The sequence below is a fragment of the Bradyrhizobium sp. USDA 4353 genome (assembly GCF_054063215.1).
The window spans coordinates 6904764-6962434 of record NZ_JBSSGB010000001.1; the positions used below are offsets into that span (position 1 = coordinate 6904764).

A 57671-nucleotide genomic window follows, 5' to 3' on the forward strand; every position below is an offset into this window, starting at 1 on the left:
CGGCGTCGGCCAGGATCTCGCGCAACCGCTGTGACGGGTAGACCGGATCGAGCGGCAGATAGGCGGCCCCTGCCTTGAGCACCGCGAGAATGCTGACGATCGCATCGATGCCGCGCTGCTGACAGATCGCCACGAGGCGATCCGGACCTGCTCCGCGCGCAACGAGATATTGCGCCAAGCGATTGGCCCTCTGCTCGAGCTCCTGATAGGTCAGGCTGACACCGTCATGCACCAGCGCCGTCGCCGAGGGCCGTCGGCGGGTCTGCTCGGTGATCAGCTCCTGGATGCAGCAGTCCGGCGGTGTGAACAGATCCGTGCTGTTCCAGCGGTCGAGCAGCAGCGACCGCTCCTCTGCCGACAACAGATCGATCCCGTGCACCGGCTGAGCGACGTCGGTGACCATGGCCCGCAGCGCAGCCAACAGATAGGAGCGATAGCGCAGCACGGTGTCCCGGTCGAACAGCGCCGTCGCATAGTTCAGATGCCCGACGATGCGGCCGTCCGTCTCGCTCAGATCGAGCTCGAGATCGAACTTGACCTGCCGCTGCGCGGTCGCAAGACGCTGGACCTCGATGCCGGGCAATGCAAGCCGGCCGATCTCGTTGCTCTGCCAGGCGAACACGACCTGGAAGATCGGCGTGTACTCCGGATCGCGCGGCGGCTGGAGTGCATCGACGAGCTGCTCGAACGGCACATCCTGATGATCCTGCGCTGCCAGCGCGGCCGCCTTCACCAGCTCGATCAATTGCGCCACGTCAGGCGCCTCCGTCAGATCGAGGCGCAGCGCCAGCATGTTGGCGAAGAAGCCGATCAGACCTTCCACCTGGGCCTGCGTCCGGTTTGCCGTCGGCGTGCCGATGACGAGATCGTGCTGACCGGCCAGCCGCGACAGCACGATGGCCCAGGCTGCGAGCACGATCACGAACGGCGTGGCGCCGACCGTGCGGCCAAGCTGCCGGACGGCGCCCGACAGCTCGCTGTCGATCTCCACCGGCACAGCGGCGCCCGCGAACGATCGCGGCGCGGCGCGTGGACGATCCGTCGGCAGCGTCAGCACCGGCGGCGCGCCGGCCAGCGTGGCCGTCCAATGATCGAGCTGGCGCTGCAGCCGCTCTTGCGTCAGCGCTCCCCGCTGCCACGCGGCAAAATCCGGATATTGCAGCGCGAGCGGCGGCAGCGGATCATCGTCGCCGGCAACGAATGCGCCGTACAAGGCCGAAAGCTCACGCACGATCACGCCCATCGACCATCCGTCGGCGACGATGTGATGCAGGCTGAGGAGTGCGACATGCAAATCATCATCGAGCTGGATCAGGTCGCTACGGATCAGGGGTCCGCGGGCCAGATCGAACGGCACGCTCCGGCATCGGTCGATCAGCTCGTGCAACTTCTGGTCGCGATCCGCCCGGCCGCGCAGGTCATGCAACGTGAGCGGCACCGCCGTATCGGGCGGCAACAGCCGCACCTGCGGCTCGCCCTGCTCGGCGGCAAAGATCGTGCGCAGCGCCTCGTGGCGTGCGAGCAGACGATCGAGACTGCGGCGCCACGCCGCGAGATCGAGCTTCCCCTGCAGCCGCAGCACGGCATCGAGGTGATAGTTCGTGCTGGTGCCTTCGAGCTGCGTCACCAGCCAGAGCTGCTGTTGCGCAAATGAGAGCGGCAGCTTGCCGCCACGATCGATGGTCGGGATCGCTCCGGAATCGCGACGGCCGGTCCTGCGGCCACGCTCCCTGGCGGCGAGCGCGAGGCGCTGCAGCTCTTCGGAGCCGAGATCCTTGAGGTTGGGCTTGGCTGATGGTCGTCTTATCATGATACCGCCTCGATCAGCTCTTGCAGCTCATCCGCCTCGAATTCATCCTCGATCAGGCTGATCGAGACGACGCGGGCAAACTCCGCCAATTCCGGGTGAGCGAACAGCTCGGACAGCGGCGGCGCGATGCCGAACTCCTGCGCGACGCGGCTCATCAGCCGCACGGCCAGAAGGGAATGTCCGCCCAGCTCGAAGAAGCGATCCCTGCGGCCGACGCTGCTCACGCCGAGCAGCTCCGCCCAGAGTCGAGCAAGGGTGATCTCGATCTCGCCGATCGGCGCCTCATGATCGTGCTCGGCCTGATCGCCGTGGGATGGCGGCGGCAATCTGCGCCGATCGATCTTGCCGTTGGGCGTCAGCGGCAACTGAGGCAGCACGATCAGCCGCCACGGCACCATGTAGTCCGGCAGCACCGGAGCGAGCGCCGCACGCAGGCTCGCGGCATCAAGCGTTTCGTCGCCGCTGACATAGCCGATCAGTTGCCGGCTTCCGCCGATCTCCTGCGCCACCACGACGCTGTCGCGGACGCCGGGTTGGGCACGCAGCTGCGCCTCGATCTCGCCAAGCTCGATCCGCCGTCCCCGGATCTTCACCTGGTGATCGGCGCGGCCGACATAATCGAGCACGCCATCGGCGCGCCAGCGCGCCAGATCGCCGGTCCGGTACAGCCGCGCTCCGGCGGGCCCGAACGGATCCGGCACGAAACGCTCAGCGCTCAGCCCCGCCCTGCTCCAATAGCCGCGCGCGAGGCCTTCGCCGCCGATGAAGAGCTCGCCCGCCACGCCCGGCGGCACAAGGTTGAAATTCGCGTCGAACACGTGCAGCGTGGTGTTGCCGATCGGCTTGCCCAGCACAGGCGTTGGGTTATCAGTGTCGAGCCGACGGCGCGCCGACCACACCGTCGTTTCGGTCGGCCCATACAGGTTCCAGACATCGTGGCTGAGCGTCGTCAGCCGCCGCGCCAGATCCGGAGCCAGCGCCTCGCCGCCGCTCAGCACGCGGCAGCCCTGGGGGAGCCATGCGGCGCCTTCATCATGGTCGAGCAGCATGCGCCAGCTCGACGGCGTCGCCTGGATCATCGTCACACCATGCCTGATCACCATCGCCTTCAGCGCCCCAGGGTCCTGCGTGGCGGCACGGTCGGCCAGCACGATGCGCGCGCCGCACGTCAAAGGCAGCCACAGCTCCAGCACGGCGATGTCGAAGGACAGCGACGTCAGGCCGAGCACGCAATCCGCGCCTGCAATCCCCGGCTGCTCCGCCATCGTGGCCAGGAAGTTCGCGACCGCGCGATGCCGCACCATCACGCCCTTGGGCAGCCCGGTGGAGCCCGACGTGTAGATCACATAGGCAAGGCTCTCGGGATGAATGGCGATGCCGGGATTGGCGGCAAGGCCCGCTCCTTGGCCGGCGTCGTCATCGAGCAGCCAGGCCTCGGCGCCGCCATCATCGCGCGCCCGCGCAAATCGATCCCTCAGCGAGGCCTGCGTCAGCAGCAGCTTCGCACCACTGTCGCGCAGCATGTGGGCGAGGCGGTCGGCCGGATAGTCCGGGTCGAGCGGCAGATAGGCTGCGCCGGCCTTCAGGACCGCGAGCAGCGCCACCAGCATCGTCGGCGTGCGCTCCAGCGCCAGCCCAACGACGACGTCAGGGCCGATGCCGTGCGCGACCAGCCGATGCGCCAAGCGATTGGCGCGAACATTCAGCTCGGAATAGCTCATCCGGCGCTCGCCGCTGATGAGGGCGATCGCATCCGGCGTTCGCGCCGCCTGGGCTTCGATCTGCGCGACAAGGTTCTGTCCGGCCGGGATGACGTTGCCATCACCTCGGGCCCAGCGCAGAACGGATCCGAGCGTCTCTTCGCTGGTTGCCTGCAGACTGCCGGTGGCGCGAGCCGCATCCGCCGAGATCTGCAGCAGCCAGTCGTGCATCGTCGCGCTCACCAGCCGCACCGCGCGCTCATCCAGCTGCGCCCGGTCATAGTTGAAATCGAGCCGCAGGCCCTCGGCGCCGTCGAACACGGAGACGGCCAGCGCATAATTGGTCGGCGTCACATGCTCGACACGCCCGACCTGCGGCGCGCCCGCGCTGCGATCCATCAGTGAGCGATCGAGCGGATAGTTCTCGAACACCATGATGCTGTCGAACAGCTGACGGCTGCCTTGCTCGGCGAGGGGCTGGATGTCGTGCAGCGGCATCCACTCATAGTCGCGCGCCGCGAGATTGCGCGCCTGCAACGTCCTCAGCCAATCACCAACGCGCGCTTGCGGATGCGGCGCGTCGATCAGCGGCAATGTATTGATGAACAGGCCGACCACCTGCTCCGCGCCGGCGAGCTCTGCCGGGCGCCCGGCGACGGTCACGCCGAAGCAGACGGTGGACTGACCGCAGTGCTGGCGCAGCAGCTGCACCCACGCACCCTGCAGCAGCGTGTTCATCGTCACCCGCTGCTGGGTCGCGAACCGCCTGAGCCGCGTCGCGAGACTGTCGTCGAGAACCAGCGTCAACCGTCCATGTCCGGCTGCCGTCTCCACCGCAGCGCTGCTGCGCAGCGCATCGGCGAGCAGCGTCGGCTCCGCAAGATCGTCCAAGGCGGTGCGCCAGAAGGTCGTCGCAGCGCCCCGATCTTGCGTCTGAAGCCACGCGATGTAGTCGCGATATCTGCCGGTTGAGACAGGCGGCGCCGCGCCGCCCGCGCGCTGCAGGACATCGGCGAGCAGCCGGGCCGAGCTCCAGCCGTCGAGCACAATGTGATGATGCGTCCAGATCAGCCAGAGCCGGTCGTCATCGAGCCGGATCAGCCGCAGCCGCTGCAGCGGCGGCTTCGTGACGTCGAAGCCGACGGCACGTTCGCGCTGCCCGGCATCGGCGAGAGCGGCGTCAAGATCGGTGCGATCACGCAGCGAGACCATGCGGCTGCGCCAATCCTCCTCGACCACGGGAACATCGAGCCGGCGATAAACCACCTGCTGCGGCGCCTCGGAGACCTGCCAGGCAAATCCGGTGCGGAGCGCCGCATGCCGCTCGCTCGCCGCCTGCCAGGCGTCGCGCAGCTGCGCCGGCGTCACGCCGCGCAGCTCGACCGCGAGCTGATTGACATAGGCGTCGTCCTTGCCGTCGCGAAGCGCATGAAACAGCAGACCCTGCTGCATCGGCGACAGCGGATAGATGTCCTCGACATTGCGGACATCGAGCGTGGCGCAGAGCCGATCGAGTATGGCCTGGTCGAGCTGCGCCAGCGGAACGTCCGACGGCGTCAGGCTGCCCGCGCTCTCCAGGCAATGTTCAACCAGGCTGCGCAGCGCGGCGCCGTAGTGCTCCGCGAGCCGCTCGATCGTCGCACGCCGATAGCGGCGCTGGCCGTAGCGGAAGGCCAGGCGAAGCGCGCCATCGCGCACCTCGCCGTTGATCGTGAGCCAGGCCCGCAACGGCGTGTCCTTGGCCCGCATCGCGCCCGGATCTTCCGCAGCGATCCGATACGCCGCCGCAGCGCCCAGCTCCTGATCGAAACGGCCGAGATAGTTGAAGACGATCCGCGGGCTCGGCTGTTGGGACAGCGCCTCGCGATGCTCGCGGCTGCCGAGATAGCCCAGGACGCCATAGCCGAGACCGTGATCGGGAATGGCGCGCAGCGCCTCCTTGACCGTCTTGATCAGGTCGCCATCGGCGCTGGCGCCACCTTTCAGACGGAACGGGAATGCGCTGGTGAACCATCCCACCGTCCGCGTGAGATCGGCATCGGCAAAGATGTCCTCGCGGCCATGGCCCTCGAGCTCGATCGACACATCATCACGGCCGCACCAGCTCCAGATCGCGCGTGAGAGCGCGGCCAGCAACAGGTCGTTGATGCGGGTGCGGTAGGCCGAAGGCGCAGCCTCGAGAAGCTGCGCAGTGAGCTCCGCATCCAGCTTGAGCACCACCTCCTCCGCTTCGGCCTCGACGTCGGCACCACCGTGATCATCGTCGCAAACAGGCTCGCCGCCTTGAGAAGCGGCCAGCCAGAACGGCAGCTCCGCAACCAGCCGGTCGGAGGTCGCATGTGCGCGCAGTCGCTGCGCCCAGGAGGACGGCGAGTCACTGCGGCCCGGCAAGCTGACGGCCGATCCGGCGGCGAGCTGCTCGCACGCCGTGGCGATGTCCTCGAGCAGGATGCGCCAGGACACGCCATCGACCGCGAGATGATGAATCGCGATCAGCAGGCGCTGGCTGCCGTCGACCATGTCGACACCGACGGCCCGCAGCAGCGCTCCCGATGCCAAGGACAGGCTTGCCTGCGCGGCTGACGCGATCGCGCCAAGGTCCGTCGGCTGCACGCCCGTGCGGATCCACAGCACGTCCGCGGCTGCCGGCACCGCGACAAGCTCCGCCTGCCAGGACTCTCCCATTGGCCGATAGCTCGTGCGAAGCGCGTCGTGATGCGCGACGACAGCAGCGAGCGCAGACTGCAGCACGCTCCACGTGATGCGATCACGTGGCGTCAGCAAAACCGCCTGGTTGAAGTGATCGCGGTTGCCGATCGGCTCGGCGAAGAACCGCAATTGGATTGGCAGCAGCTCCGCAGCACCGGCGTTCACGACGCTGGGTGCTGCTGCCGGCGCCGCCATGGCCCGTGTGGAGGTGGTCACAACCACGCCGGCCAGGGCCGCGATCGTCTGCTGCGCAAACACCTGCTTCGGGGTGAGGACGAGCCCGCGCTTGCGCAGCCGTGCGATGATCTGCAGGGAGAGAATGGAGTCGCCGCCGAGCTCGAAGAAATTGTCGTTGCGGCCGATGCGATCCCGACCGAGCACCTCGCGCCATACGGCCGCGATGGTCTGCTCGACCTCTCCAACGGGATCGGCGTAGGAGACGACGGCTTGGGCGTCGGGCTGCGGAAGCGCGGCCCGATCAAGCTTGCCGTTCGCCGTCAGCGGAAGGCGGTCGAGCATGATCACGCGCGCCGGCACCATGTAGTCGGGGACCAGCGCTGCGAGCTGCGTCCGCAACGCATCCGGCTGCAACGCCGCCCCCGGCGACGCAACACAATAGGCCACCAGCTCCAACCGGTCCTGCCCGGCATCGATCGCGCGGGTCACGACCACAGCATCGGCCACGCCGTCGAGCGAGATCATCACCCGCGCAATTTCGGCGGGCTCGACCCGATAGCCGCGCAGCTTGATCTGATCATCGCCGCGGCCAAGGAAGACGATCCGTCCCTGATGGTCGCAGCGCACGCGATCGCCGGTGCGGTAGAGACGCTCGCCCGGCGGGCCGAACGGATCGGGAATGAAGCGCTCGCCCGTCTGCCCCGGTGCGCCGCGATAGCCCCGCGCAACGCCTGCGCCGCCGACATACAACTCGCCGGCGACGCCGCATGGCACGGCGTTCAAGGCATCATCGAGCACATGGACGCGCAGGTTCGCCAGGGGCAACCCGACCGGCACGACCGCGCCGGTGGCCTCGCTCCATTCATGGGTGGTGATTCCCACCGTGGTTTCGGTCGGGCCGTAGTGATTGACGATCCGGCATTGCGGCCGCAACTGACGAACATCTGCGATCAGGCGCGGATCGCAGGGCTCGCCGCCCAGCACCAGCACATCGCGCGGCAGCATGTCCGCAGAGCGACGCGCCTGCAACAGGCCACGCAGATGGCTCGGGACGATCTTGAGGATGCCGACCTCCCCGTCCCGCATCGCCTGCGCGAACGCATCGGCATCGAAGGCCGCGTCAGCGGGGAGCAGGTTCAGCGTCGCGCCGCTCGCCAGCGCGCCGAACAAGACGGTGTGTCCGAGATCGGCCGCGACGGTCGAGACCATCGCCATGCCGGCGTGCGCATTCGGCTGTAGCCGCGTCAGCAGCGCCTGCACGTAGTTTGCGAGCGCCCCATGCGAGACAGCGACGCCCTTCGGCGCCCCGGTCGAGCCCGAGGTGTAGATGACGTAGGCGGTCTGCGCCGGATGAAGAGGTCGAGGAACAAATGCCGCGGATCCCCGGCCATCGCGCTGCTCGGCGTCGAGCACCAGACAATCCAGCGCCTGGGCGGCTGCGAGACGGTCGCCGGTCGCAATCAGCGTGCGGATGTTCCCATCTTGAAGAATGCGCTGCACGCGCGCCAAGGGCCAAGCCGGATCGAGCGGAACATAGGCGCCGCCTGCCTTCAGCACGCCGAGCAGCGCCGCGACGAATGCCGGCGACCGCTCGATCCACAGCGCCACCGGCGTCTCGCGCGCGACACCCTGCGACGCAAGCGTCTGCGCAAGCTCGTTAGACCAGCGTTGAAGCTCGTCGACCGTGATCAACGTTGGCCCCTGCCGCAGCGCGATCCTGTCGCCGCGCCCCGCGGCGGCGGCGCGGATCAGGCCGAGGATGTCGCCGAACGGGAAGCTGACAACCTCCTGCGCGATCGCCTGGCGAGCGTGAGGGACGAGGGTGAAGTCAGCCAGCGGCCGGTCAACGCCCTCGGCGATCTGTTGCAGGACATCGATGAATTGAGCCCCGATCCGCTCGACGGTGGACGCTTCGAACAGGTCGGTCGCGTAGTTGAGGCTGGCCGCCATGCCGCCGGCGCCGTCGACGACGTCGAGCGCGAGGTCGAAATGCGAGCCGGCCAGATCCATGATGCGGGTCTCGGCGCGCAGGCCGTCCACCGCGGCAAAGCCGCGGGGCGCCGTCATGTAGTTGAACTTGACCTGGAACAGCGGATTGTGTCCGCCCGAGCGCACGGGATTGAGCGTCTCGACCAGGCGGTCGAACGGCAGATCCTGGCGCGCGAGGCCCGCGATGACCTCTTCCTTCGCCTGCTTCAGCAGATCGGCGAAGCTCATGTCGTGCGCAACATCGGCGCGCAGCACCAGCGTGTTGACGAAGCAGCCGACCAGCGAAGCCAGCTCCGCCTGGCGGCGGCCGGCAACGGGAACGCCGATCTGCAGATCCGACTGGCCGGAGTAGCGGAACAGCAGCAGTTGATAGGCGGCAAGCAGCAGCATGAACATGCTGACGCGCTGCTCCGCGGCCAGTCTTCGCAGCCGCTCGGCCAGATGCTGCCGGATCTCGAGATGCAGCGTGTCGCCGCGATAGCTCTGAACCGCTGGCCGCGGCCGATCGAACGGCAGCGTCATCGGCTCGTGCGTCTCGCCAAGGCGCGCGCGCCAATACGCCATCTGCCGATCTGCCTCTGGACTGGACAGCCAGGTGCGCTGCCAGGTGGCGTAGTCGGCGTATTGCAGCGCCGGGCCAGGCGGCAAGGCTGTTCGTTGCCGAAGCGCGTCGTAGATGACCGAAAGCTCGCGCAGCAGCACGTCGAGCGACAGGCCGTCGGCCACGATGTGATGCGCCAAGAGCAGCAGCTCATGCCGATCGTCGGCCAGTTGCACCAGGACCGCGCGCAACAGCGGGCCATTGACGAGATCGAACGGCTGCGCCAGTTCGTCCCGAATCCGCGCCGCGGCACGCGTGGCGCGATCGGCCGCCGGGCAGCGTCGCAGATCCTCGACGGCGACCAGCACCTCCTGAGCGGCATGAATGACCTGCGTCGCCCGCCCCTCCTGCGACGCAAAGGTGGTTCGCAGCGGCTCGTGACGCGCGACGATCTCGCTGAGCGCCTGCACCAGCAGCGCCTGATCGAGCGCGCCATCGAACCTGATCACGCAGGCGACCGTGTAGGCCGTGCTGGCCGGGTCCATGCTCCAGAGAAACCAGAGCCGCTCCTGTGCCGGCGACAGCAGCCGGCGCGCATCGGGCGCCGCGGCATGTAGCGGCGCGGCAAAACATCGGCGGCTTGGCCCACTGCATCGATATGGGCAGCGAGAGCGCCAAGCGTCGGTGTGTCGAAGAAGCTGCGCAGGTCGAGCTCGACCCGCAGGCGCTCGCGCACCAGGCCGGCGATCTGCGCGGCCGCAATCGAATTGCCGCCGAGCATGAAGAAGTCATCATCGCGGCCGACCGTCGCGATCCCAAGCGCGTCCTGCCAGATCAGCGCAAGCGCGCGCTCGGTCTCCGTGAGGGCGTCGGCACCCGCGCGGTCAGGCGCCTCGCGTCCTCGCGCGAACACCGCGAAGCTGTCGAGCGTTCCCTGCATCCAGCCGGCACGGCACGCCGAGCGCTGCAGCTTGCCGCTGGTCGTCAGCGGCATGCCCTGCGGGTTCAACAGCACGATGACGGCAGGATATTCCTGGGTCTGCCGCATGACGGCGTCGCCGATCGCCTTGATCAGGACATCGGACGGCGTGCGCCTCAGCAGCGTCCTGCTGAACTCCGCAGCGATGCCGATTCCTTCGGTGCCGTCGATCTCGACGGGAAATGCCGCCACGCGTCCCCTGCGGACCTTGCTCACACCGGTCTCGACGGCCTGCTCCAGGTCGAACGGATAGATGTTCTGGCCACGGACGATCAGCAGGTCCTTGAGCCGGCCGGTCACGACGAGCGCGCCGTCGCGGAGAAAGCCGAGGTCGCCGGTGCGCAGCCAACGTGAGCCGTCTCTCTCGACGAAGGTCTGCCGGGTGGCCTTCGCGTTCTTCCAATAGCCTTTCGCCACGCTCGGGCCCGCGACCCAGATCTCGCCGATCTCGTCCGCATCGGCTTCGCACGACGCATCCGGCCGCATGATCCGCACGGCGTGATCCTCGGCCGCGACGCCGCAGACCATCAGCGCCGTGCCTTCACCCGCCTCGGCAACGCGTCCGCTGGCCAGCGCGACCGGATCGAGCGTATGGCACGCCGCCTGATTGCCGCGATCGCCGGCCGTGACCAGCAAGGTCGCTTCGGCGAGGCCGTAGCACGGCGTCAGCGCGCGCGAATTGAAGCGCGCAGGACGGAAGCGCTCGGCAAATCGATCGAGGGTCGCGCGGCGCACGAATTCGGAGCCGGAGAACGCGTAGCGCCAGCGGCTGAGATCGAGCCGTGCGATCGTTTCGTCGGAGATCCGATCCGTGCATAGCGCGTAGGCAAAGTCAGGTCCGCCGCTGACGGTGCCGCCATGACGATGGATCGCTTCGAGCCAGCGGCGCGGCTGCTCCAGAAAGTTGCGCGGCGACATCAGCACCGACGTGTAGCCGGTGAACAATGGATTCAGCAGGCCGCCCATCAGTCCCATATCATGATAGAGCGGCAACCAGCTGACGAAGACGTCGTCCGTGGTCGCACCCGCCACCGCCTCCATCGCGATCTCGTTGGCGACCAGGTTTCCGTGGGTGACGCAAACGCCCTTCGGCTGCGACGTCGAGCCGGACGTGTACTGAAGGAATGCGATCGCATCGGCCTTGAGCCGGGGCTCGCGCCAGGATGACGCCTGATCCGCCGCCACCGCGTCGACGGTAATGACATGGGTAGCGGTCTGGCCGAGAGACGCCGTGATCGTGTCGCGCAAGCCGGTCGCGGTCAGGATGAAGCGGGGCGCCGCGTCGTTGAGAATGCCCTCCAGACGATTCGTATAGCGCTCCTTGCCGCCCTCGGGCGGATAGGCCGGCACGGCAATCACGCCGGCATAGAGGCACGCATAGAACGCCACCGCGTAGTCGAGGCTGCTCGGCAGCAGGATGACCGCCCGCTCGCCGACGCCGCCGAGCTCCTGCAATTGCGCGGCAAGGGCCCGAACGCGCTGATCGAGAGCGGCAAAGCTCAGCTCTCCCACGACAGCATCGCCTTCGATGAAGCGCAGCGCCAGATGGTCGCCTCGCAAGGAGGCGTGCTCACGCAGTCGTTCGACGAGAGTTTTTGGGCGCATGTCTTTGGATTTCCGGTGGCAGCGTGGGTTCGGTCAGCAGGCGCGGCGGCGGCTCATTGCAGCCGGTGAGCCTGCGCCATCGCGACGATCACGCGGCGCGGTCCCTTGAACGGCTCGCGCGCGTGCGCCGTCAGCATGTTGTCCAACATCACGACGTCGCCCGTCTGCCAGGGGAAGATGATCTTGTGCCGGTCCAGCACGCCGCGCACCGCGGCGAGCGTCGCATCCTCGATCGGCGAGCCGTCGCCGTAATAGGCATTGCGCGGCAGCTCCAAGGGATCACCGACGATGTCGAGCAGGCTGTCGCGCACCTCCGGTGCGAGGCTCGAGACATGGAACAGATGCGCCTGGTTGAACCACACGACATCCCCGGTCACCGGATGGACCGCGGTACCCTGGCAGACCTGCCGGGTGCGCAGCTCATCGCCGTCCTTCCATTCGCAGGTGATCGCATGAGAGGCGCAATAGGCCTCGACATCCGCCTTGGATTCGGTGCCGAACACCTGCCGCCAGTCGACATCGAGGCCGCTGCCATAGTTGCGGACATACATGACGCCCTTCTCGGCAAAGCGGCTGCGGATCGCATCGGGCATGTCGCGGTAGATCAGCCGGCTGTCGGCGATCGGCGTCTCGCCGCCCTGTTGCGCCGCCTGCTGGCAGTAGAACCAGATCTTCATCGGCCAGTCGCGCGTATAGGCCTGCTCATTGTGCAGCGGAATGCTCTGGTGCGGCGGATATTCCGTGGACGTGTAAACGCCGGAGCTGACCTGCGTGCGCGGTGTCGAGCCGAACTCATAGGTGAGCAGCGGATCACCGAAGCTTGCGGCGAAGCTCCTGAATCCCTCCGCCCCCTCGAGATGGAAATCGCGGAACAGGATCCCGCCGCTCGCATACAGCTGGCGCTGGATCATGTCGCGCAGCTCGCTGACGACATCCGTCAGAGGCTGCTGCTTACGGCTGGCCCGCAGAAGGAAAGGAAGCGCCTCTTGATCTATTTTAGGTTGCATCATAAACATGATTCCTCCTCACTTCCTTCCCAATCAGCATCAGCTCGTCTTCAAGATTCCAGCCCAGGCCGCACGCTTGCTCGGCACGCGCGCCTCACCCTGCTCCGGCGGCCGCGAGCCGCGGAGATCCCTCTCGCGCCAGCAGCGCGGTGATGCGGCTCAACAGCTCGGCTTGCTGCGCGTGAATGAAGAAATGGTCGCCGGGCAGCATGTCGAGCCCGAAGCCCGCCGATGTCTCCTCGCGCCAGGCCTCGAGCGCCTCATGGCGCGTCTCGTCGCTGTCGCCGCCGAACACATGGACCGGACAAGGCAATGGCGGCCGTTGCCGATGGACGTAGTTGCCGCACAGCAGGAAGTCGGCCCGCAGGATCGGCAAGGCGTGGCCCATGATCTCCGCGCTCTGCAAGGCCTCCCGAGGCGTTCCCTTCAACCTCGTCAGCTCGTCGCGAAGCGCGTCATCGCCGAGCGGCTCCCGCCAACGGCTGCCATCGCGCATCGCCGGCGCCTCGGTGCCCGAGACCAGAAGCATCTGCGGCGCTTGAACGCTGCGCGCAAGCAATCCGTGCGCAACCTCGAAGGCGAGCAAGCCACCGAGACTATGTCCGAACAGCACGTAAGGCATTGTCGATCGCTCGCCGGCCAGCTCGGCCGCAAGCCGCTCCGCCAAGGCGGCGGGATCCGTCTGCAACGGCTCATCCATGCGCATGCCGCGACCAGGCAGCTCCAGGGGGACGACGTCGATCCAGGCCGGAAGACCTCGGCGCCAGCGCGCATAGATCATTGCGCTGCCTCCCGCATAGGGCAAACAGATCAGCCGCATCGCGACCAGCCTCTCTTGCTTCAGGACTGCGCTGCCGGCGCCTGAGAATTCTCTTGCATGAATTTGCGCAGCGAGAGCGGCCGCATGTCGGTCCACACCTGCTCGATATGGTCAAGACATTCCTTCTTGCTGCCGGTGACGCCGACAGCGGTCCAGCCGTTCGGGATGTCCTTGAACGTCGGCCAGATCGAGTATTGCTCTTCATGATTCACGACGACGGTGAAGGTGACGTCGTCTCTGTCGAAGACCATCATGTCCGGCTACTCCTACTAACAAGCGATGGCGATGAACCAGGGGTAATGCAGTTGAGAATGACAGTCAAAAGGATACCGCCATTCAAAGTTTTTAATCTCTCCAAGGTGACGTCTCGGTGACGATTCAACATCAGCGTGCATGCGCATTCGACGAATGAGTACGCACGTCAATGACGATTCGATCGAACATCAAGCGACCTACTCCTGCACACGAACTACAATTTTATTGAGACGCCTTCGGTGAAAATTGCGATCAACTAATCGTTCAAAAAGCAGCGGCCGCCGCGCATCTTCTCGCGGCGGCCTCATGGTCGGGTTTTCTGTGTCGCGCGTCAGAAGTTGAACGTCGTCGACACCAGATAGGTTCGCGGCGCGCCCAGCGTGATCACGCCGCTATAGGCGGACGCCCAATACGCCTTGTTGAACACGTTCTCGACGCTGCCACGAACGACAATCGGCTTTCCGTTCCAGGGCGATTTGAACGTGTAGCGCGCGCCGAGATCGACCCGCGTCCAGTCGGGCAGAGACAGCGTATTGGCTGCATTGACGTATTGCGCGCCTGTGTAGACAACGCGTCCCGTGAGCGTGAGATCGCGTACGAACGGCGTATCCCATTCGGCGCCGAGATTGACGGTCAGCTCAGGGACGCCGATCGCGCGCTTGCCGTCGGTCGCCGCGCTCGCGGTCCGCTCCTGCACGCCGTGAATATAGGCCATGCCGCCCAGCAGGCGGAACGCCGGCGTGACCTCGCCGAACACGTTGAACTCCGCACCGGTGTTACGCTGAATGCCGTTCATGACCTGCGTGAGCGACGTGCCCGAGCTCGTCGTGATGACGCTCGGCCGTGAAATGTCGAATGCGCTGAGCGTGGTCGTGATGCGGCCGAAATCGACCTTGATGCCGGTCTCGACCTGCTTGGTCTGGCCCATCGGAAACACCTGCCCGCTATTGGTGTAGCCGGTGGCAACAACCGTCGGCGTCTGCAGGCCCTCGATGTAGTTGGCATAGAGCGAAACGTACTCGACCGGCTTGACGACGAGCGCATAGGCCGGAGTCCAGACTGACTGATCCTCGAATGGCCTGCTCCCCGCCGCCGAGAGATAATTCGTCACCTCCGTGCCGGCGGTCTGCCGGCGGACGCCGACGGTCAGCTGAATCCGCTTGTTCAGGATCGACATCGTGTCGGAGGCGCCGATGCTCCAGAGATCCGCACCCACCTGCTGATTGCCTTGAAGCGTCGAAAAGCCCGGCAGCGCGACGTTGGTCGGCTCGTTGTAGAGGCTCCAGGTTGCGCTCTTGCCGACAACCAGCAGCTGGGTATAGGTGCGATCGGTGATCGAGTAGCCGACATTGATGGCATGATTGATCGGCCCCGTGTCGGCAGTCATCCGCAGGCCGGCCTCGCCCGCGAACGTCTTGTAGGTTTCGCTTGCCGATCCCGGCGTGCCCGACAACAAGCCGGCATTGCTCGCAAGCGTCGGCGACGGATAGCGGTAATTGATGTTGCTGTCGTGATAGCCGAATCCGGCATAGGCGGTGATGCGGTCATTGAGATCGACCTCGCCCTTCACAGTCGAGAAGAAATCGGTCGGCGCATAATAAGCCCACGGCACCTGGAAATTGGTGCCGGCCGCGGGCGGCGCGGGAATGCTCGTCACCGCCGGCCCGACGCCGAAGAAGCGCAGTGGCGGGTTGAGCTGATCGGCCTGGTAGCCGACATCCGCGTCGACGCGGACATTCTCGCCATGGTAGTCGACCGCGAGGTGCGCATTGCCGAACTCGTCGTGCTGACGATTCCAGGCCGTGTCGCCATTCGCATAGGTGCTGTTCAGACGAACGCCCCATTCCTTGCGCTCGCCGTAGCGGCGGCTGACATCGATCTGCTCGCCGAACTGGGATTTCGAGGCGTAGGTGGTCGTCAGCTGCGTGATGTCCTCGAATGGTGCATGCTTGGTGACAAGGTTGACGCTGCCGCCGACCGCACCGCCGCTCGACGCGCCCGTGCCGCCGACCGTCATGCCGTTGAGCAGCGCGGCAGGCCCCTTGAGCAGCTCGACGCGCTCGATGAAGTTCGCGCCGGTGGAGTAATATGGCGCGATCCCGGCGAGGCCGTTCAGGCCGTAGTCGCCGCTGTCATAGTAGAAGCCGCGGATGAACAGGCTGTCGGCGCCGCCGCCTGCCGCCTGCACCGTCCGCACGGAGGGATCGTTGATCAGCACGTCGCGGATGGTGCGGGCCTGCTGGTTCTGGATCAGCTGCGAGGTGAAGCTCGTCTGGTTGAACGGCGTGTCCATCACGCCGCGATTGCCGAGCAGGCCGAGGCCGCCGCCGGTTGCGACCTGGCCGCCGGCATAGGGCGACGGCGGCGCGCCGATGGTGCCGGTCGAGGGCGTCACATAGGGCACCGGAGCCCTGGGAGGCAGGTTGCGCGCGGCGACACGGCGCTGCGCGTTGCGTGTGGTCGTGGCCTGGGTGCGCTGCGTGGCCTGCCGGGTCTTCGGCTTGGGTGCATCGACGGTCACGTCGGGAAGCTTCGTCTGCGCGGAGGCCGGCTGAACGCCACCGATCCCCAGAGTGAGCGCCAACGAGCTCACGAGCCCCCACGACATCGTCAACCTGAAATCTTTATGCTTCGCACGACAAACCATTCCGACACCCCAATCATTCCAAGTTCCAACTTGGTTCGTCGGCGCTCCTAACACACAGGTATTTGAGGATGGCGTCCTGCCGCGTAGAACTCGTCTAACGAGCGACACGACTGTTCGCGAAGGCGATTCAAGGGATTGTTGTTACAGCGGGATTTTCTTCGCTGATGCTTCTTCGAAGATTTCCAAAGAAGCGCAGGATGAGACGACGACGATGCAAATCTCGTCGTCCGACTCGACGCGACCGAGATCTCATCGTTCAACTCTCGGTCAGGCCAGACCTTCTTGAACAATTTTAACTCATCAGTCTACAAATTTTTGCTGCGATGTTGCTGCACGCGCGCCGCAGACGGGACGAATCATGCTCGCACTTGTGACGAGAGGTGCACGCACCGCGTGTCCGCTCGCGTCACGCACCGCTGCTCGCAGGCGAGCAGCGGCATCGCTTGCACACGAGAGCAAGCATCATCTGTGATCGATGGCTGGATGAAGCGACGCACGCGATCGAACGCCGATACGCTCGCATGGCGCGAGGACCGCAGCACAATTCCGAGAAGGCAGATGCCCGTCTTCGACGGGCGACGCGCGAGCGCTCAGCGCGCGGCGTCGCTTACGTCGGCGTGACGGTCGTCAGCGCCGGGCTTCACGCGACGAGTCCATCGCGTGCCATAGATCAGCGACAGCAGCACCGGCACCGACAGCCCGAGCCAGCACAGGCCGTCCCACAGGCCTTCGCCGAACAGGCCGAAGGCGAGGCCGGCCGCGGCGACGAGGCCGATCAGCAGCGGCGCCCGAAACACCTGCCAGATCGAGAGCTGCGGCAGGCGCGCCGCCGATGTCGCGGACGAACTCATGGGGACACTCATGGCGACAGCGCGGCGGCGGCCGCCTGCGCGGGCACGCCGGCGGTCCTGCGCCTGCTGCCCCATCGCTTGGCCACCCAGAGATAGAGGCCGCTGCACAGCACGATGATGGTGATGATGTCGAGCAGAGCCCAGATGATCTTCAACGGCAGCCCGCCATAATCGCCGAAATGCAGCGGCCGCGACACTTGCAGCGCCCGAAGATACCAGGCCAATTCCGGCGCCACCATCTTCGTGCTGTCCTGCGCATCGACCAGCACCGGCGAGAACATGCGCGCGGTGAACGGCGTCTTGCCCTTGGTCCAGACGATGACGTGCTGCGGGCTGCCGAACCGCGTGGTCGTCGGCATCGTCACCGATGCGACCTGGCGATCCGGATGAGCGGTGCGCACCGCATCGACCGCGGCCTCGACCGACTTCGCTTCGGCGAGCGGCTTGCCCTGATAGGGCGCGAGCAGCGCCGGCATCGTCTGAGCGCGCCAGAGCTCGGACAGCGGCACCGCGAGCGTGTTGATGGTGCCGGTGATCCCCACCGCGAGCGTCCAGCTCACGGTGACGATGCCGAGCAGATTATGCAGGTCGAGCCATTTGAGCCGCGCCGAGCGGTTCCTCACCGTCCCGAATTGCAGCCGGCGCATGAAAGGCCAATAGACCACGACGCCGGAGACGATCGATGCCGCGAACACGAGCCCCATCAGGCCGAGAAAGAGCTCGCCGGCGAGACCCGTGAACATGTCGCGGTGAATGCGCAGGATGACATCCATCACGTCCTGATGCGGCGCCTCCTCGCCGAGCACGGCGGCGGTGCGGGCATCGACCGTCACGCGATGCAACTGTCCCGGCACCGGGATGACGGTCGGCGACAGCGCGACGACCACGAGCGGCTCAGCCGCCTTTAGGGAGACGAACAGCACGTGCTGCTCCGGCAGCTGCTGCCTGGCCGCGGCGATCAGGCGATCGAGCGGCAGAAGGGGCGTATCCGCCGGCATCGCAGGCGCTGCGATCTCGTCCTCGATAAGATGATTGATCTCGTCATGGAAGATCAGCGGCAGTCCCGTCAGACACAGCATCAGCATGAAGATCATGCTGATCAGCGATGTCCATGTGTGCACCTGAACCCAAACCCGCATTGCGCTCGAACCCACCTTGCGTCATCACCTGCCGAAGCGCGCCCCGCCGCGCGCCAGATCGTCTGCCTTCGAAAACAAATCCAGAAACAAACAGACAACGATCGCAGGGTGCACGAGTGCGGCTTGAAAAGCAGACCTGCTCCGGCGTGTCAGAGATCGGTCCGGACGTTGCAACGACAGGGAATGTTGGCCACTCAAATCAATCGAGAGCCGGCATCATGCTGATCGTCCGGCGCTGATCAAATGATTTCGGCTCCGCATCCGCTGGAATCCCTTTAAGGTAGCGCACCAAATATGGCCTGCTCCTATCCACGGCGGTGCGTGAGCTGAGCGCTGCGATGGTCGCAGCGGGGCAACATTCAGGCTGTCGCCGCCAGGCGTCGATGCGACAATGACGAAAGCGCGGCCGGCCGCTGCCAAGATGCGCATCCGCACCGGCACCATGGCCAGGCCGCCAAGCCTGTTCGCGCTGATTCACACAGGAACCCTTGCCCACGGCGACTGTTGCGGTCCCAGACGTCCGACAGCTCACAGCCGAAAGGGAGGCTCTCATGGCAGTCCAGATCGTGATGGATCGAACAGGCGACAGCCGCTACGCGTTCGATCCGGCAAGCGCGGCGCAGGTGGCGGAGGCCGAGCGGCGCTTCCGGCAGTTGACCGGACGCGGCTTCACGGCGACCGCGCGCCTCGCGCCGGGACGTGTGGAGATCATCCGTTCATTCGATCCGCGCGTGGAGGAATGCGTGTTCTTCCCGCGGCTCGTGGGCGGCTAGCACGACCGGTCATGTTCGGCGTTCTCAGATCGGAGCAGCGTGCCCTGCGGCGCCGGCGCGCGGTGCGGACCCTGTACAACCAGCACCGGGTCCACCGCACGCCGGCCGGCCGCGCGCGGCGTCTGCTGCAACAATGGCTGACGCCCATGCAATGGAAACAGTTCTGCTCGCGCGGCTATTTCGATGTCGTCGGCTCGCATAGCGGCCATCGCTATCGCATCTTCAACGGCACGGCGATGAATGTCTGCCTGCTCGACGAGCGCGGCCGGGTCCGCCGCGGTGTCTGCTTCGTGCCGATCGGCGACCTGCCCGCCGGCGACGTCATGCTGGCGCAGAAGCTCGCGCTCGAGCTGTGCGAGGACAGCGCGATGATGGTCGCGCGGGAGTTCATCCCGCGCGCGATGTCTTGGAATTGAGGGCCTGTCCAGCCCTCGGTAAAAAGATTTTGCTTTCCTTTTTTCCGAATTCATGCTTATCTACGCTCGTCCCGCCTCGCCATGAGGGGCGCATCGCGATCGTCACGACGCGCGGGGTGGGATGCGGTGGGTGCGAGGGTCTCGCAGCGTGGCCTCAGGCCATGCGGACGAACGAGGCCGCGCGCCGGCGAAGTCGCATGGTCCTGGTCTCCCGACGCTGAGGCCAAGCGGATGGTCATGATGAGCCGTCCGTGACGGGGGCAAGACAGCCCGGTCCCCGGGGAGAGTGCGTATAAGCCGCCCAACCATCGCGCGGGGAATGCCGGGATGCCTCGGCTGAACCTGTGGTGACTGCCGCCTGCTTTCTTTTCTGCAGGCGGGCCATGGGTGCGGCCAGCGCCCGGCATTCCCCGTGCCCTCATGATCCCGAGGGCGGACATCTCCGATCAACTCGGGCGCTCCCTGGCGCTGCGAGCCGGTGACGCGCATGCCGAGACTTCGAGCCACGCCAGACGCAAGCGTCAGCGACCGACGACCACAACGTCGCCTGGTCCGACGCGCCACGCGCCATCAGTCGGAGGATGCGTAATGCAGGTAATCGGGCTCGAACAGCGCCGCGTCCATCAGCGCCTGAAAATCCGGCACGGTCAGCGTGCGGTCGCGCAGCACGATGAGGCCGGCGGAGCGCAGCTCCTGCAGGGTGCGGTTGACATGAACCACCGACAGCCCGGTGGCGTCGGCGAGATCCATCTGGGTGATCGGAAACGCGCAGCTGTCACCGTCGACGAGCCCCACCGCCCGCAGCCGCGTCATCACCTCGCACAGCAGATGCGCCACGCGCTCATAGGCGTCGCGGCGGCCGAGGTTCAAGGTCCATTCGCGCTGGATCGCAGCGTTGGAGAGCGTCTCGCACCAGAACGCTTCGGCCAGCTTGCGGTCGCAGGCGATCAGGCTCTCGAAGCGCTCGCGGTCGAGCTCGGCATAGCTGACCGGCGTCAGCGCCGCGATCGAATGATCGAGCCGCTTCACGAGATAAATCTGCGCATCGCAGGTGTCGCCGGGCAGGACAAGGTTGACGATCTGCCGGCGGCCATCTTCCAGCGCCTTGTAGCGCACGGCCCAGCCGGTCAGCACCATGCGGATGCTGGCCGCGGCGTCGCCTTCGCTTGCCAGCTCCTGCCCGGCAGAGGCCACCATGACATGGCCGCGCACGGCCTGTTCGAGCTTTGCCGCCGCCTCGTCGGAGATCGCGCGGAACGCGCGCAGCCGGCGAAGCACGACATCCGCCGTGGACGCGCTGATGCCTCGGCCACTCATCGCTGTGATGTCGCGGGGCTCTGGACGAAACTGCGGCTGAGCGGAAGGATGATCTGGAATTGCAGGCCCGCTGGATTGAACGACAATTGCGTCTTGCCCTTCAGCTCGAAAGCCAACGTCCGTTCCAGGATTTCGCTGCCAAAGCCTTTTCGTTTCGACGGCTTCACCTCAGGTCCTCCTCTCTCGCGCCATTCGAACACCAGCTCATTGGGATCGACGCTCTCGTCGATGTGCCAGCTGATATCGACGCGCCCGGCCGGCTGGCTCAGCGCGCCGTATTTCACCGCATTGGTCGCCAGCTCATGAATCGCGAGCGACAGGGTCTCGGCCGCCTTGGGCTGCAGCCGCATCGACGGGCCGGAGATGCGCACCTGCTCGCCCTCCCGCGCCTTGTAGGCCATCAGCTCGTCGGCCAGGAGATATTCGAGATCGACCCCCGCCTCCGGATCGCGCGTCACCGCCGCCTGGGTGCGCGCCAGCGCCCCGAGCCGGCCGTCGAGATGGGCGGCATATTCATCGACCGTGGAGCTGGTCTGCGCCGATCGCCGCGCGATCGAGCGGACCACGCCCAGCGTGTTGCGCACTCGATGCTGCAATTCGGCCAGCAGCAGGCGCTGGCGCTCCTCGGCGCGGGTGATCGCGGTCACGTCGATGAAGGTCATCACCACGCCGGCGATGAAGTTGTCGACGCTGCGATAGGGCAGCATGCGCACGATGTATCGGGTGCCGCTGTCGGGTGCCGTCAGCTCGCGCTCTGCGCTCGCCAGCGTGCGCAGCACCCGGCGGATGTCCTCGTAGAGCTCCTCGATCGGGATCTTGGCCTTGATATGCGCGATCGGGCGGCCGACATCGGTCTCCACCAGATGCAGCACCTGGGTGATCGCGGGCGTAAAGTTCATCACCCGGAGATCGTTGTCCACGAACACGGTCGCGATCTGCGTGCTTTCGAGGAAATTCTTCAGATCGCTGGTGGCGCGCGTCAGCTCCTGGACGCGATGGGCGAGCTCGCCATTGACCGTGGTGAGCTCCTCATTGACCGATTGCAGCTCCTCGCGCGAGGTCTCGAGCTCCTCATTGGCGGATTGCAGCTCCTCGTTCAGCGACTGATATTCCTCATTGGAGGATTTGAGCTCCTCGTTGGTGCTCTCGAGCTCCTCGATCGTCGCCTGCAGCCGCTCGCGCGTGGCCCGCAGCTCGCTTTCGAGCCGCTCGACATGCTCGCTGCGCACCAGCGCGCTGTTGCCGCTCGGCAGCGCGGTGGACGGACGCAGCGGGCCATCCTTGAACAGCACGACGAAGTTGCGGTGGCCGTCGGCCCCGTCCTCGACCGGCTCGACGGTGATGTCGACGCCGACCGTATGGCCGTTGACACCGAGCATCACCTGGTCGGCATGCACGATCTGGTTGGAGTCGCGCGCATGGCCGAGCGCCGTGCGCAATTCGAGCCTGAGGTCCCGATGCACAAGGCTGAGCAGATCCAAGGTCGCAGCACCCGCGGTCGGCTCGATGAAGCGGCCGGTGCGGCCGGAGAAGTGCAGGATCTGGAAGTTGCCGTCGGTGATGACATAGGCGGGCGCATAGCGCTCGGCGATGCGCTGCGCCTTGCGCTCGAGCCCGACATCGGCGTTGGCCGTCCGGATCGTCGGCATCTCGACGGTCGCGCGCCCCGCAGCCGTGCTGATCGGAAATTCCGGCGGCAGCCGCGAGCCGCTGTCGAGCTTGCGGAAGATGCGCGCACGGCGGTCGACCGGCGCGAACAGCTTTGGATGCCGCGTCACGTTCTCCGAATTGCCGAGGAACAGAAAGCGGCCCGGCAGCAGCGCGAAGTGGAACAGCGGGATGACGCGGTTCTGCAACTCGGCGTTCAGATAGATCAGCAGATTGCGGCACGATACCAAATCAAGCTTGGAGAACGGCGCATCCTTGATGACGTTGTGCTGGGAGAAGATGCACATCTCGCGCAGCTCCTTGACCACGCAATAGGTGTCCCCCTCGCGCACGAACCAGCGCGCCAGCCGCTCCGGCGTGATGTTGGCCTCGATGTCGGTGCGGTAGCGGCCGACCCGCGCCGCGGCAAGCGCCCGGCCATCGATGTCGGTGGCGAAGATCTGCAACGTGGGCGGTGCGTCGAGCTTGGCGGCATGCTCGCGCAGCAGGATGGCGATCGAATAGGCCTCCTCGCCGGTCGCACAGCCCAGCACCCAGACCCTGATCTGCTGCCCGCTCTGCTTGCCGGCGAAGATCTGCGGAATGACGTCCTGCTCCAGCACCTCGAACTCCCGCTTGTCGCGGAAGAACTCGGTCACGCCGATCAGGAGGTCGTTGAACAGGTGCTGCACCTCGTCCTTGTCGTTGCGGAGGAAATCGACATAGGCCGCGATGTCGCTGATCTGCACCACCTGCATGCGGCGCTGGACGCGGCGCAGGAAGGTGTTCTGCTTGTAGCCGTGAAAATCGTTGCCGGTCTTGTTGCGCAGGATGTCGGCGATGCGGCCGAGCGAGGCGGCGGCCGCGGCAAGCACCTCGTCGAAGCCCTGGCGCTCCTCGAGCCGGCGCAGGTGACGGGCGTAGACCTGGATGTGGTCCGCAATGTCCTCGGCCGGCAGCACGAAATCCGCGATCGCGGCGGCCCGGCTGCTGTCCTGCAGCTCCTCTTCCCCCTCGTCCGCGAGGCGCTCGGCGAGCGCGAGCCCGCCGTGATCCTTCAGCACGGCGACGCCGAGCGTGCCGTCACCGCCGGTGCCGGCCAGGATGACGCCGATCGCCTGCTCCGCGCGCTCCTCGGCGAGCGACACCAGGAGGCTGTCGATGGTGGCGCGCTCGCCGGGCGCCTGCGGGCTTTGCCGCAGGAGGACGCGGTTGTCTTGCAAGGTCGCGATCATGTTCGCCGGGCAGAGATAGATCGACTCACCTTCGAGCTCGGCGCCATCCTCGAGATCCCGCAGGCGGACGCTCTCGAGCGGTTGCAGCACCTCGCGGAGCCAGCCTTCGTCGAGCGCTTCGCGATGCTGCAGCACCAGCACCATGGCGAGATCCTGATCGAGCGCGGCCTTGGACAGGAACCGGGCGAGGCTCGCCGTATTGCCGGTCGAGGCGCCCACACCGATCACCAGCGGCCGCCGCTTCTTGTCGCCAGATTGAGACACGCCCTCGGTCGTCATACCCTGTCGCAAATCAAATCCGCCTCAGCCAAAAACAGAAAGAAACTAGCCGATCCGTCCTGCAAACAAAATAGCCGCAGGACCCCGCCAACGCAGCAAGAAAGCATGCTTTCCGCCGACGAATCCGGCCCGCGCGGCTTGATCTGCCGCAACATCGATGGTGCCGGTTTCCTCTACCCGTTGAGCCATGACCGAGCCACTCAGCCTACCGATTCTGCAAATGCAGCTGGACCGTTTGGTTCCCGGCCAGGGCCTGCATCTGGCGACAGCGGATGTCGAGCGGATGTTCGGCTACAACGATGTCGCGACCGGGCGCATCAGGAACTTCGCGGACGGGCATGGCTGCATGTTCGCCTGGTGTGCGACGGGCGTGCAGTTCGTGAAGCTGCCCCGCCGCGACGGCTGACGCATCGCCACCGGCGCTCGCAGGTCCGGCGCGCGCAGGCCGCCCGGCGGCCCTGCGTGTCAGGATTTCAGCTCGCGCTGCTGGCGGAGGCGCAGATAGGCCAGCCGTTGCTGAATGAGCGCACGATGCCGCTCCCACTCCGCCAGGTTCTCGCGTATCAGCACCGCGAGCCGCTCAGCGTCTTGCTTTGTCCTGTGGCCAACCGAGCTGGCGCAAGGCTGGCCCATGTCGGCGACCAGCCGCTCCTGGTTGCGCAGCCGCGTCTGCCCCTTCAGAATGTCCGCGGCGGCCTTGCGCAGCTGGATCTCCTCGGCGCGGATCTCGGCCGCAATGGTCTCGGCCGAAAACATCGGGGCATCGCTCCCCATCTCTCACCCCCCTGTTGCCGGCAGATCGAGCGACTTGAGCACAACCTGCCTGATCAGATCGGCATACCGCCGATACTCGACGCATCGGTCGTCGTACATCTCGGCAATCGCGGTGCGGCCGCTGGCGCGCGCATCCTCAGCCATCCGGTGCACCAGCTCGGCGCGCTCCTCGATGATGCGCAGCGCCACCCGCATCGCCTCGTCGACCCTGCTCTCCTGCTCCCTGGCCAGCACGTCGGCCGTGAAGGCATGTCCCACCTGGCAGCGGAACCGGAGTGGCTTGTCGACCGTCAGGTGAGACAGCACGCCGCCGCAGCTCGGACAGGTCAAGGCAGATGGCGTGCTGATTGCGCCGATTGTCTCGGTGTCGACCCGCTCGCCGGCCGCGATCTCCACCTCCAGGCGGATGTCCGGCGGCGCCGACCCGGCCGCGGCAGCCTGCGCCTTGGTCAGTCCCGCGAGCACGTCACCAATCTCCGCGCCCGGCAGGCAGTAGTCGACGGAACTGGTTTCGAGCGCACGCCGCGGCATCTCATCAGCAAGCGCATCCGTCGGCGCCTGCACCATCGCGACCCCACCGCAGCGCTTAATGGCGTTGAGACCGGACGCACCGTCTGATAGAAGACCACTTAGGATAATACCGATGACCCTGGGCCCATAATGCAGCGCAGCAGATCGGAACAGGGGATCGATTGCCGGACGAACCATGTTCTCGCGTGGGCCGCGGCCGAGCATGATCTCGCCATTCACCACCAGCAGGTGATGGTCGGGCGCCGCGAGATACACCGTTCCGTTTTCGATCGGCATCCCATCCATGGCGTGCTTGACCGGAAGCCGGCCGGCGGCGTGGACGACCGTCGACAGGATGCCGATTCCGCGTGCGGGAATGTGTAGCACGACAAACACCGCGGCGGGGATATCAGGCGGCAGCCGCCCGAGAATCTCCTTCAGCGGTGCGGTTGCTCCCGATGAGCCGCCGATGACGATGATGTCTCGGTTGAACAAGATCCGATCCCTTTCGTGCGCCGGCAGGCGAACATTGGTTATTTCTCACCGTTGCGCGACAAGGTATTTGTCCAACAGTCGTTCCTATCAGTCATTCGCATAGGAGAACTTCATGCATCATGGCTCGGCCATTCCGCGTACGTCCTCACAACTATTTGCCGGACGATCGATCCTGATTGTCGAGGACGAGTATTTCCTGGCCGATGATCTCGCCGACGAGTTCCGGCGCCGCGGCGCCGAGGTGATCGGCCCGATGTGTGATATCGACGAGGCGCAGGCGCTGCTGCGGTCCGGGCAGTCGTTCGATGCCGCCCTGCTCGACATCAATGTCCGCAGCGAGATGATCTTCCCGGTGGCGCGCATCCTGCGCGAGCGCAACATTCCATTCGTCTTTACGACTGGGTATGACAAGGCGTCCATACGGCCCGAATTCGCCGACGTTCCGCATTGGGAAAAGCCGATCGATATTTCCTCAGTAGCCGACTTTCTTGCGGCGAGGCTGCGCGAGCATTGATATCTCCGCTCGACATCGCCTCGCGTCTCGCTCACCCCGCGGCGATGGCAGTGGCAGACCGCCATGCCATCGCCTGCTTGCCGTTAGCGGCAGCGGTGCCTGCGGCCATCCACGCCCTGCACCATGGCGCCGCGCGGGCATGCGACCCAGTTGCCGGCGACGTTGCCGGCCGTGTAGGTGCCGACATTCGACTCATCGCCATTGCCCCACCCCGCGCCGCCGCCCATCATCGCGTAGGAATTGTCCCAGCCCGAGTTGCCCCAGCCGCTGTCCCACGCACCCACCGGGCGGAAGGGAGCCGTGGCGATCGCGCCGGCAGCACCTATTGCACCACCGACCACGTCGCCCGCAGCCTCGGCCGGCGCGAAGCCGTTGTCGCTACGGCGCGCGTGGGCGCGGCTTTCGCGCCAGTGGCGCGACCGGCTCACATCGCGGCGGCTATCGAGCGTGGGGCCCGTGCCGGTATAGGGATTGCCAGGTCCGAGGTTCTGGCAGTTCGCGTTCGGAAATTCCGCCTCGCAACGGCCGGGGTCGTTGATCACCGGTTGCGCCAATGCGGGAGCCGCGCTCATCGCCGTCAGCGCGACCGCTCCGAGAATATGTTTCATCGTGATCATTTCAATCTCCTCATGTCCTTCGATGTTGTTGCCATGTCGGTGTGCCCCGTGTGAGCGTGTGCGGCTAAGCGGAGCCGCATCGCAACGTTCCAATGAACATACGAACGGCCTCAGGCTGACGGCGGAGATCTTTGCCGCGCCTCGCCCGCAGCGTCGATCGTCGCCGACGACGCGGAACTCCGATGGGATGCGCGGTGTTTGCGTGGGGATGGTCAAGCCCCCCGCTCCACGCACATCACGAACACCCGCCCGCACGGCGCAACCGCGACACCGACGGCTGCCGTCATCAGCGGCCTCGCTCGGCCTCATCGCAGCTCATCTGCTGCACGCTCATCAACGGCCGACATCGCCAGGCCTGCTCTTCATTGCGAGCCATGAGCCCCGCGCCGAACGCCTCGCCGCAGCCCTCCATGCGATGGATCCGGACTGCGGCGTGCTCGTGCTGCCGCGCTTCGACACCTTGCCTTTCGACGATGTCGAGCCATCACGCGAACTCGCCGGACGCCGCGCCCATGTGCTGCGGCGTCTCGCTGACCACGCGCGCAAGCCGCTGCTGATGACGACCGTCGAGGCCATGCTGCCGCGCGTTCCGCAGCCGCGGTGCTGGACCGATGCGTGCCTGCGCATCGACACCGGGCAATCGATCGACCTGGAAGGATTTCGCAGCACGCTCGTCAGCTTGGGCTATGCCCCCGATGAGCCCCCCGACGATCCCGGCGGCGTGCTGTTTCACGGCCAGACCACCGAGCTGTTTCCGGCCGGCGCCCTCGGACCAGTCAGGATCGGTCATGCCGACGGCGTGATCAGCCGTATCCATTTTTTCGATCCCGTGCATCAGAACGAGATCGCGGCAGTCGACACGTTGCTGATCGATCCGATGTCGGAACGCCGCATTGGCGGCGAGGCGGAGGCGGCCGTTATCTTCGATTATCTGAGCGGCGCCGAGATCATCGTCGACAGCGACATTCCGGAGCGCTCGGAGATGCGGCTTGCGGCGCTCGATGACAGCGGCGTCGACAAGGGCCGTCGGGCGCGCGCCTTCATCGCCCGCAGCGCCTGGGAGCAGGCCTTGCGCCGCGGACTAATTCTGCCAAAGACCGATGACGGGGAGCCGGTCCCGCGCTTCGCAGAGCAGAGATCGGCGCGGACCGCATTTCGACGATTTATCGAAGGCTGCCGGCGGCGTGGCGCCCGCATCATCTTCACCGCAGCTGCGGAGAGCGATCTCCACCGCATGGAGCGCCTGGCCGGGGTGAAGTCCGAGCGGCGCGCCGATTGGGCCGCGGCCACACGCATGCGAGGGGACGTGATCACCTCGCTGCTCGTCGATCTCGACCGCGGCTTTGAGACGGGCGCGAGCCGCCCCCTGATCGTCATCACCGCGGCCGAGGTGCTCGGCAGCAGGGCCCGGCATCTCCAGCCGATGGCGCGGCAGCAGGCCACAGTCGCGGGTGCCGACAGCACGCCCGAGCCGGGCAGCGCCGTGATCCATCTGCAGCGCGGGCTGGCGCGGCTCGAGGGCCTGGAGACCGTCTCGGCGCCGGATGTCAGCATGCGCGAGATGGTGCGTCTCGTGTTCGCCGGCGACGAGGCGATCCTGGTGCCGATCGCTGAGCTTGCGATGATATGGCCCTACGCGCGCGATCCGAGCGGGATCAAACTCGATCAGGCTGACGGCAGCTCCTGGGCGTCGCGTTGTCTGCAAGCCGAAGCAGAGATCGACCGTACCGCCGAGATGCTCTCCGAGCAGATCCGCGCGCGGCTTCGCACCGAGGCGCCGCGCATCGTCGCTCCCGCTGTGGAGTATGAGCGCTTTGTCGCGCGTTTTCCCTACGTCACCACGCCGGATCAGGCCGCCGCGATCGAAGACGTGCTGAAGGACCTCGGTGCGGGACATCCCATGGACCGGATCGTGTGCGGCGATGTCGGTTTCGGCAAGACCGAGGTTGCGTTGCGGGCTGCGGCCGCGACCGTTCTCGCCGGACGCCAGGTTGCGCTGGTTGTCCCGACGACGGTGCTCGCCGCGCAGCACGTCCAGACCTTCACTCAGCGCTTCGCGCCGTTCGGCATCCGCATCGGTCATCTCTCGCGATTGTCGTCTGCGGCCGACGCGCGCAGCACCAAGCGGCAGCTCGAGGACGGCGCGTTGAAGCTCGTCATCGGCACCACGGCGCTCGCCGGCGATGACGTGCGGTTCGCCGATCTCGGTCTCGTCATCATCGATGAGGAGCAGCATTTCGGGGCCGCCGACAAGGCCAGGCTGGCGACGCTGCGTAAGGGCGTCCATACGCTGACGATGAGCGCCACGCCGATCCCCCGCACCATGGCGGGCGCCATTGCGGGCCTGCGCGAGCTCAGCGTCATCGCGACGCCGCCGACGCAACGCCGCCCCGTGATCACCAGGATCGCGCCACCAAACGAGTCCACGCTGGCGATCGCGCTGCGCCGAGAGCATGGCCGAGGCGGGCAGAGCTTCGTGATCTGTCCGCGCATCAAGGATCTCGGTCCGATGCAGGAACGTCTCCGCCAGATCGTTCCTGAGCTCGACGTCGCGATGATTCATGGGCGCATGAAGGCGGGGGACATCGATGCGCAGATGATGCGCTTCGTGGCGGGCGAGGCTGACGTCCTGCTGGCGACCAACATCGTCGAGAACGGCCTCGACATTCCCCGTGCCAACACCATCCTGATCTCGGGCGCAGAACGCTTCGGTCTGTCGCAGCTGCATCAATTGCGCGGGCGTGTGGGGCGCGGCGGCATCCGCGCCTTCGCCTATCTGCTCGCCGATGCCGCTGGCGAGGAGGCCGAGCAGAGGATCTCGGCGCTGCAGGAGCTGAGCTTCGCCGGCGCGGGATTCGAGATCAGCGCACGCGATCTCGACCTGCGCGGCGCGGGCGATCTGCTCTCCGAGCAGCAGGCCGGCCATGTCCAGATCTTCGGCCCTGCGCTCTATCACGAGCTGCTGTCGAGGGCCTTGAACGGACGACCGCACCGCGCCGCCGAGATCTGGCTTCCGGAGCTGCGGATCGATCTTCCGGCGTTCCTGCCGACCGACTACGTGCAGGACCAGCCGACCAGGCTCGACGTCTACGCCCGTCTGGCCCACGCCGAAAGCGCGGCCGAGATCGACGACATCGAGGACGACATCCGGCTTCGCTTCGGTCCGTTGCCGCCGGAAGCATCCAACCTGATCGCGACCGCGCGGATCGGCCTCGAGTGCCGCACGCTCGGCATCGCGCGGCTCGATGTCGGAGCGAGCGGCATCGCCGCGCGGCTGCGGCCTGCCTCGATTTTGCAAGGCGCCAAGGGCACGCGATCCCGGCTGCTCTACAAGCAGAGCATCCGCCGCAGCCGCACGCTGCACACCGCCATCCGATTTCTCGCCGCGCTCAAGCGCACCGGAGCATCACAACAAAAAACAGCACGTGGACAAGCCCGCAAGATCCGTCCCGCTGCGCAACCGCTGCGTATCGAAGATGATCGCATGTCGTGAGACCGGGTTGTTGTCACCGATCCACTCTTCCGTTGGCGAGCGGTTGGGGCGTGCCGTCCATCGATAGGAAGAGCGCGGAGCTAGCTTGGCGCAGCAACGATCAAACTCAGACCTCGACCACATAACCCGCACAGGCTTGAGCGACGTCCTGCAAGGACGCCGCTCCTGTGAGCCCTAAACCGATCGCACCAAGCCTTATAGCCTCGACGCGACAGCAATGATAAACATCGGAAGAGAGCAACCTATCAAATGAAAATGCGACCTCTCGAATGACGAGAAAACCCACTCACGTCGTGCGCTTCGAGCGCCGCTCGGCGAGCGACGACGTTGCCGGGGCCGGAAACCCGAAGATCTCGACCTTATACGATCCCCGATCAGCGTCGTAGGTCGAGACGACCGCCTTCTCGCCGGCCTTCCAACTAATCGAGAGCGGCACGGGAGATTCCTTACCCTCTTCGTCGACATGAGTCAGCGCGGCGATCACATGCCGCTTGATCTCGTCCTGCACGGCCTTCGGATAAATCTTCAGGTCGTTCTCCCAGACCTCCTTCTCGCTCGCGCTCAATCGATAGAACAGAGCTGTGAGCGCGCCGAATGGATAGTCTCCACCAGCCGTCTTGATCTTCTTGAAGTCGGCAAGCGACTTGCGAAGGTTTGCCGCAGAAAATTGCGCGTTAATGTCTGACCTGCCAGGATAAAGCCTGACTGTCGTCCTCGTCATCGGTCCCACCTTTGAATTAGGGACGAAATGTCCCAGGCTCGACCCTACAATGGGCTAACATACGGTCAATCGACGCTTCTGGACTTGCGCGTTTCCCCCCAACAATTTGCACAATGCCTGCACGCGTCCGGCGCGTCTGGTCCGTGTGGGCATGCTCGAAAGCCCGGCGCGCAAGCCACCGCTTGGTACAACAAGGCACTCCCGCAATCTCAAATTGTCGCAAATTTGCTCGTGGCACAAAGACATTGGCTGACGGACACCGAATATCCGCCTTGATGCCGGAGCCAAGGCAGATATAAGTTCGCAGAAAGCACGATCTTTCAGGACTCTCAATGAACTGCCCCGCGTGCGGCTCCTACGCCCCACCCGATAGCTCCCAATGCGAGAGTTGCGGCGCATCGGTGCGACGGGCTTGCGATCAATGCGGGGCTGAAGCTCCGTTATCGGATAAGTTTTGCGGCAAATGCGGGAGCCTGTTGGCGGCAGAGCCTCCGAGAATGGTACTTGCGCAGGACTGGGACCATATGACGGCCCCGATTCACCTTCCTGCGGATCTGGCCAGACGCATTCTGGACACCCGCACGCTGATCGAGGGAGAAAAGAAGCAGATCACCGTGCTGTTCGCCGACATCAAGGGCTCGACAGCCCTGATTGACGGCTTTGATCCGGAGGACGCCGACCAATTCCTCCGCCGTCCGATCGAGGCAATGGTGAGGGCCGTCCACCGCTATGGCGGGACGATCAATCGCATCCAGGGGGATGGGATCATGGCGCTCTTCGGCGCCCCCCTGGCGCACGAGGACAGCCCTGTCCGCGCGGCCTATGCCGCCCTGGACATGCAGAAGGACGTCCGCGAGATCTGCGGCTCCCAGATCCTGCTCCGGGTCGGGCTGCACACCGGCGACGTCCTGGTTCGGGCGATCCACAACGATCTCTCGGTCAACTATGACGCGATCGGCCCGACGGTGCACTTGGCCTCACGCATGGAGCAGATGGCCTCACCTGGCACGATCTATTGCACAGACGATGTCGTGCGCCTGGCTTCAGGGTTCATCGATGCGCGCCCACTCGGACTCCTGCCCGTGAAGGGACTTCATCAACCCGTCCGGGTCCATCAGATTACCCGACGCACGGGGGCTCGGACACGATGGGACGTCTCCGCGGCGCGGCGGCTTTCGCCCTTCGTCGGACGAACGCTCGAAATGGCCGAGTTGCGGCGGGCATTCGACAAGGCCAATGCTGGTGAAGGTCAGGCGATCGCGGTCCGCGGCCAGCCCGGCACGGGAAAATCACGACTGGTGCATGAGTTCATGGCCGGTGCCGAACTTTCGGATTGGACTGTCCTGAAGATCGCTACCGTCGAATTCCAGCGCGGGACGCCATACCTCGCCATCACCAATATGCTGCGCGGATGGTGCGACATCGCAGACGATGCCTCGCCCACGGAGGCCGAGCAGCATCTGCGCCTCCGCCTCGCCTCCCTGCCCAACGCTGCGTCCGCCGCGCTTCCGGCGCTCCGCGCGCTCATGAATCTGCCTGACCCTGACGGGGACTGGTCCGCGCTCGATCCGGCGGTCCGCCGGACCAGAATGATCGAAAGCGTCAATCAGCTGCTGCTTTGCCTTGCAGAGACCAACGGACTCCTTCTGTGGGCCGACGATTTGCAGTGGGCAGACGCCGAAAGCAGGAACGTTCTCGACGGCCTGATCGATCGCATCGGCACGAGCCGCATCCTGTTGATCATGACCTTTCGCCCGGAGCATGAGCACAAGTGGAGCGGCAGTCCCAAGCTTCCCGAGATCACGCTGGATCGACTTGCCCCAGTTGCCGCGGAGAAGCTGTTCGAAGCCCTCGTCGGCGACGGAAAAGCCGCCTTACGAACGCTCGTCGTCGAGCGGACTGACGGCATTCCGCTGTTCCTGGAGGAGACGATCCGCGCCTTGCTCGACAATGGCAGCCTGCAGCTCGGTCCGAGCGGGTATGAGCTCACACGCGACGTTCGGGAAATCAAGATTCCTCGCTCTGTCCAGTCGGTGATCGCGACACGCATCGACAATCTGCCCCCAGAACGAAAGGCGCTCCTGCAAGTCGCTGCGGTGATAGGTTCGGAGATCATTATTCCGCTCTTGACCAGCGTGATGGGAGCGGACGAGCACGACCTCGATGAGACGCTGTTGGATTTGAAGATCGGCCAGTTTCTCAGTGAAACGTCGAACATCAGATCGCTGATCTTCAAGCACGCTCTCATTCATGACGTTGCCTATCACGGCATGGTTGCCGCGAGGCGCCGAACCTTGCATGCCGAAGTGCTCCGTGCGCTCAAAGCGCTGGATCGGGACGAGGTGCACATGGCGACCCTTGCCCATCACGCGCTGCACGCTTTGCAGTGGGAAGACGCGCTGGGCTATCTTTGCCGCGCCGGCGACAAGGCGATGGACCTGTCCGCTTACCGTGACGCTCGGGCCTTCTTCGACTCTGCGCTTCAGGCGCTGACCCATCTCCCGCAGGACCGCGACCATATCTGCAAGGGCATCGATATCCGGCTCAAATTGCGCCAAGTGTTCGGCGCGACCGGCGATTACGAGACGCTCGACCAATACCTCACCGAAGCGGAATTGTCCGCCATCGCCATCAACGATCGCGGCCGGTTGGCATCCATCAACGTCGCGCGATCCTTCGTTCACAACTTCCGTGGCGAACTTGACGCGACAATTCAATGTGGCCTGCGCGCCTGCAGCATCGCTCGCGAAATCGGCGATCCCGCCATTGGACTGAGCGCCAGCTTTTTCCTCGGGCAAGCCTATATGTGGCGCGGACAATTCCGGGAGGCGGTGGCACTGCTCGCGGATAACCTGAGCTGGATCGAAGGCCCGCTGAGGCATCAGCGCAGCGGCACGACCGGGACCGGGTCCGTGCTCTGGCTCGGAATGCTTGGCGCTTCGCAAGCGCGGCTGGGAAACTTTCCGGCCGGGATTGCAGCTACCGAGAAAGCGTGTCTGATCGCCGATGAGGTCCAGCGGCCGGCCGATCTGGTCCTGGCGTACTGGTGGGCCGGCTTCGTCCGGTCGCACCAGGGCGCCATTCTCCCGGCGCTTGAGCACCTCGAACGAAGTCTTGAGATCTGCAAGGCCAGTCAGATCGACTATCTCGTTCCCGTGGTCTTGACCTCATTGGGCTACGCTTATGCACTTGCCGGACGAGGGTCGGAAGGAATCGCCCTGCTCGCAAAGGCCGAGATGTACACGCGCAGCGCCAAGTTCGCGTATGGCGAGGCATGGTCGAGCGTCTATCTCGGCTTTGCCAGATTGATGCATGGAACGAACGCGGATATCCGCGAGGAGGCCGAGAACGTCCTCGAGCTGACGCGCAAGCACAAGTATCGGGCGATCGAGGCGGATGCGCTCCGCCTTCTCGCGCAAGTCCACCAGAATTCCAGCTCGCCATCTGACCTGGAGCAAGCCAGCAGCTACTACACCCAGGCGAGCGAGATCTGCAACGAGCTGGGATTGGAGCCGGAGCAGGCGCGCTGTGAAATCGGGCTGGGTCAGCTGCGATTGCTATCCGACGACCCCTCGGAGGCTGAGGCCCTGTTCGACTCGGCGGAGCGGCGTTGCCGCGCGATCGGCATGCGGCTGCCCGATTGCTCCCTTGAGCGATTTGCCAGCCTCAACTTAGCTTGAAGCGGATCGGCAAGCTCTTCGGCCCACCGATGAACAGCGATGCGGACCGTTGCGGTCGTCCCGTGATCTCGACGCTGGTAAGCCGCGCCAGCAGCTCCTCGAAGAAGATTCGCATCTCGATGCGCGCGAGATGCTGTCCCAGACAGGCGTGAATTCCCTGCCCGAAAACGATGCTGCGAGAGCCGTCGCGATTGATCCGAAAGCTGTCCGGCTCGTCGAAGACGCTCTCGTCGCGATTGGCGGACAGGTAGGACAACATCAGCCAGTCACCCTTCTTGACCAGGTTTCCCTGCAGAGTCACGTCGTCGGCAGCGGTCCGCATGACGTGCTGAACGGGAGAGGTCCATCGGATTGCTTCCTCGACCAGGCGAGGCACTTGTCTCAGGTCGTCCCTCACCTTCTGCAGCTCGCCGATATTGCCACACAATCCCCATAGTCCGCCGGAGATCGATGACGATGTCGTGTCGTGCCCCGCGGTGGCGAGGATAATGTAGTAGCTTACGGCCTCAAAATAGTCGATCGGCTTGCCGTCCACACTGGCGTTTGCGATGACACTGATGAGATCATTCGCTGGAGCACGACGGCGCTTCTCCAGCAGCGGCACGAAGTAGTCGCGAAATTCACCCAGGAGGCGATGAAGCTCATGGGCATGTCGGGCCGGATCTCCTGCGGCTGAGCCGACATATCCGAGATCAGCATCCTCGCTCGCGAACAGCTGCTGCGTAAGCTTCAGCATGCTCGCCTCATCTTCCGCCGGAACCCCGAGAATACGCATCAAGACACGAAGCGGGTAGTGCACGGCGACGTCGCGAACGAAGTCGCAGCTTGATCCGTGAGCCGCCATGCGATCGATGGCGGCAACTGCCATGATGCGGATCTGGTGTTCAAGCGCCTTCATGTTCGCCGGACCAAACCACAGCTGCGTCAGCTGCCGGTACTTCGCATGGTCAGGCTCATCCATGTGCACGAGCGTGCGGATCGGATTGGGGTTGCCGTTGGACTGCCGCCTTGCGGCTTCGTCGGACGCGCGCGGCACCAAGGTGTGTGACCGGTCTCCATTGCGGAAATGGTCATGCCTCTGACTGATGTGAAGCACATCCGCATGACGCGTGACGATCCAGAACGGATCGAAGCCATCCACCTCGACAAGTCCGATCGGGTTATGCGTCCGTAGCCAGCGCAGCCCCGAAAGTAGCGTCTTTTGCCGCGCGTAAGCCCTAGGGGAAACGATCAAACTCCCCAAACGACGAGGAACGCCCCAGGCACCGAACGCCGGCTTCATTTTGGAAGTGCCGATAGCAGCCGGGCTGATACCAGATGCAGATGCCGCCATTGAAATCCGCCACGCATGAGACGAGACCGACCAGCTTGCCTGATGTCAACGCTGATAACGCGCTTCGAGCTGTCGGTTCTCGATTTCACGGCTGACGGCCTTCTCGTACAATTCAGGCAATCGCCCCATAACCGAGCGCGATACCACCTCGATTGCGGCCCATTATCTACACGGCTTCAAGCAGACAAATAAGACTATAGCCGCCTGTATTTCCATTCGAAGAGCCAGTGGTCAATGCAGAATTGCCATATGTCCACAGAGCACGATAGCTGCGAAGAACAATCAAATAACTGAGACGCAAATAGCTGGCGACATCGCCCTTCGATGAGTTTCTGACAGCGCAAGTTAGAAGCCGCCAATCACGTAAGTGATGGGACACTTCATTGCGGCAATCCGCATGCGCTCCTGCGCTACGTGCGCGCCCGAGTTCGGCGGCCGCGATCCTCGCATGAAGCGAACCGCTCAGCGGAGGCAATCGACGGATCCTGCTCGCCCGCACCGGCGGTCTGGAGCGCGACCGAAATCCCGAGGAAAGTCGCCCGACGCATCGTCTCCTATTCGTCCAAGAGACTGAGAAACCTCTCGATTCTATTCAGAGTATTGTCACCACTGCGCTCAGCGTAGATGAGCCGGTTGCCGTGGCGCTGCAGAGAGCGTGAGCACGAGTTCCGGATCCTCCCGGGAAGCAGCGTCGCGGCGACTGCCTCCGGACCGACATCGAGACGCATGATGCCGCGCTCCCGGCAGCTCACCCTGAGCCTGGCCACCGCGAAAAAGTTGCTGGCTTCAGGCGGCAAGGCCCCGAAGCGGCGCTGCGTCTCGTCCTCGAGCTCTTCCAGCTCATCATCCGTCCGGCAGCGCGCCGCGCGGGCATAGATCTCGAGCCTGACGGCCTCCGACTGCACATAGTCCGACGGAAGCAGCTCGGCGACCGGCAGGTTCAGCTCCGGCACCCAAAGGGCGGACATCCCGTCCCGATCGCCTTCCAGCGCGAGGGTCAGCAGATGGCCGTAGAGGGTCGGGCCAAACACCTGCACGTGACCCGACTGACGATCCGACAGCATGTCGCCGCCACCGCGCAGGTCGAGATCGCGCGCGCTGATGGCAAAGCCAGCGCCCGGGCGATTCAGCTCCTCGAGCACGGAGAGCCGCTGCTCCGACCGGCCGGAGCCGCCCTCGGTCAGGAAATGCGCGAACGCCCGAATGCCGCCACGCCCGACTCGCCCGCGGAGCTGATGCAGTTGGGCCAACCCGAATTTTTCCGGCCAGCATACGACGATGGTGTTCGCGCGAGGGATGTCGAGCCCGCTTTCGACGATGTTGGTCGCGAGCAGGACGTCTGCCTTGCCTTCGACGAACGCCATCAGCCTCTCATCGATCTCATCCGTCGCCAGCCTGCCGTGCAGCGAAATGATCCGGAGTTCGGGCACTAGTTTGTGAATGCGCGCCTGCATGGGTTCCAGCTCCTGGATCCTCGGGCAGATCAGGAAGCTCTGGCCGTTGCGGCGATGCTCGCGCACCAGCGCGGCGGCGATCGCGATGTCCGTCAGCGGCGCCACCTTGGTCACGACGGGAACACGATGCACGGGCGGCGTCGCGATCACGCTGAGATCGCGCAAGCCGGTCAGGCCGGCCGCCAGCGTGCGCGGGATAGGCGTCGCGCTCATCCAGAGCCGGTGGCCGTTCTTGTTGAGGCTCGACAGCACGGCCTTGTCGGCCGCGCCGAAATGCTGCTCCTCGTCGATGATGACCAGGCCAAGATCGGCAAACTTGATCTCCTTCGAGGCCAGCGCGAGCGTCCCCACGACGACCTTGAGCTCACCGCTCTTCAACCCCTCGCGCACCTTGCGCTCCTCGGCCGTCGAGGCGATCCGCGAGAGATTTCCGACCTCGATGCCGAGCGCGGCAAAGCGCTTGCGGAACGTCTCGACATGCTGTCGCGCCAACACCGTCGTCGGCACGACGATCGCGACCTGCCTTCCAGCAAGTACGGTGGCCGCGGCGGCGCGCAACGCGACCTCGGTCTTGCCGAAGCCGACGTCGCCGCAGACGATCCGGTCCATCGGATGCCCCGACGCGAGGTCATCCAGAACCTCCCGGATGGCCTGCGCCTGGTCCGGGGTGGTGAAATAAGGAAAGCGCGCGACGAATTGCTCGTAGCTCGCCGGCCGCGGCACGAGCTTCGGCGCCGGCCGCCGCTGGCGCTGGCTCCTCTGCTTGGCGAGCTCCTTGGCGACGACATGGATCTCGGTCTCGGCGGCGGCCCGCCGCGGCCGCCACGAGCTGCCGTCGGCCTTGTCGAGCGAGGTATCGCCGAGCTCACTCGCGTACGGCCAGATCAGCGCCAGCTCCGCGAGAGGCACGAGGACCGCATCGTTCCCGGCGAACACCAGCCGAACCATCTCACGCGCGGACACGCCGGCCGCGCCCATCGACCGCAAGCCACCGAGCCGGGCCAGTCCACGCTGCAGATGAACGACCACCGATCCCTGCTCGGGCAGATCGACGGTTTCAAAGCCGGGTGACCAGGCCCAGTTCGCCGGCTGCGGCTGATGCGCCCTGCTGCCGAGCACGTCGGACGCGGTGATGACGATCGTCGGCTTTCGCCCGGGAAGGACGAAGCCGGCATCGAAGCCGGCCAGCAACGCGGCTTCCCGCCTCCCCCTTGCGGTGGCCTGCGCCCAATCCGCAGCATGCTCGGCCTTGACGCCGCTCATCGTGGCCATGAGCCGCAGATCCGTCTCGACCGCTGCAGCAAAGATGAGACGCGCATCACCGCGCCGGGCGTCCTCGATGAAGGCGCGCAGCGCCTTGCGCGGCGCGGCCTCCTTGAAGAACTCCGGCGTCGCCCGGTAGGACGCCGTCGGCGGCAGCAGAGCGATCCGCTTCGCCGCCACATCCCATTCGCGACGGCTCACATAAGCGCGATCACGTTCGGCCCGCGGAGCTGCGTCCTCGATCGTGCTCAGCCATGTGTCCGCATGCTTGGGCACCTCGGCATCGGCGATCCACTTGGCTCGCGAGCAATATTCGAACAGGCTCGCCTTGTTTCGAGCCCGCTCCTTGAACGCCACCCGCTCGGACATCGGATCGATCTGGAGCTCCTTGAACTCGGAGATCACCTCCTGATCCAACGGGTTGAAGGCGGCGATCCGCCTGATCCTCCCTCCTGAATGCTCGACCCTGAACGGGCCGCGCGCGCCGGCCGGGAAAATCTCGAACGTATTGCCGTGGAACAGGACGCCGCCGGGATAGTCCGGGCTGTCGTCAAGGTCATATCCGAGCCCGGTGAAGCGCGCCTCGAGCTGCTGTCCGGAGAAGGCATCGCCGACCCGCAGCAGCATGCCGATTCCCGACCAGTCCGCCGGCCGCGGCAGACGCTCCATCATGGCTTCGGTGGTCGTGATCAGCAGGATCGGCTTCTTTGCACGCGCAAGACACCTCAACACGGCGCTTCGCCTGCCGGCAATGTCCCGCGACGGCTCGAGCAGATCGAACGGCAAGGTGTTCAGTCGGGGATAGACGAGCACATCGCACGCCGGCTCGAGCACCTGAATGACGGACGCCAACCGCTCGGCTCTGCGCTCATTCTCGGCGAGAAACACCAGGCCGCTTCGACCTGCCGCTTGCCACTGCTCCAGGAGGTGCAGCGCCAGAAGTCCCAAAGGTGATGCAGACGACACCGCAAGCCTCGGCGTCGCCGTCTTCGGCGCCCCTGCCAGCTTCTTGCGTGGAACCGGTGTCTTTGGTGAGGTGGCGTATTTGGGTGACGTCGTCTTCCGCCGCACTGAGCTGCGGGCATTGCGAAGGACTGAGCGCAAAGATGAGAACTCGTGGTGTGATTGTGGGCGCTGGGAGCCAAGCCCGGCGAATCTGATGATCCTTAGCGGATTCGAATGCTCAAGGGCACCCAGGATCTCGACTTTGCGATCGCAGCGCTCCACTCTCTCCTCTTGCGTTCTCAGCGCTGAAACACGATCTTGCCTCCGACGAGCGTGATATCGGCCTTGATGTCCTTGATCTGCTCGTCCGGGACGGTCATGTAGTCCGCCGAAAGCACCGTGAGATCGGCGAGCCGGCCCGGCTGGATCGTCCCTTTTCGCGTTTCGTCGAACGTGTAGCGCGCAGCCGCCGAGGTGTAGAGGCGCAGCGCCTGCTCGCGACTGATCGCTTCCGCCGCGCCGTAGACGTTGCCGGTCGGATCCTTCCGCGTCACCATGATGTACATGTTGAGGAACGGGTTGATCGGGTTGACGGGAAAGTCGGTTCCGGCACCGAGATTGTCCAGCCCCATCTTTTCGATCAGGGTCTTGGTCGGCACCGCGCGATCGGCTGTCGGCCGCCCCAGGAAGCGCTCGACGGTCGCGGCCTTGTCCCACATGAAGACGTTCTGGAAATCGACCCTGACGCCCAAATTGCGCGCGCGCTCCATCTGCTCGGGCCTGATCAGGCTGGCATGGATCAGAACGAAACGACGATCCCGGATCGACCTTTCCTTGTCGGCCGCCTCGAAGGCGTTGAGCACATGGTCGATGCCGAGATCGCCGACAACGTGCACGCCGACCCGCCAACCGTTGCGATTGCAGATCGAGACGAGTTGCGCCAGCCGCTCGGGCGTCTGCTGCGCGATGCCATGGTAGTTGTCGTGGGAGTCCGGGTAGACATCGCGCATCAGGGCCGTCTTCAGCGTCATGCCGCCGTCGTAGAAGATCTTGATGCCGGCAAACCTGACCCAGTCGTCGCCGAATCCGGACGCCGCGCCATTGCCCGACATCATCGCGTCCCAGGCGCTGAGATCGGCGGGCGGCTCCGGCCTGTACATCAATCCCGTCCGCAGCGTCGCCTGTCCGGACGCGGCGAGCTTCTGCAAGGTGCGGATGTCGCGCGCTTCGGTGGCGCCTTCGACCGCGCTCGTGATCCCGAAACTGTTCAGCGCAGCCTCGGCAAGTGTGAATTGTCTCATCTCATCGTCTTCGGTCCACGGCGGAACGGCCTTCTCGACCCGGTCGATCGCGGTCTCCACGAGGAGGCCGGTCAGTTCGCCGGCCGCGTCGCGCTCGAACGAGCCGCCGTCCGGGTCCGGGGTGGTCTTGTCGATGCCGGCCTTCTGCAACGCCATCGAATTCGCCATCGAGAAATGTCCGACGGTGCGCAAATAGACCGGATTGTTGGGCGCGACGCTGTCGATCTCCTGCCGCGTCAAATAGCGCTTCTCGGCGAGCTGTGACGGCGGGTGCCACGCTCCGCCGATGATCCACTCGCCCGGCTTCCTCTTGGCGGCGAAGGCCTTGATGGCTTCGAGCGCGTCCGCGACCGTCTTCGCCCGGGCCATGACGACGACATAGTCGCCAAGTCCGGCCGCCTTGAAGTGCGCATGCGTATCGATCAATCCTGGGACGACGGTCTTGCCCGCGACATCGAGCACCTGCGTGCGCGCTCCGGCGAGCGCCCGCATGGACGCGCTGCGTCCGACCGCGAGGATCTTGCCGTCCCGGACGGCGATCGCCTCGGTCACGCTTGACTGCTCATCAAGCGTCAGAACCTTTCCATTGACGAGGACGAGATCGGGCGCGTTGACCTCCGCCTGCTGCGCGACGCCAGGCGCCGCGCCTGCGAGCAGAAGTCCTACACCGAGCATCGCGAGCGCCGCCGATCTGCAGACCATTCCAACCCCCTGATGATTTCATTCGATAGACGAACTTTTGGTCTTTCTTCGATGATAGCCGCGTGCATCGAAACGGTCCAACGATCTGAAGCGTCGTTGGGCCACTTGTCCATTTCGGTGCTTCCGTCGGGCGTGAAGGGCGGACAGTCAGGGGACAACGATCGGAGTTGAGCCAGCGCAGGTGACTGTGGCCGGCGAGGTCGACAAGTCAGACAACAACCGCGCTCGAACGCAGGCCGACCAGCGGTCAGCACTGGACCAACTACAATGCGCGTCTCCACTCCAAAGCTCGGATGGAGCACGCAATCCGATCTCGCTGCGATCTCCAATCCGCTCCGGGATACGGCGCGCTATATCAGGGGTCGACGCCAAGGACCGCCGCTCGGGTGATTGTCTCAAACCGTCTAAGCCAACTGGCTCCGGATGAAACACGCTTCAAGGTCACACCAAACACCCGACAGAACCGGCGCCTCCATCGAATATGTCTATCCGAGCCGGGCTGGCGACGTCGAACTGTTCAACGGGGCTAATCAAAATGAGCCGGCTCGGATCCGGGATAGGCCAGGGCAACGAACTCGCAAAAAGCCCGCGCCGCCGGCGACAGCGGCGCGCCGCTCTTCCAGGCAAGGCCGACATCCATGGTGTGGATATCGTCATCGAGCGTCTTCAGGTCGATCCGGTGCCCTTCAAGGGACCACGGCCGGTAGACCATATCGGACAGGATGGTGATGCCCATGCCCGTCGCGACCATGCTCCGTACGGCTTCCGTGGACAGCGTCCGAAAGATCACGTTGGGAACGTGCGGGGTGCGCCGCCAGTACCGCATCGCCGAGCGCTCGGCCTCGTCCACCGTCAGCATCAGGTAAGGCTGGCCGACGAGGTCGGCCAGCCGAACATTGGGCTGGCGAAGCAGTGGATGGTTGGCGCAGGTCCACAGCCGCCGCGGCGAGCGCATCAATAGCCGCGAGCGGATCGCACCACGGTCGTGCAGGTTCGACACCAGCATGACCGCAACGTCAACGCGTCCCTTCACCAGGCTGAATTCGATCGCATCGCGCTCGTACTCGTGGAGACGTACGGTGATGCCCGGAAATGAGCGCCAGAACCGTGATAGCAGGGCCGGCATGAAGTAGCCCGCGACCGTGTAGCTGACAGCGACATCGAGCGTGCCGTCGACGTGCTTTCCCCAGCGATGCGGGCCGCGCAGCGCGTCCGCAACGCTCGCTTCGATGACGCGGGCGCGTTCGAGAAATTGCTGACCGTCGACGGTGAGCGTCACGCCATTCGAGTGCCGCTCGAACAGCTTCTTGCCGAGTTCGGTCTCGAGCGCCTTGATCGACGCTGTCACCGCCGACTGCGTGACATTGAGCGTCGCAGCAGCCGCGGAGAGCTTGCCGGTCTCAGCCGTCGCGATGAAGTGCCGGACCTGACGGAAGGTCAGAGACATCAAAATTTCCGATATCAGCGAACATTTTTTCGAATTTTACAATTGCCGTGCGCGATGCGGAAATCAAGCCATCTGCTCGCGGTGTGAGAGGCGTCACGATGGCTTCGGTTGAGTTGGCCCTGATTGCTCAAGATGTCAGCGTTCAATTCGACGGACTGAAGGCTCTCTCCAACGTCTCGCTGACGGTACCGCGCGGCCGCATCACCGGACTGATCGGACCGAACGGTGCTGGAAAAACTACGCTGATCAACGTCTTGACCGGCTTTCAGCAGGTCGGCACCGGCACCATCGAACTCGAAAAGCAGACAATCAATGGTATTGCGGCTCACAAGCTGCGCCGTATGGGCGTGGCGCGCACATTTCAGTCAGGCCGATTATTTCGTGAGCTGACCGTCGTCGACAATCTCGAAGTGACTGGTGTGGGCCTCGGTCACAGCCGCCGCCATGCGCTCAGCGAGGCCGAGCGCGTGATGGAATGGCTGGGCATCGCGCATCTCGGCGGCACCATCGCCGGGGCCCTGCCCTACACCGATGAACGCCGTGTGGCGATCGGCCGCGCCATCATGTGCACGCCGAGCTATCTGCTGCTGGACGAACCGGCCGCCGGCATGTCGGAGCATGAGAGCCACGAGCTCGCGACGATCATCAGGCGCATCGCCCGGGAAATGAACATCGGCGTGCTGCTGATCGAACACAATATCGGGCTCGTGCTCGAATTGTGCGAGCGCGTCTTCGTCCTCGACTCCGGCGAGATCATCGAGGTCGGACCGCCGCAGCAGATCCGCGACAGCGATGCGGTGCGTCATGCCTATATGGGAACGCAGCGCGACGAGCCCATAACCGCACTCGCCGTCGACGGAGCGGCCGCCTGATGACGCTGCTTGCCGTCGACGACCTCACTGTCCGCTATGGCCGGCTGACGGCCTTGCGTGGCGTCAGCCTCAGTATCTCGCCAGGCGAGATCCTGTTCGTCACCGGGCCGAACGGCGCCGGCAAGTCGACCTTGCTCAACGCGATCGCCGGCGTGGTACCGCCGGTGTCCGGCCGCATCGTGCTCGACGGCCAGGAGATCACGGCCGCACCGCCGGAGCAGATCGCGCGCCGTGGCTTCTCGATGGTTCCGGAGGGGCGCAACGTATTCGGCGCGCTGACCATCGAGGAAAATCTGAAGGTCGGCGCCGGCATGCGCGCCGACAAGCACCGCGTCGCAGAAGATCTCGACACGGTCTACCGCGAGTTCCCCGTGCTTGCCGAGCGCCGCAACACGGTCGCCGGCATGCTGTCCGGAGGACAGCAGCAGATGCTGGTGATCGGACGCGCGCTGATGACCTCGCCGCGTCTGATCGCGATCGACGAGCCGTCGCTCGGACTGGCGCCGAAGATCATCGACCAGGTCTACGAGATCCTGATGCGGCTGCGCGAGCAGCGCGAGCTGACCCTGCTGATCGTCGAGCAAAGCTCGACCCGCGCCCTGATGACCGGAGGCCGGATGATCCTGATGCGCGGCGGCCGCATCGTGCTGGAGGGGCCGGCCAGCGAGATGGTCAAGGACGAGCGCCTGAAGCAGGCCTATTTCGGGTTCGGAGACCACTAGCCATGACCGGACTGCTGCAGATCGTCTTCGATGCGCTCAGCCTCGGCAGCCTCTATGCGCTCGGCGCGCTGGGCATCGCGCTGATCTTCGGCGTGATGCGGCTCGTCAACTTCGCCCATGGCGACTTCATCGCCTTCTCCGTCTTCGCCATGCTGTGGCCCTCGACCAACGCAGCCGCCATCGTCTTCGCCGGCAATCTGCCGGCCTGGGTCTTGATACCACTGCTGCTAGTGGTCGGCGCAGGGCTGTCGGTGCTGTCCGAGATCATCGTGTTCCGGCGTTTCCGCAATGCGAATCCAGCGACGATGATGATCGCCTCCTTCGCGCTCGGCTTCGCGCTGCGCAACTTCCTGCTGATGCTGTATTCGAGCCGGCCGAAATCGATCACCTTGTGGCCGACGCTCGGCCTGCCCGTGGAGATTCTCGGCGCCCGCATCCCGATGCTACAGGTGGTCACCATCGTCATCACGCTGGTCGTGCTGGCCGCGCTGACGTTGTTCCTCAAGCGCACCCGCTATGGACTGGAGATGCGCGCCGCAGCCGAGAACTTCACCATGGCGCGGATGCTCGGGGTGCGCGCCAACGGCGTCATCCTGTTCGCCTTCGCCATCTCCGGCATGCTGGCGGCGGCGATCGGGCTGATCCTCGCGACCAATTCCGGCACCGCCGACATCAACATGGGCGCCAACGTGATGCTGATCGCGTTCATCGCCACCGTGATCGGTGGTCTCGGCAGCGTGCCCGGCGCCGTGGCAGCCGGCTTCCTGATCGGCGCAGCCAGCGTCGTGTTCCAGGCGACGCTGCCGAATGAGGCGCGCGTGTTCCGCGACTCCTTCGTCTATGGCGCCGTCATCATCGTCCTGCTGGTGCGCCCGCAGGGCCTGTTCGCGCCCAAATCCGCCAAGCAGAGGGTCTGACCATGTCGCAACGGCCTTCGGTGCTCTGGCGAACCATCGCGACGCCTCTCATCCTCACCGTGCTGCTGCTCGTCATCGCGGCGCTCACCTATCAGTTCGGCACCCGCGGGTTCAACCGCACCGTGGTCGAGATGTTCATCAACATCATGGTGGTCGTCGGCCTCTACGTGTTCATCGGCAATTCCGGCCTGCTGTCGTTCGGTCATATCAGCTTCATGTGTCTCGGCGCCTACATGACGGCCTGGCTGACCATCCCGCCGATGATGAAGTCGATCACGTTGAAGGGCCTGCCGGCCTGGCTGCTGCAGACCAAGCTCTCGATGTGGATCGCGACACCGCTGTCGGGACTGTTCGTCGCATTGATCGCGCTGATCGTCGGCCGCATCATCATGCGGCTGTCCGGCATCGCCGCATCGATCGCGACCTTCGGACTGCTCGGCGTGGTCAACAACGTCTATTCGAACTGGGACTCGGTCACCGGCGGCCAGGGCTCGATCGTGGGCATCCCTCCAACCATGACCGTCTGGAACGGCTGGCTCGGCGCCGCGGTCGCGATCGCAATCGCTTATCTCTATGCGATCTCCCGCTCCGGCCTTGCGTTGCGCGCGACCCGCGACGAGGCGGTGGCCGCCAATGCGTCGGGCATCGACATCGTGCGCGAGCGGCTGGTCGCCTTCGTGGTCTCCGCCTTCATCATCGGGCTCGCGGGCGCGCTCTATGCGCACTTCCTCAGCATCGTCAATCCCGGTGCCTTCTATCTGCGGACGACCTTCGTCACGCTGTCGATGCTCGTCGTCGGCGGCATGTACAGCCTCAGCGGCGCCGTGGTCGGCGTGGTCGCGACATCGGTGCTGATCGAGCTGTTCCGCAATCTCGAGAAGGGCGTCAGCCTCAACGGCATGACGCTCGGCCTGCCGAACGGCTTCCAGGAGGTCGCGATCGGCGTCATCACCATCGTCATCCTGATCTATTTGCCGAGCGGCCTGACGCGCAATCGCGAATTGTCCTGGCCGCTCTGGCGACGCCGCCAGGCTGTCCCGCGTCCGGCTCAGCCTGCTCTGGAAGAGTCCAACTGAACACTTAAACCCGTGAACAGAGGAGAAAGCGTGATGCGTGTGACGAAGTTGGCGGGAGGGCTCGCCGTGCTGGTGGCGCTGTGGGGCGCGCCGTCCCAGGCGGCCGACGAGATCGTCGTCGGTTTTGCGACCGCGGCGTCCGGCTTCATGCAGGCCTATGACAAGCCGGCGCAGGATGCGGCGATGATCCGCATTGACGAGATCAACAAGGCCGGCGGCCTGCTCGGCAAGAAGATCAAGGTGGTCACCGCAGATACCAAGACCGACCAGGCCGAAGGCGCCAAGGCCGGCCTCGCCGTGCTCGACCAGGGCGCGGATCTGGTGGTCGTCTCCTGCGACTACGATTTCGGCGCGCCCGCCGCCCTGCAGGCGCAGGCTGCCGGCAAGGTCTCGTTCTTCCTGTGCGCGGAGTCCGTCAAAGCCGGCATCCAGGGCGTCGGCCCGTTCGCCTTCTCGGCTTCCGTGCTCGCCGCCGTGCAGGGCGCCAGCATGTCCGAATGGGCCTACAACAAGAAGGGCGCCCGCACCTTCTACCGGCTGCTCGACAGCTGGACCGTCTACAACAAGGGCATCTGCGACGGCTTCGACTGGCAGATGCCGAACCTGAAGGAGGCCAAGCTCGTCGGCAGCGACACCTTCAAGAACGATGACGCCTCGATCGCGTCCCAGATCACGCGAATCAAGAGCCTGCCGAAGGAGCCCGACGCCATCATGCTCTGCACGATGATGCCGGGCGCTGTCTCGGCGGTGAAGCAGATCCGCGCCGCAGGCATCAAGTCGATGATCCTGAACGGCTCCAGCATGGACGGCAGCTACTGGCTGAACGCGATTCCCGACCTGTCGAATTTCTACGTCCCTGTGCAGGGCTCGATCTACGGCGACGATCCCAATCCAAAGGTCAACGAGTTCAACAAGAAGTACAAGGAGAGCACTGGCGGCGACCCGTCCAGCCAGTACGTCTATCCCGGCTACGTCATGATCGACGTCTGGGCCAAGGCGGTTGAGCGCGCCAAGACGACGGACGCCGAAAAGGTGGTCGCCGAGCTCGAAAAGATGAACAACGAACCCACTTTGTTCGGGCCGCGCACCTTCACCAAGGAGCTGCACCACCAGAACCAGGGCCGCTATCTCATCATCGGCACCGACAACGGTAAGCCGAAGGTGGTCGACGAGTGGACGATCTCCACCAAGATTCCGGTCGACTACCTCGTCTCGAAATAAATCACGGCGGCCGCCGCGAAGACCCGCCGCGGCGGCCGCTCGCCGCAATTCAGCAAGCCTAACCGGGAGGACGAAGGGGCCATGGTCACCATCAATTGCGACATGGGCGAAGCCTTCAGCATCTACAAGCTCGGAGATGATGAGCGCCTGATGCCGCTCATCGACGTTGCCAATGTCGCCTGCGGCTTCCATGGCTCGGACTTCAACCACATGCGCAGGACCGTCCGGCTCGCCAAGCAGCACGGCGTCAAGGTCGGCGCCCACCCCTCGCTGCCCGACCTGCAGGGCTTCGGACGGCGCGAGATGAAGATCGGCCGCGAGGAAATGACCAACTGCATCCTCTACCAGATCGGCGCGCTCAAGGCGTTCCTCGACGCGGAGGGCTTGCCGCTGAACCATATCAAGCCGCATGGCTCGCTGTATGGCATGGCCTCGCGGATCGAGGAGATCGCCGAGGCCGTCGCCGACGCCGCCGACGTCTATAAGGTGCCGCTGTTCGGCATGAAGGGCACTCTGCACGAGACCATCTATCAGCGTCGCGGCCACACCTTCGTCGCCGAATACTACGCGGACCTCGACTATAATCCGGACGGCTCGCTGATCGTGACCCGCGAGCATGACGCCAAGGACGCCCCCGAGGCGGCATCGCGCTGTCTGCGCGCGATTACCGACGGGATGACCCGGACGGTCGCCGGCAACGATGTCCCGACCGGCGCCGATTCCATCTGCGTGCATTCCGACACGCCGAACGCCGTCGAGATCACGCAGGCCGTGCGCAAGGCGGCTCATTCCTATCTGCCGGCGCGCTGACGCGGCCGACCAAACATCACCCACGAGGACCTCATGGCCATCCAGCAAATTCTTTCGCCGCTGCCCGGCATTTTCTATCGCAAGCCCGCGCCCGACCAGCCGGTCTACAAGGACGACGGCGACACCGTCACGGAGAACGACACGATCGGGCTGATCGAGGTGATGAAGTCGTTCAACGAGGTCAAGGCCGGCGCCGCCGGCAAGATCGTGCGCTTCCTCGCCGACAACGAGGATGCCGTCATGGCGGGGCAACCGATCGCCGAGATCGAGGTCTGAGGCGCTCTGGATTCCATGACGATCAAGAAGCTTCTCATTGCCAATCGCGGCGAGATCGCGGTCCGCATCATCCGCGCGGCCCGCGAGCTCGGCATTCCCACTGTGCAGGTCTACAGCAAGGCCGACGCGGATTCGCTCGCCGTGCGGCTCGCCGACGAAAGCGTCGAGATCGGCCCGGCGCAGGCGTCGAAGTCCTATCTCAAACAGGAGGCCATTCTCGACGCGGCGAAGTCGACCGGCGCGGACGCCATCCATCCCGGCTACGGATTTCTCGCGGAGAACGCGAGCTTTGCGGCTGCCGTCGAGGCCGCCGGCCTGATCTTCGTCGGCCCGACGGCGCATTCCATTCGCCTGATGGGCGACAAGGTGGCGGCGCGCGCGGAAGCCGCCACGGCTGGTGTCCCGACCGTTCCCGGCAGCAATGGCCGGTTGGACGGTGTCGATGCCGCCTTCGCGCTGGTCGAGCGCACCGGCTTCCCCGTGATGATCAAGGCGGCCGCCGGCGGCGGCGGTCGCGGCATCCGCGTGGCGCGCTCGGCCGAAGAGTTCGCCCATCTGATGCCGCAGGCGCAGGCCGAGGCGCTCGCCGCCTTCGGCGACGGCGGGCTGTATGTCGAGAAGCTGATCGAGGGCGCCCGCCACATCGAGGTGCAGGTGCTCGGCGACGGTCACGACGTGATCCACTGCTTCGAGCGCGAATGCTCGCTGCAGCGCCGCCGCCAGAAGGTCTGGGAGGAAGCGCCCTCGCCTTCGCTCGCTCCCGCGGTGCGCGAGAAGCTCTGCGCTTCCGCCGTCGCGCTCGCCAAGGCGGTGCATTATCGCGGCGCCGGGACGCTGGAATATCTCTATGACGATCGCAGCGGCGAGTTCTACTTCCTTGAGATGAACACGCGCATCCAGGTCGAGCATCCCGTCACGGAGATGGTGACCGGGATCGATCTGGTGCGCGAGATGATCCGCATCGCCGGCGGCGAGCGGCTGCGCATCCGGCAGAACGATGTGCGCCTGAAGGGACATTCGATCGAGGTCCGCATCAATGCCGAGGATCCGGCAAAGGGATTTGCGCCCAATCCCGGCACCGTCGCCGCGCTCGGCATTCCCGGCGGCAATGGCGTGCGCTTCGACAGCATGCTCTATCCCGGCTACACGATCCCGCCGTTCTACGACAGCCTGCTCGGCAAACTGATCGTACACGATGAGGACAGGCCGAGCGCGATCCGCCGGCTTACCCGTGCGCTCGCCGAGTTGACCATCGAGGGCGTGCTCACGACCAAGCCGCTGCACGAGGCGCTCGCGCGCGATGCCGACGTGCAGGCCGCGCGCTTCCACACCGCCTGGCTCGAGCCATGGCTCGAAGCGAACGCGGCCCATCTCAGCCCCACATCCGTCCCGCCCGCAACAGGAGGCCAGTAGCCCATGAAGACCAGATTTTCCTTTGGTGGCGACGAGCACATCTTCGCCGAGGTCGACGAGGCGATGTCGCTGGAGGCGTTCTTCAAGAGCCTCTTCATCACCAACGCCGTGCGCGAGGCCAAGATCAAGGGCGTCACCGAGATCTGTCCCGCCAACGCCTCCTATCAGGTGAAGTTCGATCCCGACGTGATCAAGCCCGACGATTTGCTCGCCGAGCTGAAGCGGATGGATGCGGCCGCGGACAAGGCGGAGCCGGTGATCGCCACCCGGATCATCGAGATCCCCGTACTCTACAACGATCCGTGGACCCATGAGACCCTGATGCGGTTCAGGGAGCGCCACCAGGATCCGACGGCGACCGATCTCGAATATTCGGCGCGCATCAACAATCTCGACGGCGTCGATGCCTTCATCAAGGCGCATTCCAGCGCGCCCTGGTTCGTCTCGATGGTCGGCTTCGTCGCCGGCCTGCCCTTCCTCTATCAGATGGTGGAGCGGCAGCGGCAGATCCAGGCGCCGAAATATCTGCGACCGCGCACCGATACGCCGAAGCTGACGATCGGCCATGGCGGCTGCTTCAGCTGCATCTATTCGGTGCGCGGCGCCGGCGGCTATCAGATGTACGGCGTCACGCCGATGCCGATCTACGATCCCAACCAGACCATCAGCTATCTCCGCGACTTCATGTGCCTGTTCAAGCCCGGCGACATCGTGAAATGGAAGCCGATCGATCGCGAGGCCTACGACACCGCCGTCGCCGACGTCGACGCCGGACGTTTCGCGCCCATCATCCGCGACGTCTCGTTCTCGCTGGCCGAATTCAATCGTGACATCGACGGCTACAACCGCAAGCTCGAGGGGGTTCTCCATGGTCATTAAGGTTCTCAAGCCTGGCCTGGCGACGACGGTCCAGGACCTCGGACGCCCGGGCTACTATCACATCGGCATCCCCCTGTCGGGCGGCATGGACCGGCACGCGCTGATCGCCGCGAACCTTCTCGTCGGCAATGCCGAAGGCGCCGCCGTGCTCGAAGCCGTGTTCATGGGGCCCGAGCTCGAATTCAGCGACGATGCCGTTGTTGCCGTGACCGGCGCGGAGCTGCCGCCGAAGCTCGATGGCGTGCCGCAGGAGACGTGGTCGTCCTTCAAGGTGAAGGCGGGGCAGAAGCTCGCCTTCGACTTCCTCAAGAAGGGCGCGCGGGCCTATATCGCGGTGGCCGGCGGCATCGACGTGCCCGTCGTGCTCGGCTCGCGCTCGACCTACGCGCTCGGCGCGCTCGGCGGCTTCAAGGGCCGCAAGCTTGAGGCCGGCGACGAGTTGCCGGTCGGCGCGGCCACGGCCACGCCCAAGGAAGGCCGCAGCATCGCGGCCGAGCTGCGCGGCCTTCCGGCCGGCATGCCAGTCGAGCTGCGCGTCATGCCGGGCCTGTATTGGCATCGCATCACCGAGGCCGCCGGCATCGGCTTCTTCAGCGACACCTGGAAAGTCGCGCCCGAAGCCGACCGCATCGGCTATCGCTTCAAGGGCGGCAAGCCGCTCGAATTCGTGCCGCGCGAGCCGCCGTTCGGCGCCGGCTCCGATCCCTCCAATATCACCGATGCCTGCTACCCCTATGGCTCCATCCAGGTGCCTGGTGGCACCGAGCCGATCGTGCTGCATCGGGACGCGGTGTCGGGCGGCGGCTATTTCCAGGTCGGCGCCGTCATCTCCGCCGACATGGATCTGATTGGTCAATTGCAGCCGAATACGCCGGTCAAGTTCATCAAGGTCGATATGGAGACCGCGCTCGCGGCACGCAAGGAGAAGGCTGAGCTGTCCGCGAAGCTGCGATCGGCGCTGATGACGTAGCTCGTCATGCAGACCGCGATGGCCCCGGGGGCCCGATCTTCGTCGCAGCGCCACAACGGCGCTGCCAATCTGGTGCGCCCGCATGGAGCACCGGACAATTAGACGACGCCTGCCGACGTTGCTGTTCCCCGAGGAGTGCATGCGATGCGGACGAGTTTTACGACCAGCGATGTTCCCCGCCCCGGCCGGCATCAATACTGGCAGGACGTCGTCTCGCGGACCTATTTCCCGCTCGATCTGCGCTTCGCCAATGGCAGCGCACTCGACGGCCATCTGCAGGCGTGGTCGCTCGGTCCGCTCTCGGTGTCGCGCAACGTCTCCGACGGCCTGCTCTACCGGCGCCATCCCCATCATCTCGTCGCCGAGCGCGAGGAGAGTTTTTTGATCACGGTGCCGGACCGCGGCGAAATCCGCTTCGTGCAGGACGGCAAGGATGTCCGCTGCTGTCCCGGCGCCTTCCTCGTGGAGCGCAGCCATTTGCCTTACGAGTTCAGCCATCGCGAGCCGGCCGCGCTCTGGGTGATGAAGATCCCGAGCGCGGTGCTGCGCACCCGAATCGCGGCTCCGGAGCGGCTGGCCACCCTGCAATTCGACGCCACACGCGGGGTCGGCGCGCTGTTCGTCGACACCCTGCGCATCGCTGCCATGCGCCTCGACGAGATGAGCGATGCCGCGCGCGCCGTGACCGGCGCGCATCTGCTCGAGCTGCTGGCGATGGCGGTCGAGGCCGATGAGCGCGTGCTCACGGGCCACGCCTCGCCGACCCGCAATGCGCATCTGCATCGCTGCGAGCAGTTCATCCGGACCCATTTGCAGGACGTCCGGCTGGCGCCGCAGTTGGTGGCCGATCGCTGCGGCATTTCGCTGCGCTATCTGCATCAGATCTTCGAGGCCGAGGGCATCACGGTGTGCAGCTATATCCGCAACCAGCGGCTGGCGGCGTGCGACGCGGCGCTGCGCGACCTGCGCTGCCGCGACAGCATCGCCGACATCGCCTATCGCTGGGGCTATGGCGACCAGGCCCAGCTCAGCCGCCATTACCGCAGCCGCTTCGGCCGCTCGCCTAGCGAGGCACGCGCCGCCTATCGTGCTTCCGCCCCATGAAGACCTGCCCATGAAGACATTATGGTTTTCGCGCCGATCGCGTTAGACTGCCCGCTTCCGCCACCAGAAAGTCCCCTCCTCCATGCGCACGAACTCCCTGCAGAGCAAAGACATCGCCCACCAGATCCATCCCGCGACTAATATGCGGCGGCACGAACGCATCGGGCCGATCGTGATCGACCGCGGCTCGGGCATCTATGTCTATGACGACGAGGGGCGCGAATATATCGAGGGTCTCGCCGGGCTGTGGAGCGTGGGCGTCGGCTTCGGCGAGAAGCGCCTGGTCGAGGCGGCGACGCGGCAGATGGCCAAGCTGCCCTACTACCACATCTTCGCGCACAAGACGCACGAGCCCTCGACCCTGCTCGCCGAGAAGCTGGTGTCGATAACGCCGGCCAATCTGAAGCACGTGTTCTTCACCAGCTCGGGCGGCGAAGCGAACGATTCCGCGATCAAGTTCGTCTGGTACTACAACAACGCGCTCGGCCGGCCCGACAAGAAGAAGTTCATCGCCCGCCAGGGCGGCTATCACGGCATCACCATCGCCGCCGGCAGCCTCACCGGCCTGCAGGCCAATCAGCGCGGCTTCGATCTGCCGCTGCCGTTCGCGCGGCATCTCACCTGTCCGCACTACTACCGCTTCGGCCTGCCCGGCGAGAGCGAGGAAGCGTTCACCGAGCGGCTGGCTAGGGAGTTCGAGGACCTGATCCTCAGCGAGGGGGCCGATACGGTGGCCGCCTTCATCGGCGAGCCGCTGATGGGCGCCGGCGGCGTCATCGTGCCGCCGGTGAACTACTGGCAGCGCATGCAGGAGGTCTGCCGCAAATACGACGTGCTGGTGATCGCCGACGAGGTCATCAACGGCTTCGGCCGGCTCGGCACTTTGTTCGGCTGCGACAGTTTCGGCATCAAGCCGGACATCCTGGTCTGCTCCAAGCAGATCACCTCGTCCTACCAGCCGCTCGCCGCGGTCCTGATCAGCGACGAGATGTATCAGGCGATGGCCGACCAGTCCGACCGGCTCGGCACCTTCGGCCACGGCTATACGGCCAGCGCTCATCCGGTCGCGACCGCGGTGGCGCTGGAGAACCTCGCGATCATCGAGGAGCGCAACCTCGTCGCCAATGCCGCCGAGGTCGGCGCCTACCTGCATGAGAAGCTGGCCCGCTTGGCCGATCATCCGCTCGTCGGCGAGGTCCGCGGCCGCGGCCTGATCGCCGCCGTCGAGCTGGTCGCCGACAAGGCGACCAGGGCCCGCTTCGAGCCGGTCGGCAAGGTCGGTCTGAAGTTCTTCGACACCGCCCATCAGCACGGCCTGATCATCCGCAATGTCGGCGACAGCATCGCGATCTGCCCGCCGATGATCATCACGACCGCCCAGGTCGACGAGCTGCTGAAGCGCTTCAAGGCGACGCTCGACGACGTCACCAGCTGGGTCGACTCCGGCATGCCGGACGCCTGAGCCCTCGTCTGCATGTGCCTTCGTCCCGTCGCGGGGGCGAAGGCACATGTGCTTCAGCGCGATGCCAGCGCGCGACTGCACGGAGGTACAAATCATTCTGCGCTGAGCGCCAAGCCGCTTTGCGGCGAGGTGTCTACGATCTGCACGATCTGACGTTCGAAGGAACCGTTTATCGTGCAGCACCTCCGCGTGGCCGTCGACGTCGGCGGCACCTTTACCGACATCTGTATCATGGACGAGGTCACGGGCCTGATCCGCGTCGAGAAGACGGCATCGACCCGCGATCCCATCGACGGCATCATGGGCGGTGTCGCCAAGGCCGGCGTTACCCTCGCCGACGTCGCGCTGTTCTCGCATGGGACGACGGTGGCGACCAACGCGCTGATCACGCGGCGGCTGCCGCGCACCGCCGTGGTCACCACCAAGGGGTTTCGCGACGTCATCGAGATCCGCCGTGCCAACAAGGAGGATCTCTGGGACACCTACAAGGACGTCGTGAAGCCCTACGTGCCGCGGCGCGACCGGCTGACCGTGCCCGAGCGCGTCGATGCCGCCGGCCGCGTGATCGAGCCGCTCGACGTCGAGGCCGCGCGCGAGGTCGCGCGCATCCTCAAGCGCCGCAATGTGGCCGCCGTCGCCGTGTGCTTCATGAACGCCTATCTCAACTGCGAGAACGAGCGCGCGATGCGCGACATCCTGCGCGAGGCGATGCCCGACGTGCCGGTCTCGATCTCCTCGCAGGTGCTGCCGGAGATTTTTGAGCACGAGCGGTTTTCGACCACCGTTGCGAACGCCGTCGTCAGCCCCGTGGTGGTCGACTACACCTCGAGGCTCGGCGAGCGTCTCGCCCATGACGGCTACACCCGCGATCTCCTGCTGCTGCACACCGGCGGCGGCGTGATGACGCCGGCCAGCGTCAAGGATTTTGCCGCCCGCCTCGCGGGCTCCGGCATCGCAGCCGGCGCGATCGCCAGCCGCACCATCGCCAGCCTCTGCGGCTATCCGAACTCGATCGGGCTCGACATGGGCGGCACCTCGACCGACGTGTCGCTGGCCTATGAGGGCCAGTCGCGCGTCACCAAGGACTGGTATGTCGAGTTCGGCTATCCGATCCGCTTCGCCTCGATCGAGGTGCTGACCATCGGCGCCGGCGGCGGATCGCTGGCCTGGACCGATCCCGCGGGCTCCTTGCGCAACGGCCCGCAATCGGCCGGCGCCTATCCCGGGCCGGCCTGCTACGGCAATGGCAATCCGCAGCCGACCAACACCGACGCCAGCGTCACGCTGGGCCGGCTGGGCACAAGTCTGGCGGGCGGCAAGGTGATGCTGGACCCCGCGCTGGCGCGCCAGGCGGTGGAGGATGGCGTCGCCAAACCGTTCGGGCTCGGCGTGCACGAGGCGGCGGATGCCATTCTTAAAGTGGCCAACGCCAACATGTCCGACGCCGTCCGGCTGATCTCGATCAGCCGCGGCTATGATCCGCGCGACTTCGCGCTGGTCGCGTTCGGCGGCGCAGGCGCGCTGCATGGCGTCGACGTCGCTCGCGAGCTCGCCATTCCCATCGTGATCGTCCCGCCCAACCCGGGCGTCACCTCGGCGCTCGGCTGCCTGCTCGTCGACATGCAGCACGACTTCTCGCAGAGCTGCATGGTCGATGCGGCTACCGCCGATCCTGATGCCATCGAGGCGCAGTTCGCCGCGATTGAGAAGGAGGCGCTGGATCGCCTCACCCATGAAGGCGTCGCGCCTGACAACATCGTCCTGCAGCGCTCGATCGACATGATGTATCGCGGCCAGTGGCGCTCGCTCGCGGTCAATGCGCCGCGGCCGCTGGGAGCGATCCAAGATCTCGTCGCCAGCTTTCATGTCGAGCACCAGCGCGAATATAATTTCCGCCGCGACAGCGCGCCGGTCAGCTTCTTCCGGCTCAACCTCAAGGCCGTCGGTATCGTGCCGAAGGCGGCCTTCGCCGTGCACGCGCCAACCGGGGTCACCCCCGAGCCGGTCGCAAGGCGACCGGTCTGGTTCGAGGGCGAGGCGCATGACACGCCGGTGTTCGAACGCGAGCAGCTGCCGTGCGGCTTCAGCTTCCGGGGTCCTGCCATCGTCGAGCAGATCGACGCCACCACCGTGGTGCCGCCAGGAGCTAAGGCCGAGGTCGACAAATATCTCAACATCATCATCCGCGTGAAGGAGTGAGGCCATGACCAAAGATTTGGCGCTCGATCCCGTGACCTTCGAGGTGCTGAAGAACTCCTTCATCACCAGCGTCGACCAGATGGGCGAACAGGTGCTGCGCACCTGCTACTCCTTCGTGATCTACAATCATGACTTCTCCAGCGCGCTGCACGACGCCAAGGGCGAATGCGCAGCGCAAGGCAATCAGGACATCGCCGTCCATGTCGGCACGCTGCACTTCACCTGCAAGGAGGTCATGCGCCATTTCGAGGGCGACATGCACGAGGGCGACGTGTTCGCCATCAACGACCCCTATGCCGGCGGCACGCATTTCTCCGACGTCAGGCTGATCCGGCCGATTTTTGCCGACGGCGAGATCATCGCGTTCAGCCAGTCGAACGGCCACTGGTCCGATGTCGGCGGCAGCGTGCCCGGCTCGTTCGACGTCGCCGCGCGCGAGATGTTCCGCGAAGGCCTGCGCATCACGCCGGTGCGGCTGTTCGACCGCGGGCGCTTCTGCAAGGACGTCGCGCATCTCATCGCCTCCAACACCCGCGATCCCGCGTCGATCATCGGCGACATCCAGGCCCAGGCGCAGGCCACGCAAGTCTGCGAGCGCGAGATTC

At 65.3% G+C, this 57671-nt stretch carries 39 protein-coding genes and 1 pseudogene (2 of these 40 cut by a window edge); 21 read left to right on the plus strand and 19 right to left on the minus strand.

All coding sequences use genetic code 11. From position 1 onward, the window contains the following. The 9 genes from ACVILH_RS31155 to ACVILH_RS31195 all read right to left on the minus strand — a co-directional run. Positions 1-1810 carry the beginning of an amino acid adenylation domain-containing protein gene (locus ACVILH_RS31155; protein WP_456716314.1) on the minus strand. The gene continues 4763 nt to the left of window position 1, outside the view, so the window shows 1810 of its 6573 coding nt (coding positions 1-1810); it begins with the start codon at positions 1808-1810; the stop codon falls past the left edge of the window. Beyond that, positions 1807-9471, minus strand: a complete 7665-nt coding sequence (locus ACVILH_RS31160; protein ID WP_456716315.1) for an amino acid adenylation domain-containing protein — start codon at positions 9469-9471, stop codon at positions 1807-1809. Before ACVILH_RS31160 ends, ACVILH_RS31155 begins: the two co-directional genes overlap by 4 nt. Further along, positions 9432-11510 carry an AMP-binding protein gene (locus tag ACVILH_RS31165; RefSeq protein WP_456716316.1) on the minus strand — a complete coding sequence of 693 codons (2079 nt, stop codon included), beginning with the start codon at positions 11508-11510 and terminating at the stop codon, positions 9432-9434. The genes ACVILH_RS31160 and ACVILH_RS31165 overlap by 40 nt, the downstream gene beginning before the upstream one ends. 53 nt (positions 11511-11563) lie before the next feature. Beyond that, complete coding sequence (locus tag ACVILH_RS31170) at positions 11564-12526, minus strand: TauD/TfdA family dioxygenase (protein ID WP_456716317.1); 963 nt, start codon at positions 12524-12526, stop codon at positions 11564-11566. 85 nt (positions 12527-12611) lie between these two features. Then, a complete protein-coding gene (locus tag ACVILH_RS31175) occupies positions 12612-13298 on the minus strand; it encodes a thioesterase II family protein (RefSeq protein WP_456716318.1) in 687 nt (228 codons plus the stop codon). Positions 13299-13357: 59 nt separating this feature from the next. Continuing rightward, positions 13358-13591 (minus strand): MbtH family protein, encoded by a 234-nt coding sequence (locus tag ACVILH_RS31180; RefSeq protein ID WP_456716319.1) that lies wholly within the window; start codon positions 13589-13591, stop codon positions 13358-13360. A 332-nt stretch (positions 13592-13923) separates the two neighbouring features. Next, the gene (locus tag ACVILH_RS31185) at positions 13924-16239 is read right to left on the minus strand and encodes a TonB-dependent receptor (protein ID WP_456716320.1); all 2316 of its coding nucleotides are present in this window, start codon (positions 16237-16239) and stop codon (positions 13924-13926) included. Between the two features lie 590 nt (positions 16240-16829). Next, complete coding sequence (locus tag ACVILH_RS31190; protein ID WP_456716321.1) at positions 16830-17090, minus strand: hypothetical protein; 261 nt, start codon at positions 17088-17090, stop codon at positions 16830-16832. An 8-nt stretch (positions 17091-17098) separates the two neighbouring features. Beyond that, on the minus strand, positions 17099-18229 hold the full coding sequence (locus ACVILH_RS31195) for a PepSY-associated TM helix domain-containing protein (RefSeq protein ID WP_456716322.1): 1131 nt from the start codon (positions 18227-18229) through the stop codon (positions 17099-17101). A 551-nt stretch (positions 18230-18780) separates the two neighbouring features. Between ACVILH_RS31195 and ACVILH_RS31200 the strand changes: the two genes are divergently transcribed. Both ACVILH_RS31200 and ACVILH_RS31205 read left to right on the plus strand, forming a co-directional pair. Then, positions 18781-19002, plus strand: coding sequence for a hypothetical protein (locus ACVILH_RS31200; RefSeq protein WP_456716323.1), 222 nt, complete (start codon positions 18781-18783; stop codon positions 19000-19002). 11 nt (positions 19003-19013) lie between these two features. After that, positions 19014-19418, plus strand: a complete 405-nt coding sequence (locus tag ACVILH_RS31205; RefSeq protein WP_456716324.1) for a hypothetical protein — start codon at positions 19014-19016, stop codon at positions 19416-19418. Positions 19419-19988: 570 nt separating this feature from the next. Here ACVILH_RS31205 and ACVILH_RS31210 read toward each other — a convergent pair. Together ACVILH_RS31210 and ACVILH_RS31215 are read right to left on the minus strand one after the other, a co-directional pair. After that, on the minus strand, positions 19989-20735 hold the full coding sequence (locus ACVILH_RS31210; RefSeq protein ID WP_456716325.1) for a Crp/Fnr family transcriptional regulator: 747 nt from the start codon (positions 20733-20735) through the stop codon (positions 19989-19991). Further along, positions 20732-23896 carry a CheR family methyltransferase gene (locus ACVILH_RS31215; protein WP_456716326.1) on the minus strand — a complete coding sequence of 1055 codons (3165 nt, stop codon included), beginning with the start codon at positions 23894-23896 and terminating at the stop codon, positions 20732-20734. The genes ACVILH_RS31210 and ACVILH_RS31215 overlap by 4 nt, the downstream gene beginning before the upstream one ends. 187 nt (positions 23897-24083) lie before the next feature. Between ACVILH_RS31215 and ACVILH_RS31220 the strand changes: the two genes are divergently transcribed. Beyond that, positions 24084-24302: a hypothetical protein gene (locus ACVILH_RS31220; protein WP_035647623.1), complete on the plus strand. Its 219-nt coding sequence runs from the start codon at positions 24084-24086 to the stop codon at positions 24300-24302. A gap of 59 nt (positions 24303-24361) precedes the next feature. Here the strand turns inward: ACVILH_RS31220 and ACVILH_RS31225 are convergent, their stop codons facing one another. Then, the gene (locus ACVILH_RS31225; RefSeq protein WP_456716327.1) at positions 24362-24652 is read right to left on the minus strand and encodes a hypothetical protein; all 291 of its coding nucleotides are present in this window, start codon (positions 24650-24652) and stop codon (positions 24362-24364) included. Positions 24653-24673: 21 nt separating this feature from the next. Beyond that, a complete protein-coding gene (locus ACVILH_RS31230) occupies positions 24674-25675 on the minus strand; it encodes a chemotaxis protein CheB (protein WP_456716328.1) in 1002 nt (333 codons plus the stop codon). A gap of 112 nt (positions 25676-25787) precedes the next feature. Here ACVILH_RS31230 and ACVILH_RS31235 point away from each other — a divergent pair, with 112 nt between their 5' ends. Further along, a complete protein-coding gene (locus ACVILH_RS31235; protein ID WP_456716329.1) occupies positions 25788-26189 on the plus strand; it encodes a response regulator in 402 nt (133 codons plus the stop codon). Between the two features lie 83 nt (positions 26190-26272). On the opposite strand, the gene ACVILH_RS31240 is transcribed toward ACVILH_RS31235, so the two are convergent. Continuing rightward, positions 26273-26731 (minus strand): hypothetical protein, encoded by a 459-nt coding sequence (locus ACVILH_RS31240; RefSeq protein WP_456716330.1) that lies wholly within the window; start codon positions 26729-26731, stop codon positions 26273-26275. Between ACVILH_RS31240 and ACVILH_RS31245 the strand changes: the two genes are divergently transcribed. After that, complete coding sequence (locus ACVILH_RS31245; protein ID WP_456716331.1) at positions 26724-30299, plus strand: DEAD/DEAH box helicase; 3576 nt, start codon at positions 26724-26726, stop codon at positions 30297-30299. The two genes, ACVILH_RS31240 and ACVILH_RS31245, sit on opposite strands and share 8 nt — an antisense overlap. Positions 30300-30585: 286 nt before the next feature. Here ACVILH_RS31245 and ACVILH_RS31250 read toward each other — a convergent pair whose 3' ends face one another. Beyond that, complete coding sequence (locus ACVILH_RS31250; protein ID WP_456716332.1) at positions 30586-31020, minus strand: hypothetical protein; 435 nt, start codon at positions 31018-31020, stop codon at positions 30586-30588. Between the two features lie 332 nt (positions 31021-31352). Between ACVILH_RS31250 and ACVILH_RS31255 the strand changes: the two are divergent. Both ACVILH_RS31255 and ACVILH_RS31260 read left to right on the plus strand, forming a co-directional pair. Continuing rightward, positions 31353-31478, plus strand: a pseudogene (locus ACVILH_RS31255) (double zinc ribbon domain-containing protein); the annotation flags it as partial. A 39-nt stretch (positions 31479-31517) separates the two neighbouring features. Further along, the gene (locus tag ACVILH_RS31260) at positions 31518-34700 is read left to right on the plus strand and encodes an ATP-binding protein (protein ID WP_456717125.1); all 3183 of its coding nucleotides are present in this window, start codon (positions 31518-31520) and stop codon (positions 34698-34700) included. On the opposite strand, the gene ACVILH_RS31265 is transcribed toward ACVILH_RS31260, so the two are convergent. The 4 genes from ACVILH_RS31265 to ACVILH_RS31280 form a co-directional block, all read right to left on the minus strand. Continuing rightward, complete coding sequence (locus ACVILH_RS31265; protein ID WP_456716333.1) at positions 34687-36033, minus strand: cytochrome P450; 1347 nt, start codon at positions 36031-36033, stop codon at positions 34687-34689. The genes ACVILH_RS31260 and ACVILH_RS31265 overlap by 14 nt on opposite strands. 554 nt (positions 36034-36587) lie before the next feature. Continuing rightward, positions 36588-39422 carry a DEAD/DEAH box helicase gene (locus tag ACVILH_RS31270; RefSeq protein WP_456717126.1) on the minus strand — a complete coding sequence of 945 codons (2835 nt, stop codon included), beginning with the start codon at positions 39420-39422 and terminating at the stop codon, positions 36588-36590. Positions 39423-39994: 572 nt separating this feature from the next. Continuing rightward, entirely contained in the window at positions 39995-41698 is a 1704-nt protein-coding gene (locus ACVILH_RS31275) for an amidohydrolase (protein ID WP_456716334.1), read from the minus strand. 526 nt (positions 41699-42224) lie between these two features. Next, positions 42225-43145, minus strand: coding sequence for a LysR substrate-binding domain-containing protein (locus ACVILH_RS31280; protein ID WP_456716335.1), 921 nt, complete (start codon positions 43143-43145; stop codon positions 42225-42227). Positions 43146-43243: 98 nt separating this feature from the next. On the opposite strand from ACVILH_RS31280, the gene ACVILH_RS31285 reads away from it, so the two are divergent. The 14 genes from ACVILH_RS31285 to ACVILH_RS31350 form a co-directional block, all read left to right on the plus strand. Continuing rightward, a complete protein-coding gene (locus ACVILH_RS31285) occupies positions 43244-44017 on the plus strand; it encodes an ABC transporter ATP-binding protein (RefSeq protein WP_456716336.1) in 774 nt (257 codons plus the stop codon). Continuing rightward, positions 44017-44739 (plus strand): ABC transporter ATP-binding protein, encoded by a 723-nt coding sequence (locus ACVILH_RS31290; protein ID WP_456716337.1) that lies wholly within the window; start codon positions 44017-44019, stop codon positions 44737-44739. Before ACVILH_RS31285 ends, ACVILH_RS31290 begins: the two co-directional genes overlap by 1 nt. Before the next feature lie 2 nt (positions 44740-44741). Beyond that, a complete protein-coding gene (locus ACVILH_RS31295; RefSeq protein WP_456716338.1) occupies positions 44742-45656 on the plus strand; it encodes a branched-chain amino acid ABC transporter permease in 915 nt (304 codons plus the stop codon). Between the two features lie 2 nt (positions 45657-45658). Beyond that, positions 45659-46732, plus strand: a complete 1074-nt coding sequence (locus ACVILH_RS31300; RefSeq protein ID WP_456716339.1) for a branched-chain amino acid ABC transporter permease — start codon at positions 45659-45661, stop codon at positions 46730-46732. Between the two features lie 33 nt (positions 46733-46765). Beyond that, positions 46766-47953: an ABC transporter substrate-binding protein gene (locus tag ACVILH_RS31305; RefSeq protein ID WP_456716340.1), complete on the plus strand. Its 1188-nt coding sequence runs from the start codon at positions 46766-46768 to the stop codon at positions 47951-47953. Positions 47954-48034: 81 nt separating this feature from the next. Continuing rightward, on the plus strand, positions 48035-48763 hold the full coding sequence (locus tag ACVILH_RS31310; protein ID WP_456716341.1) for a LamB/YcsF family protein: 729 nt from the start codon (positions 48035-48037) through the stop codon (positions 48761-48763). Positions 48764-48796: 33 nt separating this feature from the next. Next, positions 48797-49039 carry an acetyl-CoA carboxylase gene (locus ACVILH_RS31315; protein ID WP_456716342.1) on the plus strand — a complete coding sequence of 81 codons (243 nt, stop codon included), beginning with the start codon at positions 48797-48799 and terminating at the stop codon, positions 49037-49039. Between the two features lie 15 nt (positions 49040-49054). Then, complete coding sequence (locus ACVILH_RS31320) at positions 49055-50452, plus strand: acetyl-CoA carboxylase biotin carboxylase subunit (RefSeq protein ID WP_456716343.1); 1398 nt, start codon at positions 49055-49057, stop codon at positions 50450-50452. Positions 50453-50455: 3 nt separating this feature from the next. Beyond that, positions 50456-51331 (plus strand): 5-oxoprolinase subunit B family protein, encoded by an 876-nt coding sequence (locus ACVILH_RS31325; RefSeq protein ID WP_456716344.1) that lies wholly within the window; start codon positions 50456-50458, stop codon positions 51329-51331. Then, positions 51321-52301: a 5-oxoprolinase subunit C family protein gene (locus ACVILH_RS31330; protein WP_456716345.1), complete on the plus strand. Its 981-nt coding sequence runs from the start codon at positions 51321-51323 to the stop codon at positions 52299-52301. The genes ACVILH_RS31325 and ACVILH_RS31330 overlap by 11 nt, the downstream gene beginning before the upstream one ends. A 144-nt stretch (positions 52302-52445) precedes the next feature. Then, a complete protein-coding gene (locus tag ACVILH_RS31335) occupies positions 52446-53405 on the plus strand; it encodes an AraC-like ligand-binding domain-containing protein (protein ID WP_456716346.1) in 960 nt (319 codons plus the stop codon). An 82-nt stretch (positions 53406-53487) separates the two neighbouring features. Further along, a complete protein-coding gene (locus tag ACVILH_RS31340; RefSeq protein WP_456716347.1) occupies positions 53488-54867 on the plus strand; it encodes an aspartate aminotransferase family protein in 1380 nt (459 codons plus the stop codon). 174 nt (positions 54868-55041) lie between these two features. Next, entirely contained in the window at positions 55042-57066 is a 2025-nt protein-coding gene (locus tag ACVILH_RS31345) for a hydantoinase/oxoprolinase family protein (protein ID WP_456716348.1), read from the plus strand. Positions 57067-57070: 4 nt separating this feature from the next. Then, positions 57071-57671: the beginning of a hydantoinase B/oxoprolinase family protein gene (locus ACVILH_RS31350; RefSeq protein WP_456716349.1), read on the plus strand. The gene runs 1379 nt beyond the window's last position; the window shows 601 of its 1980 coding nt (coding positions 1-601); it begins with the start codon at positions 57071-57073; the stop codon falls past the right edge of the window.

Coding starts and splice junctions, on each gene's coding strand:
- ACVILH_RS31160 (WP_456716315.1), bottom strand. CDS start 9,471: ATGGACCCGGCCAGCACGGCCTACACGGTCGCCTGCGTGATCAGGTTC.
- ACVILH_RS31165 (WP_456716316.1), bottom strand. CDS start 11,510: ATGCGCCCAAAAACTCTCGTCGAACGACTGCGTGAGCACGCCTCCTTG.
- ACVILH_RS31170 (WP_456716317.1), bottom strand. CDS start 12,526: ATGTTTATGATGCAACCTAAAATAGATCAAGAGGCGCTTCCTTTCCTT.
- ACVILH_RS31175 (WP_456716318.1), bottom strand. CDS start 13,298: ATGATCTATGCGCGCTGGCGCCGAGGTCTTCCGGCCTGGATCGACGTC.
- ACVILH_RS31180 (WP_456716319.1), bottom strand. CDS start 13,591: ATGATGGTCTTCGACAGAGACGACGTCACCTTCACCGTCGTCGTGAAT.
- ACVILH_RS31185 (WP_456716320.1), bottom strand. CDS start 16,239: ATGGTTTGTCGTGCGAAGCATAAAGATTTCAGGTTGACGATGTCGTGG.
- ACVILH_RS31190 (WP_456716321.1), bottom strand. CDS start 17,090: ATGAGTTCGTCCGCGACATCGGCGGCGCGCCTGCCGCAGCTCTCGATC.
- ACVILH_RS31195 (WP_456716322.1), bottom strand. CDS start 18,229: ATGCGGGTTTGGGTTCAGGTGCACACATGGACATCGCTGATCAGCATG.
- ACVILH_RS31200 (WP_456716323.1), top strand. CDS start 18,781: ATGGCAGTCCAGATCGTGATGGATCGAACAGGCGACAGCCGCTACGCG.
- ACVILH_RS31205 (WP_456716324.1), top strand. CDS start 19,014: ATGTTCGGCGTTCTCAGATCGGAGCAGCGTGCCCTGCGGCGCCGGCGC.
- ACVILH_RS31210 (WP_456716325.1), bottom strand. CDS start 20,735: ATGAGTGGCCGAGGCATCAGCGCGTCCACGGCGGATGTCGTGCTTCGC.
- ACVILH_RS31215 (WP_456716326.1), bottom strand. CDS start 23,896: ATGACGACCGAGGGCGTGTCTCAATCTGGCGACAAGAAGCGGCGGCCG.
- ACVILH_RS31220 (WP_035647623.1), top strand. CDS start 24,084: ATGACCGAGCCACTCAGCCTACCGATTCTGCAAATGCAGCTGGACCGT.
- ACVILH_RS31225 (WP_456716327.1), bottom strand. CDS start 24,652: ATGTTTTCGGCCGAGACCATTGCGGCCGAGATCCGCGCCGAGGAGATC.
- ACVILH_RS31235 (WP_456716329.1), top strand. CDS start 25,788: ATGCATCATGGCTCGGCCATTCCGCGTACGTCCTCACAACTATTTGCC.
- ACVILH_RS31250 (WP_456716332.1), bottom strand. CDS start 31,020: ATGACGAGGACGACAGTCAGGCTTTATCCTGGCAGGTCAGACATTAAC.
- ACVILH_RS31260 (WP_456717125.1), top strand. CDS start 31,518: ATGGTACTTGCGCAGGACTGGGACCATATGACGGCCCCGATTCACCTT.
- ACVILH_RS31265 (WP_456716333.1), bottom strand. CDS start 36,033: ATGGCGGCATCTGCATCTGGTATCAGCCCGGCTGCTATCGGCACTTCC.
- ACVILH_RS31270 (WP_456717126.1), bottom strand. CDS start 39,422: ATGATGGAGCGTCTGCCGCGGCCGGCGGACTGGTCGGGAATCGGCATG.
- ACVILH_RS31275 (WP_456716334.1), bottom strand. CDS start 41,698: ATGGTCTGCAGATCGGCGGCGCTCGCGATGCTCGGTGTAGGACTTCTG.
- ACVILH_RS31280 (WP_456716335.1), bottom strand. CDS start 43,145: ATGTCTCTGACCTTCCGTCAGGTCCGGCACTTCATCGCGACGGCTGAG.
- ACVILH_RS31285 (WP_456716336.1), top strand. CDS start 43,244: ATGGCTTCGGTTGAGTTGGCCCTGATTGCTCAAGATGTCAGCGTTCAA.
- ACVILH_RS31290 (WP_456716337.1), top strand. CDS start 44,017: ATGACGCTGCTTGCCGTCGACGACCTCACTGTCCGCTATGGCCGGCTG.
- ACVILH_RS31295 (WP_456716338.1), top strand. CDS start 44,742: ATGACCGGACTGCTGCAGATCGTCTTCGATGCGCTCAGCCTCGGCAGC.
- ACVILH_RS31300 (WP_456716339.1), top strand. CDS start 45,659: ATGTCGCAACGGCCTTCGGTGCTCTGGCGAACCATCGCGACGCCTCTC.
- ACVILH_RS31305 (WP_456716340.1), top strand. CDS start 46,766: ATGCGTGTGACGAAGTTGGCGGGAGGGCTCGCCGTGCTGGTGGCGCTG.
- ACVILH_RS31310 (WP_456716341.1), top strand. CDS start 48,035: ATGGTCACCATCAATTGCGACATGGGCGAAGCCTTCAGCATCTACAAG.
- ACVILH_RS31315 (WP_456716342.1), top strand. CDS start 48,797: ATGGCCATCCAGCAAATTCTTTCGCCGCTGCCCGGCATTTTCTATCGC.
- ACVILH_RS31320 (WP_456716343.1), top strand. CDS start 49,055: ATGACGATCAAGAAGCTTCTCATTGCCAATCGCGGCGAGATCGCGGTC.
- ACVILH_RS31325 (WP_456716344.1), top strand. CDS start 50,456: ATGAAGACCAGATTTTCCTTTGGTGGCGACGAGCACATCTTCGCCGAG.
- ACVILH_RS31330 (WP_456716345.1), top strand. CDS start 51,321: ATGGTCATTAAGGTTCTCAAGCCTGGCCTGGCGACGACGGTCCAGGAC.
- ACVILH_RS31335 (WP_456716346.1), top strand. CDS start 52,446: ATGCGGACGAGTTTTACGACCAGCGATGTTCCCCGCCCCGGCCGGCAT.
- ACVILH_RS31340 (WP_456716347.1), top strand. CDS start 53,488: ATGCGCACGAACTCCCTGCAGAGCAAAGACATCGCCCACCAGATCCAT.